The sequence below is a fragment of the Hamadaea flava genome, assembly GCF_024172085.1.
Classification (GTDB): domain Bacteria; phylum Actinomycetota; class Actinomycetes; order Mycobacteriales; family Micromonosporaceae; genus Hamadaea; species Hamadaea flava.
The window spans coordinates 1-57,671 of record NZ_JAMZDZ010000001.1; the positions used below are offsets into that span (position 1 = coordinate 1).

Consider the following 57,671-nt stretch of genomic DNA (forward strand, 5'->3'; position numbering starts at 1 on the left):
CCGAGATCGGGCAAGCGGGCGTGGACGTGCTCCGCCGGGTGTTCCCGCAGGCGCCGGTGCCACCGCCGGGAGTCTCCGTCCTCGACGGATACCAGGGGATGTACGCGAAGTTCGCCGCGGCCGCGCTGGAGACCGGCCGATTCGCCGAACCCCAGCCGTTCCGCGTCGACTGGGAGCGGCAGTACGCCCGCGACGAATGGCTGGAGCAGCTGCCGACCTCCGGCGGCCTGACCCGGCTCGCCCCCGAGCAGCTGGCCGAGGTGCTGGCCGCGGTCGGGGCGGCGATCGACGAACAGGGCGGCGCCTTCACGATGCGATACGCGACCGTCGGGTTCACCGCCGTGCGGAACTAACCGCCGATCCCCGTCAGGACCCGTTCCAGGCCGTACTGGAAGAGGCGGTCGAAGCGGTCGTCCGCGTGCGGCGTGGCCGCCTCCAGCATGATCCGGCTGAGCTGCGGATACCGTCCACTGCCGATGATGGACTCGCCGTACGCGCTCTGGGTGTCCAGCCAGCCGCGCAGGTCCTGGCCGGAGCGCCGGGCGGCCTCCCGTTCGGCGAGTTCCTCGATGACCTGGCCCCGGACGAAGGTCAGCACGGTCTGTACGCGCAGCAGCGTCTCGTCGGCGGACAGCCCGAGCCCGGTCAGGGTGGCGTACGTGGCCTCCTGCCAGGCCAGACCGTTCGGGCCGAGGGACGGCCGGGTGGCCGGCAGCCCGGCCAGCCAGGGGTGCCGCAACGCCAGTTCGCGTTGGGCGACCGCCACCGCCGACACGTCCGCCCGCCAGTCGCCGCTCGGCTCGGGTGGCTGGGCTTCGCCGAGTACCGCGTCCACCATCAGGTCGAACAGCTCGTCCTTGTTCGTGATGTATCGATAGAGCGTGGCCGGGCCCGTGCCCAGCTCGGCGGCGACGCGGCGCAGCGACACGCCGTCCAGGCCCTCCGCGTCGGCCAGCCGGACCGCCGTCGCGGCGATGTCCGTACGCCGGTGGGTGGGCCGAGGGCCCCGGGCGCCCCGCTCGGGACGCAGCCAGATCGGTTCGGTCACGCTCATCACCTCATTATTGCGATCACTGTACGCGGTAAGCTAGCCTCGGCATTATGCGAACAGCGTTCTCAGTTTCTCGCGAGTCGACCACCTCCGCCGACGGCACCGTCATCGGATACCGCCGTCTCGGCTCCGGACCGCCCGTTCTGGTGCTGCACGGCAGCATGCAAGCGGCACAGCACATGATGCGGCTGGCGTACGCGCTCGCCGACGACTTCACGGTGGACGTCGTCGACCGGCGCGGACGCGGCGACAGCGGACCGCACGGCAACGCGTACCAGTTGGCCCGCGAGATCGAGGACGTCGCAGCCGTCGCCGAGGCGACCGGCGCGACCCGGATCTTCGGCCTGAGTTCTGGTGGCCTGGTCACCCTGTATGCCGCGCGTAGCCTCCCGCAGCTGGACCGGGTGGCCGTCTACGAGCCGCCGCTGTCGGTGAACGGTTCCGCGCCCACCGCGTGGCTCGACCGTTTCGACCGGGAGATCGCCGCCGCCGAACCCGCCAAGGCGATGATCACCGCGCTCAAGTCGCTGGGCGTCGACCCGCTGTTCACGCGGCTGCCTCGCCCGATGCTGGACCTGGTCATGCCGTTGGCGGTCCGCATGCAGCGCGACGTCCCCGACGGCGACGTGCCGATCATGACCCTGATCCCGACCATGCACTACGACATCAGCCTGATCAACGAGACTGCCGACACCGTGCACGAACTCGCCCAGCTCGATGCCCGCGTGCTGCTGCTGGGCGGCACCCGCAGCCCGCAGTACCTCGCGACCGCGCTCGACGCGCTGGCGGCGACCATCCCCGGCGCCGAGCAGCGGATGCTGCCGGGCCTCGGCCACTCCGGGCCTGACGAGGACGGAAAGCCCGAAGTGGTGGCCGAGGTGCTGCGCACGTTCTTCCGCTAAGCCGTTTCAGCGCGGAAGTTGTGCCCTAGTCGGTCACCCAGCCCGAAATAATGCCGGAAGTTGTAGATCAGCGGACTCCACTTCCGCGGATCGACGTGGTCGGTGCCGGGCACGACGATATCCGGATCGGCGTGCACGGCCACCACGCTCGCCTGCGCGATGAGGAAGTCGTCGGTGGCGTTGTAGCTGGTCGCCTCGACCAGCGCCTCCAACTGCAGCGGGCACTCCGCCACTCGCGGCGGGCGTACCTTGACCGACGGGACCGCGGTCAACCCGGCCGCGCCGAACTTGTCGCGCTCGTGCCGGTAGGCGGCCTGCTTGTGGTCCGGCACCGGCCACGCGCCGGTCAGGTCCGCGAGCCGCTCCACGGCGGCCCATTGCCGCGGCCCAGGGACGTTGATCACCACTTCCGGCCGTTTCGCCAAGTTGTACGCCGTATGCCCGGCCGGTCCCAGGCCCAGGACGAGGGTGTGCCCGAGTGCCCAGGCCGACGAGTTCGGGGCGAGATTGGCGCTGCCGTCGCCGTTCTCGCTGGACAGCAGCACGACCGGAGTGCCGAAATACAGAATCTTCGGGGCGATGATCATGCCGGCGACGCTAACCCCGGTACGCTTCGGCGCCGGCCGAACCGTCGCCGCGGCATCATTGCCCTATGACCACGCCTGACCTGGCCGGATTCGCCGCCCTGCTGGCCGACCGTACGCGGGCCGGCTTCTGTCTGGCGCTGCTGGACGGCCGGGCCTGGACCGTCTCCGAATTGGCCCGCCACACCGGGGTGGCCGCGTCGACCGCCACCGAACACGTGCACCGGCTCGTCGATGGCGGCATCCTCGTCGAGCAGCGCCAGGGGCGGCACCGCTACGTCCGGATCCGCGACGAACAGACCGCCGCCCTGATCGAAGCGATGGCGCAAGCCGCCCCGAAGATCCGCGTACCGGTCCGGGGGCTGGCCGACGACCGGCGCGGCAAAGCCCTGGCGTACGCGCGCACCTGCTACGACCACCTCGCCGGTACGCTCGGCGTCACCATCGCCCAGGCCATGACCGAACACGGCTTCGTCACCTGGACCGACGGCCCCCAGCTCACCGAACCGGGCACCGCCTGGCTCACCGACCTCGGCGTCGTCCTCCCCGCCCCCTCCCGGCGACCACCACTGCGCGGCTGTCTGGATTGGACAGAGCGCGTCGAGCACCTCGGCGGCGCGATCGGCGCCGCGATCTGCGCGTACGCCAAATCCGACGGCTGGGTCGTCCCGATCGGCACCAGCCGCGCGCTCGCGGTGACCGATCGCGGCCGGGCCGTCCTCGCCCCCTGGGGCGCCATCCCCTGACACCATGCGACCTGGCCGATCATGGCGGGCTACGGTGTGACATGGCCGCAATCGCCGTCACCAATGACTCGGCAGGATGGCTCGTACTGTGGATCGAGCCCTACGGTGAGGATCGCTGGCTCCGGCCGAGGGAGACGTTCGTCGTACGCACCGACTACTCCGGCGACGAGCCGCCCTTTTCCATTCAGTATTGGGTGAACGCCGACGATCGTGCTGCCGGTATCGAGAACGTCACCGTGGTTGTCGACGAGGGCTTCTACCAGGGGGTCGTCGACGATGAAGGCCGCCTCGTCGAATGCGGTCATCAGCGGCCCGCCGAGATCGAAGCGAAATGGCGGGCGAGGTAGGCGGACTGGCGTCGGTCAGGTCCGAGGGGTAGCGGCGCTCACGCGACATTGGACCACTATGGACGATCAGCCTGACGCCGCAACCCTGACACCAGCCTTGCGAAGTCCGGTGTGTTCCCCGAGCTGCTCCACCCCGAGCTATTCGCCGGTTGCACCATCGATGCGCTGCCGAAGCAGGTCGGCGTGGCCGTTGTGGCGGGCGTATTCCTCGATCAGGTGCGCAAGCACGTAGCGCATGGTCACCTCAGAGCCGTCGGAGTAGCGCAACACGTCAGCGAGCGTCCGGGCCGCGACGATGCGCCGCGATTCGTCGACCTTGGCCCGCCAGGCCGCCAGCCCGGCCGCCACGTCAGCCGAGTCGACGTCATTGAAGGAAGCGTCGTAGCCTTCATAGATGACCGTCGGCTCCCGACCGTCCCACTCGGCCAGCCAACCCTCCTCGACGCCCGTCAGGTGGCGTACCAGGCCGATCAGCGACAGCGTCGCGGGCTCCACCGCGCGGAGGCGAAGCTGGTCGTCGGTCAGCCCGGCGCACTTCCACATCAGCGTGGCGCGATGGTTGTCCAGCATCGTGGTGAGCAGTTCGCGCTCGCCAAGCTGGTACATGTCGTCGGGGATGGCCCGGTCGGGGTTCATCGCGTGACTATACCGGCGAGGCGGCCGGTCCGATGAAGGCCGAGCCATCAGCCAAAGGGCTCGGCGTTCGATGAACCAGCCCTTCTCGAACACGGTCTTAGCCCGATGACCGCTGCCTGTTGCGCGCCCGTGGTGTGCGATTTCTGGCCGTTTCGCAAGATCATGCGCCGAAGGTCTGCGCTCAGCGGCCGTTTCGCGCATACGGCGGGCGCATGCTCACGGAATCGGACCCGAAATCGCATCTGTAGGGCGCATTGCGGCGCGTGTCGCTTGTGGACTTTTGGGTGGTTGGATCGTGGCACATTCTCGTGACCTTGACCCCCTGGAAGGTGTCGTACCTTCGTTCTAATGTTGATCCATGGGCGGGGTGTTGGTGCAGGTGGAGGCGGATGTCGCCGAGCTGGCGGCTGGTCCCCTGTGGACACTTTCGGACGCCGAGATCACCGACGAAGTACGGCGCGTTCATGCCGTGATCCAGCAGCTGTCCGGCCGACTGCTGACGTTGATCGGCACGGCGGACAGTCGCGAGATCCCCTATAACGCCGGTGCGACCGGCACGGCGAACTGGCTGACATTTCTGCTGGCCATGCGCCATCGGGACGCCGTCGCGTGGACCAAACTCGCCCAGCTCTTACCCGAGACGCCCGTGGCCGAGGAAGCGCTCGCCGCTGGGCGGGTCAATGTCGAGCAGGCGCGGGTGATCGCCAAGACGGTGCACGACCTGCCGTCGGCGGTGGGTGAGATGGGCAAGGCGAAAGCCGCTGAGGTTTTGACGAAGCTGGCTGCCGACGATCGGCTGCGGCCGGAGGCGTTGGAGAACCACCGGTCGCAGATCCTGGAACTGGTCGCACCGGAGATCGCCGAAGAACGCCTCCGCAAAGACCTGGAACGCGCCGAACGATCCGCCTACGAGCGACGTGACTTCACCCTCATCCCCTACGGCGAAGGCGAATACCGGATCCGCGGCGTCCTCGACGCCGAAGCAGCCGCGACCATCCGCACAGCACTCGATCCGCTATCCGGGCCGCGCAAGCCAGCGCCCACGGCTGCGGCCGCCCTCGGTGGCGGGTCGGCAGCGGGAGGCGCTGACGGAGGCGGCGCAGGCGGCGGCGAATACCGCGCGGACGCCGTAGACGGAGACCGCGCCCCAGCTCGGGTGCTGCCGGGCGAGCCGGATCTACGCTCGGCCGGGGCCCGGCGGGCTGACGCCCTCGTCGAGATATGCCAGCGGATCATGAACGCCGGTGAGCTGCCCGACAACGGTGGCGAGAAGCCGCACCTGACGATCACCCTGCCGTGGGACGCGCTCCAAGCCAAGGTCGGCGCCGGGCTGCTGGACACCGGCGACCTGCTCACCCCGGAGACCGTGCGACGGCTAGCGTGCGACGCGATGATCATCCCAGCCGTGCTAGGCGGTGACGGGCAGGTGCTTGACGTCGGCCGCGCCCGCAGGCTTATCGACGGGCCGCTGCGTCGTGCGCTTGTGTTGCGGGACAAGGGATGTGCGTTTCCGGGCTGCGACCGGCCACCCCAGTGGTCCCACGGCCACCACATCCGATCATGGGCAGATGGCGGAAGTACCTGCCTGGCCAACTCCGTGCTGCTCTGCGGATTCCACCACCGCGAGATTCACCACGGGCACTGGGAAGTCCGCATGAGACCCGACGGATTCCCCGAATTCCTCCCACCGACCTTCGTCGACCCACAACGAAGACCAGTCCGCAACACCCTCCACCGGAGATGCTGAGCCGCTAGTAGCGTGGGTCAGTAATGCAAACCACGCTGAAGCGGGCTTGGCGGCCGCAGGACCCAGCGGGCCCGATCCAGGACCTCCACCTCGTACGTCTCGCATGGATTGCCATCGCCCCACCTGCTTTCAGCTTCCCCATACTGGAGCCGCGCGAGGGCGACGCTCACGGGCACCCGCTGCTCGCTTCGCAAAAGCTTGAGGAAGGCGCCGACGAACGCGGCGCCGCTGGAGGGCTTCACCAATTCCGCGCGGGCGGCCTCCAACTCCGACGTGTCGAGCGAAACCGGGTCCCAGTAGTAGGTCGTCACGCGGGCAAGCGAGGCACAGGCGCCAGCGGCACACTCACCCTCCGTGCTACACCTCGCTGCGCCAGACGCGCGCCCTGGGTCAGCGGCCGTCGACCCGGCGGCCGGCTTCGCCGAAGACCCAGTCGCTGGTCTGGGCGATGAACTCGGTGGGGAAGCCAACGGAGAAGTCGGCGGCTTCGGTCAGACGGCGTACGACTTCGTCGGGGAGAGTGAGGTCGAGCGCGCCGAGATTGTCGGCGAGCTGGGTGACGGACCGCGCGCCGATGATGGGGTGCACGGCCTGGGAGCGGGCACGGACCCAGGCCAGCGCGACCTGTGACGGGGTGGCGCCGAGGTCGTCGGCGGCCTGCTGGACCGCGCGGGCGACGGTGTGGTCGCGCTCGGACAGGTTGGCCGAGTTGAGGCGGCTGGAGGCGGCGGCGGTCCCGGTCGTGTACTTACCGGACAGGATGCCGCCGGCGAGCGGGCTCCACGCGGCGACGGTCATTCCGGTGGCCTCGGCCATCGGCAACAGTTCGCGTTCGATGTCGCGGTTGAGCAGGCTGTAGGGGACTTGCAAACCGGCGAACGGCGTCCAGCCTCGCCACTGGGCCAGCACGTTGGCGCGGGCGACGACCCAGGCCGGTGCGTCGGAGATGCCGATGTAGAGCACTTTTCCGGCGCGGATGACGTCGTCGAGGGCCCGCATGGTCTCCTCGACCGGCGTGTGGCGATCCCAGAGGTGCACCCAGTAGACGTCCACATAGTCGGTGCGCAGTCGCCGCAGGCTGGTCTCCAGGGACCGGACCAGGTTCTTGCGATGGTTGCCGGCCGCGTTGGGATCGGCGCTGTTGCGGGAGACGGTGTATTTGGTCGCCAGCACGAAGTCGTCCCGTCGGCCGTCGAGCAGTTCGCCCAGGAACTCTTCGCTCGCGCCGCCGCGATAGTTGACCGCCGTGTCGACGACGTTGCCGCCGGCCTCGGCGTAATGGTCGAGGATCCGGCGGCACTCGTCCAGCGGTGCGCCGACGCCGCCCTGCTCGCCGAAGGTCATCGCGCCGAGGAAGGCTTCCGAGACGCGAAGGCCGGTGTTGCCGAACAGGCGGTAACGCATGATCATCAGCGTACCGTGTGGTGGTCTCCTGCTGCGAGGGTGATCCGTTCCCGGCGTCCACTTGCGACTACATCCACAGTGGTCGGCGCGGCGGCGGTCAGGCGGGCACCGGTCAGCGTACCGTCGGCCCAGGTCAGCTCCTCGATCGTGATCGCGCCCCGGGCCCGCAGCCCGGTGACACGGCCGGCCGGCCACGCCGACGGCAACGCGGGCAGCAACTCGATCACCGGTACGCCGTCCGTCAGCCCATGGCTCTGCACCAGCAGCTCGGCGACGGCCGCGGTGACGCCGAAGTTGCCGTCGATCTGGAACGGGGGATGGGCGCAGAGCAACGCCGGGTAGACCCCGCCGCCTTGGAACTGCGCGTCGGATCGGACCGGGGTGAGATATTCGCCGATCAGCCGGTGAGCGGCGTCGCCGTCGCGCAGCCGGGCCCAGAGTCCGATCTTCCACGCGATGGACCAACCGGTTCCGGCGTCGCGCCGCAGTTCCAGCGACCGTCGGGCGGCCGCCGCGAGCGTAGCGTCCCCAGTGGACGTACGCCCGGGGTAGAAGCCGACGAGGTGCGACACGTGCCGGTGATGCGGCTCGACCTCGGTACGCTCGGCGGACCACTCAAGGATCTGGCCCTGGCTGCCGATTCGCAGCGGGGCGAGGCGAGGCAGTGCCTGCCGAGCCTCCTCGATCGCGGCGTGGTCGTCGGGTTCGACCGTACCCAGCGCGGCTTCGGCCTCGATCAGGAACTCGAACAGCTCCCGCGCCAGGACCAGGTCCATCGCCGTGCCGTCCTCGACGCTGGCCGGACCGGCGGACGTCGCGAACTGGTTCTCCGGGCTGGTCGACGGCGAGGTGATCAGGTGGCCGTCGGCGTTCTCGACGAGCAGGTCGAGCACGAAACGGGCGGCGTCGGCGGCGATCGGCAGTGCCCGCCGCAGGAAGTCCAGGTCGCGGCCGAATCGCCAGTGCTCGGCCAGATGCGTGGCCAGCCACGCCCCGGCCATCGGCCACTGCGCCCACATCGGGTCGCCCTGGCCCATCCCGACCGGCACAGTGATCCGCCACAGGTCGGTGTTGTGGTGACAGGTCCAGCCGCGAGCGCCGTAGAGTCCGCGGGCGGTCGCCCGGCCGGCTTGGGCCAGTTCGCCGATCATCCGCAGCAGCGGCTCATGGCATTCAGCCAACGCCGTCGTCTCCGCCGGCCAGTAGTTCATCTCGGCGTTGATGTTCACCGTGTACTCGCAGTTCCACGGCGGCACCACGTGCGGGTTCCAGACGCCCTGCAGGTTGGCGGCCTGCGTACCTGGGCGGGAGGAGGCGGCCAGCAGGTAGCGGCCGAACTCGAAGGCGAGCACCGGCAGCTGCTCGTCCGGCTCTCCGGCGGCCCGGCGTACCAGGCGCTCGTCGGTCGGCTGGCCGGACCGGTCCTCGGCGGTGCCGACGGTCAGCGTGACCCGGTCCATCAGCGCCTGGTGCTCGGCGACGTGCGCCGCCCTGATCGCGGCCCAGCCCGCCGCGCGCGCCCGGTCGACGTCCATCCGGGCCTGCTCCTCGAAACCGGCCCGCGCCGGCGGCCGGTCCCAGCCGTCGAAGCTGGTGCGGATCGCGACGTAGACGGTCGCCGCGCTCGCTCCGCGAACGCGTACGGTGTCCACAGTGGTTTCGACCCGGCCACCGTCGGCCACCACGTCGAAGACGGCGAACGCCCGCATCGAATCGTCGTCCGCGGCGACCTCGCCGTCCCGGCGTGGCCAGGGGATGACGTGCCGGGGCGCGGACACGGTCAAAGCAAGGCCGTCGCCGTCCGGCCGGATGTCGGCGCGCTGCTGCGGCGTGGTCCACCGCAGGTCGGCGTTCACCCAGCCATCCGACCGGCCGCTCAGGTGGATCGCGACGACCTGGTGGTCGGCGCTCGCGAGCACTTCCTGCCGGAACCGGCCGCGCTCGACGATCGAGACGCCGTCGCGCAGATCGAGGCTCCGCCGGAAGGTTCCGTCGCTGTCCAGTTCGACGTGGGTGATCTCCAGATCTCCGACCGGCTGGTACGCCTCGGCGTCGGCGCCCTGCGTACGCCGGAGGAGGTCGCCCGCCGCGACGTGTTCGCCCGCTCGGACGAGGCGGCGTACCTCGTGAAGCAAGCCCGCAGGCACCTCGGGCACGGTGGTGTCGGCTGGGCCGGACCAGAAGGTGTCCTCGTTGAGGCTGATCCGCTCGACGGGGAAGCCGCCATGCACCATCGCGCCCAGACGGCCGTTGCCCACCGGCGTCGCCTCTTCCCAGACGGCGGCGGGACGTGTGAAGATCAATTCCGACACGGTCGCCAGCATAGACTTTGTTGGAGGTCCGGCCAAACTCGCTGTCTGCCGGGGGCCGCTGCCGGTCAGTTCCTCAGTTCGGCTGGGACGGCAAGATCCTCCGAGTTGTAGAGGACGCGGACCCGCTCGGCGTCGTCCTCGGCGCACACCTGCGCGACGAGATCGACGAGATGGTCGTAGTCGGGGCCGGTCTCGCCCCGGTAGGACGCCTCCATGCGGCCCCACTCGTCCCACGGCAGCGTCTCGACCTGCACCAGCGCGGCAAGGTCCCGGATGGCGTTGCCCCGGATCTCGGCCGGGCCCCAGGCGTGGTCGGTGCCGTTGACGCCGAACGTCGCCGGGTCGGCGTCACCCGACCGGACGAGCTGCCAGGCCTCCCCACCCGTGAGGAACTCGCCCGGGGCGAGGTCGTCGGGGTGGGGCACGTTCGTGCCGTCGAGGATCTCCGGGTCGATCCGGACCCACCGGCCGGCGCTGGATTCCCCGTCGCTGGATTCCCGGGTGTCGGCCCGTCCCGTGACCCAGTGCTCGACTACCCAGTGGTCCACGTGCCGGTCCGGCCGGAAGTAGGACGCGAAACCGCACCGGGCCCGCGCCGGGATGCCGTGGGCTTGCAAAAGCGCCACCGAGACGGTCGCGAAGTGCCGGCAGGTGCCGACCACGCGCTGCCGAGGCTCACGCACCTTGGTCAGCGGCGCGGGGTCGATCGCGAGCAACTCGTCGAGGATGCGGGTGACCGGCCGGATCGCCTGCGCGCCCATCCTCGGCTCGGGCAGCCCCAGCGAGCCGGTCTGGGCCGGATGGACGATGAGCCCGGCCACGGCTCGGCATATCGCGACCGGGTCGGCGGGCAGTTCGGCGGCCAACTGCCGCTGGTCCGGCGTGAGCGCGGTGATGACGCCGGGAGTCGAATAGTCGATCGGCATGGACGTCACGCTATGCGCCGGGTACGACATCCGGGGATTCGACGGTCCGGCACATTTCAGCGATCCCGTACGCCATTCGCGTAAGGACCTCGGCGGCGCGCTCGACGGGCAGCACTCGGGCGGTCCACACCAGACGGCTGTGCCCGTCGTTCGTGGCGTACACCTGGAACTCCGCCTCATGGTGGGCCAGTGGCGGTCGCGCGCCCTCGACGACGGCGTACGCCAAGCGCCGGGCGTCGTCGTCGATCGCCCGGATGACCTCGCGGATCACGTGGCCGTCGGGGAACGTCAGGAACCGGTGCCCGTCGTCGATCCGCGTACCGGCGACCCGGCCCGGCAGCAGCCGGTGGTGAACTGCGCCGACGTCCCGGAGGACGTCCCAGAGCTGCTCCGGGGGTACGCCGACCTCAGCCTCCACGACGATCGGCGGCGCCACCGACGCCAGCAGCGCTTCGGCCCGGACGTGGTCGGCTTCGCACACGTCGTCCAGTCCAGGCGGCACGGGGACGGCCAGACACGCCGCCAACGCGATAGCCGCGTCGGCGTGCCGACCCTGCTGGAGGTGTAGCTCGCCGAGGGCGCACCACGCGGTGACCGCCGTAGCAGGGTCGCTGGCGGCGGCGGCCGCGCGCAGCGTCTGTTCACCGCGCAGTGACTCGCCCGCGTCGAGCAGGCGCAGCGCCTTGTTCAGTAACAGATCAGGCGACAGCGGCACCGAGCCAGTCTGGCAGAGCGTGCCCGGCGACAGCACAACGGCCCACGGCCGAAACCGCGCAGGCGGCAGCCCGACCGATGACACAATCGCCTGACCGAGGGGGCCGGCAGTCAGCGGCGGGGTCGGCGTACGCGGCGGGCCGAGGGGGTGGCCGACGCCGTGAGGTGGTCGGCGAGGTCTTGCGGGCTCGGCCGGTCGAACAGGTCCACGACGTCGACCTCCAGGCCCTCCTCGGCGACCAGCACCTGGTGCAGCCGGACGAGGTCCAGCGACGTCATCCCGGCTTCGAAGAATCGCGTACGCGGGCCGATGACCGAGCCGGGCAGGTGCTCGGCGAGCAGGCCGGTGGCGCGTACGGCGATGCGGGTCGCGAGGTCGGACGCCGTTCGCTGGGTGGGAATGTGGACGGGCGCCGGGTCGGGCAGCGCCGCCCGGTCCAGCTTGCCGTTGGCGGTCACGGGCAGCTCCTTCAGCTTCATCAGGATGGCCGGGGTCGCCCAGACGGGCAGGTGGGTGCGGACGGCGTCGCGCAGGCCGGTCGGGTCGGGACTGCCGGCGTACCAGGCGATCAGGGCGTTGGCCCGCAGGTCGACGGCGACCGCGGTGACGCCGGGGACCCGCGCGAACGCCCGTTCCACGCCGTCGAGTTCGATTCGATAGCCCTGCCAGGAGATCTGTCGATCGGCGCGGCCGAGGATCGTCAGGTCGCCGTCGAGTGTGTACCGTCCACGGTCGCCGGTGCGATATGGATTCGTGGGCGGGCGACGGTCCGGGTCACCGGCGTAGCCGATCGCCAGTCCCTGCCCGCCGACGACGATCTCGCCGACGGCGCCAGGCCGGGCGGCCGCGTCCCGGACGATCACCTCGGTGCGGCGGTGGGGGATCGGCAGCGCGATCCGCCGATCCCCGTCCCAGCGGGCCAGATGGGCGGCCTGCGGCGTCTCCGTCGCCCCGTACAGGTCGTAGACGGTCGCGTTCGGGGCGAGCCGATTCGCCGCGTGGACGTCGGCCGGGCGGGAACCCTCGCCGTGCAGGACCACGTGCCGCACCCGGGGCAGCGCCACCTCGGTCAGTGCCAGCAGCCGAACCTGCGACGGTGTCATGTGGACGATCGTGGCTTCGGTGTCACGCAGGAACGCGGCCAGCAGGGGCGGCTGCCCGGCGACCTCCGGCGACGGGACGTGCACGGTCGCGCCGAGCCACAACGGCAGCACCAGGTCGCGGAACATCGGATCGTGCGCCGCCGGGGCGGTGAAACAGAAGACGTCCGACGGGCTCAGGCCGAGGCTCTCGGCGTACCAGTGGAAGGAGACCGGCAGGGCCTCGGGCGGGAGGAGGACCACGGCCGCGCGCCCGCTCGTGCCGCTGGTGAGCAGCGCGTGCCCGGCGCCGCCGGTGGGCGTGGGACCCGCGGGCCGCCACTGTTCGGGCACAGCGGGGTCCACAATGAGCGGTGCGCGGCCCGCGTGCCAGCAGCCCAGGATCGCCGCGGCCAGGGACGGGTCGCGGGTGGCCGCGACCGTGACCAGACCCTCAGGCTCGCGCGCGGCGAGATCCGCGGCTTGCCGCAGGTGATCGGCCAGTTCGCCATATGTTTGTACGCCCAGCGCGGTGACCAAGGCCGGTCGGTCGGTGGGCTGAGCGAGCACGGCGTCCACGAGATCGCGCGGCGTCCCGGCGATGGGCTCCACAATGGGCGGCGAAGCCGACTCGGTCGGCGCGCCCAGGGACTCCAACGTGGAACGGCACTGGCTCAGGAACTCGGCCGCGGTCCGGCGGTCCCAGAGATCGGTCGCGTAGACGAGCCGGAGCCGGAAGCCACCCGGGCGACGCAGCAGATAGAGGTTGACGTCGAACAGTGCCCAGTGGACGCCCGGCGTTATCTCCGTCAGCGCGTGACCGTCGAGATGCGACGGCGGGCGACCGTGGGTGAGATCGTTGAACCACACCTGGAACAGCGGATTGCGCGACGGGTCACGGGGCGCACCGGCGAGCGTCACGATCTCGTCGAACGGCACCGATCCGTGCTCGATGCCGCGGTGCAGCGCGGCCGCGACTGGCGCGATGAGCGACTGCGTGTCCGCGTCCGCCGGTACGCGCAACCGCAGCGGCAGCGTCCGCATGAAGAATCCGGCAGCGCGCTGCGACTCCGGTGTGAGCCGGCCCGAGGCGGGTACGCCGACGCAGAGATCTTCGACGCCGGCCCAGTCCGCGAGCACGCGGGCGTATGCCGCGACCACGACGGCCGCCGGGGTGGGCGCGTGGCGGCCGAGCCAGGCGGTGAACGCCGGGCCGAGATCGGCGTCCACATGCGCGCCACGGAAGGTCGGGCGCTCGGGCCTGGTCGCGGTGAACGGAAGGTCCAGAGTGGTCGGAGCACCCGCGAGGTGTTCGCGCCAGTACGCACGATCCCGTTCGGCGAGCTCGGGCCGGATCGGTGTGCGGCGGTTCGGCCGTGCGGCGATCGACGCCGGGTCCTGGTACGCCGCGACGAGGTCGGCCTGCAGGATGTCGAGCGTCTGCTGATCGGCCACGAGATGGTCGAGCACCAGCACGAGCGTGTCCCCGTCGGCGCCCTGGTGCAGGCCGAGTACGGCCAGCGGCAGCGTTTCCGGCCAGAACGGCGTGTCGGAGAGGTTCGCTACGAACTCGTCCCGATCCCCATCGGACACCGTGATCACCGAGGAGCCGCCGGGGTGGACGGTACGCCGCAGCCGCCCGTCCACGTCGGCGATCGTCGTCCGTAGCGCCTCGTGCGCGGCCACGACGTCGTCCCAGGCAGCCTGCAGCCGACCAGGGTCCAGCCGCCCGCCGACGCCCAGCACCCCGATCACGTTGTACGCCGGAACACCCGGGAACAGCTGGTGATGCAACCACAGACGCCGCTGCTCGGGGTCGATCTCATCGGTGTCGGCCATCGGCGTCGCGAGTGGAGCGGACGGGCTGTGCGCCAGCAGTTCGCGCAGTCCGGCCAGGCTCAGGTCGTCGGTCAGGAACGCGGTGACCGGCACATGCACGCCCCACCGGGCCAGGATCGCGCCCGACAGCCGCACGGCGGCCAAGCTGTGCCCGCCGGAGGCCAGGAACCTCGCGCCCTCGTCCGCCGGATGCGTGCCGAGCGCGTCCGACCACGCCCGGCTCAGCGCATCCGCCTCGGCACCGGCGGCCCGGGTAGCGACCGGGTGGGTCGCAGAATCCCGGGCGGCGGCCGGATCGTCGGCGGCGGAAGACCGGGCGACGGCCAGTTCGCGCAACCGGCGACGGTCGCGTTTGCCGTTGCCGGTCACTGGCAGCTCGGGCAGGACGGCGAACCGTGATGGGACGAACGCCTCGGGCAGCCGCCGGCGCAGCTGTTTCTTGACGGTGTCCTCGTCGAGCGGCTCGCCACCGGTGGTCACGTACGCCCACAGTGTGCCCTCGACGGCGATCACGGCGGCGTCCAGCACCCCGGCGACTCCGCGCAGGGCGGCCTCGACCTCACCCGGCTCAATCCGCTGGCCGCGGAGTTTCAGCTGCTCGTCGCCGCGACCGAGATACTCCAGCCCGCCGCTGGTGAGGCGTACGCGGTCGCCGGTTCGGTAGACGCGGTCGACTCCGCTGCCCTCGGGACCGGGTTGGAAGACCGAGTCGGTCAGTTCGGGCCGCCCGAGATAGCCCGTGGCGAGCGGCGTACCGCCGACGGCCAGCTCGCCGGGAGTGTCGCCGGAGGCGATCCGACCGTCCTCGTCGAGCACCATCAGGACGCAGTTGTCGATCGGATACCCGATCAGCACGCGTCCCGGATCGTCGGGGCAGTCCCAGTGCGCGACGTCGATGGTGGTCTCGGTCGGGCCGTACTGGTTGACCATGCGCGCGGGCAACACCTTCCGCGCCAGGCGGACGGTGTCCGGTGGCAACGCTTCGCCACCGGCGAACAGCAGACGCAGGCTCGTCGCCGTCTCGACGCCGGGCCAGCGCAGGAACTCGGCCAGCATCGACGGGACGAAGTGGCACCATGTGATCGCGTACCGGGTGATCCAGTCGAGCAGTAGCGCCGGATCGCGTTGTGCGCCCGGCGGCGGCAGCACGACCTGGCCGCCCGACAGCAGTGGACACCACAGCTCGAACTGCGACGCGTCGAAGCTGAGCGGGCCCTTCTGGAGGCAGCGGTCGGCCGGGCTGAGCGCGTATTGGCCGCACATCCAGAGCAGCCGGTTGGCCAGCGACCCGATGGGCACGACGACACCCTTCGGGCTGCCGGTCGATCCCGACGTGTAGAGCACGTACGCAGGATGCGAGCCGTCGACCGGGATCAGCGGCCGCTCGGGTCGATCTGCTCCGGTCAGCGTCACCGCGACGGGATGCGGGATCCCTGGCCGGACGGCCGGCCCCGCCGACGCGGAGTCGACGAGCGTCGCGACCGGCCGCGCGTCGGCCAGCACGGTCGCGATCCGCGCCGGCGGGTCGTCCGGCGACAGCGGCAGGAACGGCGTACCGGCCTTGAGCGCGCCGAGCATCGCCACCACCATCGCCCGGCTGCGTGGCACGTCCAGCGCCACGACGTCACCGGGCCGCGCCACCTTGGCCAGGTCGTCGGCGATCACATCGGACTCGGCGTCCAACTGCTGATAAGTGAGCCGGCCGTCCTGATCGACCAAGGCGGTCGCGTCGGGCGTACGCCGCGCCTGAGCGCGGATCAGACCGGGCAGCCCGTGCGGCAGTTCGCGGGCGACCGTCCGGCCACGCAGGATCGCGAGCTGCGGAGGATCTTGGGTACCCACGCCGGGAATCGTAGAGGAGCGGCACCGGTTACGGCAGCCTCTCGCGGCGAGCGCCCGGCGCGGTTAGGGTGTCCCGATGCGGCCGCCGAACGATCATGTGATTCCCCTGCCCGGCACGGGCTGGAGCGTCTATCGCGACGCCCTCGTCCGCTCGGCCGGATTCCCGGTCGACGGCCTCGACCAGCTCTCCTCGCCGGGCCTCGCACAGGCGGCGGACTCCTTTCTCGACGGTGGAGCGGACTTCGCCGAAGAGCTGGCCGCGGCTGATCTGGCGGCAGCCGAGGCGTCCACGGCGATCGCGTCCGGCGACCGGTTCCGGCAGGCGGTCCGCTGGCAGAACCCCGACGTCGCCACGACCATCGAGGGCTCGCTGCGCCCCGGCCGCACCGCCCGCCGCAACTATCGGGAACGCCGCCGCGACGAGATCGTGGCCAAGTACTGGCAGCGATACTGCGGCAAGAACGACAGCATCGGCTTCTTCGGCCCGATGTGCTGGAGCACGCTCGCCGAGGACGGCCCGGCCGTCGCACTCCGGCCGGGTCCCGCCGCCGAACGGGCGCGGGCCGTCCACTTCGAATGGTGGGCGCTGACCGCGCTCGCCGACGCCCTCGCGGCCGACCCCCGGCTGCGCTGGTGGTTCCCGGTCCGGCTGCTGCCCCATCTGACACTGCGCGACCGCGAGATCATCGCGCCGGGCCTGCCGCCGCGGCCGGTCACCGCCGCGGCGGCCGCGCTGATCACCGCCGGTCAGTCCAGCCGGCCGGCCCGGGTCATCGCGGACGAACTGGTCGCCGCGGGGGTCTTTCACCGCCTCGACGACGTGTACGCACAACTCGGCGAACTGGCCCAGGGGGGACTCGTCCGCCTCGGGCTCGATCTGCCGATCGACCTCTCGGCCGAACGCGTCCTGCGGGCGTACGCGGAGGGCATCGCCGATCCCGCGGACCGGGCCTGGGCGGGGGAGCGTCTGAGTCCGCTGTGGACGTTGCGCGACCGGGCCGCAGCCGCGCCGACGGCCGAGACGCTGGCCGCCGCCCTGGCCGACCTCGACGAGGCGTTCACCGAGGCCACCGGCCTGCCCGCGCGCCGCCGTCCCGGTCAGACGTACGCCGGCCGCACGCTGTGCCATGTGGACACCAGCCGGGATCTCGACGTCGATTTCGGGCCGCCGCTGACCCAGAAGCTCGCCGCGCTGGAGCCGCTGCTGCGGTCGGTACGCTGGCTGACCGCCCGGGTGGCCGACGTCCATCACGACGCGCTGGCCGCCTTGCACGCCGAGTTGGCCGCTGACCTCGGTACGCCCGACGTCCCACTGCACGACCTGTGGTTCCTCGCCCACGGCGTGGTGTTCGGCGCTCAGCGGCCGTCCGCCCCGGTGGTGGACGAGTTCCTGCGCCGCTGGCGTGACCTGCTCGGGCTCAGCGCCGCCGACTCGGCTGCGCGCGAACTCGTCTTCGCCGCCGACGAGCTGGCCAAGCAAGTGGAGGCGGCGTTCGAGGACAGCGCACCGGGCTGGTGGACCGCCCGCATCCACAGCCCCGACCTGCATCTGATCGCGGTCGACGAGGAGGCGCTCGTGCGGGGCGACTACCGGCTCGTCCTGGGCGAACTGCACGTGGCGGCGCCGGCGTTCAACACAGACTTCTTCCGGCTCGGCCATCCCGACTCGGATCGGCTCGCCGAGGACCTCCGCAGCGACCTTCCCGAGCCCTGCGTCGACCTGCTGCTGCCGGACGAATGGCCGCGCCACTCGGCCCGCAACGCGAACTGGATCAAGGGCCGGGCGGACGTGCAGCTCGCGTTCGCCCCGTCGGCGGGGGCGGACCGGGCCCGGCTGCGCCCGGTGACCGAACTGGTCGTGGTGGCCGAACCGGATGGCCTGGTCGCCCGGGCCGCCGATAGCTCCTCGTGGCCGCTGCTAGAGGTGTTCGCTGAACTACTGACCATCCAGACGTTCGACACCTGGAAGCTGGCCGGCTCGGCCGCGCACACCCCACGGGTGGTGGTCGACGACCTCGTCCTGCTGCGGGAGACCTGGCGAACCACCGTCGAAGCGAGCGGCCTGGCCGACGCGACCGGAGATCGTGACCGCGTCCTGGCCGTCCGCCGATGGCGGCGCGACCTCGGGCTGCCCGAACGGATCTTCGTCAAGATCGGCACGGAGACCAAGCCGTTCTACGCCGACCTCGCCGGCCTGATCTCCATCCGCCAGCTGTGCTCGGCGATCCGGGGCGCGCGGGCCACCGGCGGCGATGACGTCGAGTTGACGATCACCGAGATGCTCCCGACGGGCGAACAGGCCTGGCTGCCCGACGCCCACGGTCGGCGGTACGCCTCCGAGCTGCGGCTGCAACTGCTCGACCCGCTGACGCCGCCGCACGCCGGGAGGATGTCATGACCGACCGCCTTCCGCTGGGCGACACCGGCTGGCAGGTGTGGGCCGATGGCGTACTGCGATCGACCGGGTTCCCTGCCGACGGGCTCGACCGGCTGTCCGCGCCGTCCTGTGCGGCGGTCGCGGACGATCTCCTGGACGCGATCGCGGACAAGCGCTGGCGGGGCGGTTCCGCCGACGCCGTGGCGAAGGCAGAGGCTGCGTACGCCGAGAGCTACGCCGCAGCCGACCTGACTGGATCGGCCGAGCTGGCCCGTGTCGCCGCCGACTCGCTGCTTCGCGAGGCGATCACCTGGCAGAACCGTGATTTCATCGGCTGGTTGGACACAGTGCGCGACGGCGATCCGGCGGACCGCGGCCGACGCCGCCGGCATCGGGAACGCATCTTGATCCGCTACTGGCAGCGCTACTGCGGCAAGAACGAGACCGTCGGGTTCTTCGGCCCGGTCTGCTGGGTGCGGTTCGACTCCGACCAGTCCGAACGCGTCCACGTCATCCCCGGCCCGGAGCTGGTCCGGCACCGAGAGGTGTGGCTCGAACGGTGGTGTGTCGACGCGTACGCCCGGCGGCTGGCCGGCGATCCGGCCATCCGTCGCCGGTTGAGCCCCACTATCGCGCCGCACGTGCACCTTGACGGTCGGCAGGCGCTCCTGCCCGCCCGGACCGCGGTCGCGTTGACGGCGGCGGAGGCGGCAGCGCTCGGGCTGGCCGACGGTACGCGTACCGCCACGAAGATCGCGGAGGAGCTGGCCTCGCTGGGCCTCGTGCGTACCGGGGAGGACGCGTACCTGCTGCTCGACCGGCTCACCGAACGCGACCTTCTCGACGACGGTGGCCGGGCCCCGGTCGAGATGGGGGTCGAGGAACTGATCAGACCAAGGTTCGCCGGAATCCCCGAAGCGCTGGCCGGACTGGACCGGCTGCGGTCGGCTCGCGACCGAGTGGCCGAAGCCGCTGGAGATCCCGATGAGCTGGACGTCGCACTGTCTGCTTTGGACGAGGTGGTCGCCGCCGAGATCGGCGGACCGGCTCGGCAGCACGGCGGCGACACGTACGCCGGACGTACGCCGTGCCACGAGGAGACCATCCGCGACGTCGACGTCGTCTTCGGGCCGCAGATGCTGGCCGACCTCGCCCCGGCGCTCGGCATCGTCCTGCAAGCCGCCCGCTGGGTCACCGGCGCGCTCGCCGACGCCTACCGGGCCGCGTTGACGGAGATCGCCGACGATCCCGGGATGCGGCTGGGCGACCTGATGTACCTCGCCCAGGGCCTGTTCTGGACCGGCGACGATCGCCCTGTCGACGCCGTGGCCACCGAGTTCGCTCGGCGCTGGGCAGCGCTGTTCGAGTACGCCGACGGCGACCGCCGCGTCGACCGCGACGCCGCCGAGCTGGCCAGCCGGGCGGCCGAGCTGTTCGCGGCCGAGCGTCCCGGGTGGAGCGCCGGGCGTACGCACAGCCCCGACCTGCAGATCTGCGCCGAATCCCCGGAGGCCATCAACCGCGGGGAGTACCTGGCGGTGCTGGGCGAGCTGCACGCCGCCCGATCGACGCTGGAGTCGTTCGTCCCATGGCACGCCGAACCTAGTCGGGTGTGGAACCAGATCGCGGCCGACGGCGGCGCCGACCGGCTGCGCCCGCTCTACCCGACGGGCTGGCCGCGCCACACCGGGCGCGTGTCGATGTCGCCCGGCCCGTACGGACGCCGGCTCGGGTTCTCGCCGGCGCCCCGGCCCGCCACCGGCGACGTGCTGCCCGCGATGGCCGTCCGCCTGGACCGGCGGGACGGCGTACTGGAGGCCGTCGAGCCGGACGGGCGGCGGTGGCCGATCGTCGAGGTCTTCTCCGAATGGCTCGCCGTCCACTCGGTCGACGCGTTCAAACTGCCCGCCGGGGCTGCCCACCAGCCGCGGATCACCGTCGACCGGTTGGTGGTGGCTCGGGAGACCTGGCGGACGACGGCCGCAACCACGGGACTGGTCGACCCGGTGAAGGATGTAGACAGGTTCCTCGCCGCCCGGCGACTGCGTCGGCAGCTCGACCTCCCCGACCGGGTTTTCATCAAGATCGGCACTGAGGTCAAGCCCTGCTTCGCGGACCTGACCTCGCCACACTCCGTCGCGGCACTGGCGTCGATGATGCGTTCGGCCGCGCAACAACACGGCCCCGACGTCCGCGTCACCATCAGTGAAGCCCTCCCGGGCACCGCCGACGCCTGGTTGCCCGACGCCCAGGGCCGCCGCTACTTCACCGAGCTGCGCATCCAGATCACGGACCCGAAAGAGACCTGAGTCGGATATCCGGCATCGTCGTACGACGCTCCGGTGAGCCCGGTGCCGCCACACTTCTTCAGGTGACGGTGAGAGCAGCGGCGGCGGTGCTGATGGTCGTGGGCGTCCTGGTCGCGGGCGTGCTGGTTGCGGGGTGCGGCGGGACGCCTTCCGGCACCGCCGCGCCTGGTGACACGAGCGCGGCGACCGGTACGCCTTCCGCCGAGCAGACGGTGGGGATCTCGGCCACCGCCGCGCCGACAGCCGCCTCGCCGAAGAGCCCGACGCCGAAGGCGACGGTGACCCGGTCCGGGCGGAAGATCAAGGTCATGGTGCTCGGCGACTCGATCTCGGCCGGGGCCAAGGACGAGGTGATGAACGGGTACCGCCTCGACCTGCTGAAGAAGCTCCCGGCGTACGCGATCGACTATGTGGGCTCGTATGAGCGCGGGGACAGCCGGCTGGCCGACAAGGACATGCAAGCCGAAGGCGGCGCCTGCATCCACGCGACGCCCTGCAACAGCACCAGCATGTATGAACAGACGGCAGGGTGGATCAACGCCGCCCAGCCGGAGGTCGTGATCATGCAGGGCGGTGGCAACGACTATTGCTGCGGGCGCAACGACCAGCCCGACTCGGTGGTGATCCAGGCGATGACCGACTGGATCAACCTCGTCTTCAAGACCAAGCCGGGCGTGTACATCGTGGTCATCGGCATGACCGACTACCACGACGGCTACAAGAACTGGATCCCCACCTACGTCAAGAGCCAGGCGAAGGCGGGCAAGCGCATCTCGTTCGTGTCCTACGACGGGATCTCGACCTACGACACGGTCCATCCGAACATCGCCGGATATCAGCAGCTCGCAGGCCGGATCGCGCCCGTCGTGAAACCGATCTTCGATAAGCTCCTCGGCTAGGCTGAGGACCGGAGTCACAGCCTCGGCTAGCTGAGGACCGGAAGCACCGCCTCAGCTGACCGCGCGGGAGAAGCGGCGTACCGCCCAGAATCCGCCCAGCAAGCCGACGCCGCCCACCACCGCCAGCGCCCGCACCAGCGCGCCGGTGGTGACGTCGCCGGAGAACAGCCCGCGTGAAGCCTCGACCGCGTAGTACACCGGGTTCACCTTGGCCAGGGTCTGCAGCCAGTCCGGGGCGAAGGCGATCGGGATCAGGATGCCCGACAGCAGCATCAGCGGAACGTTGATCAGGTTCGCCAGCGAGGCGAGGGTGGTCTCCGACTCGACCGCCAGCGCGAGCGCGTACGACAGCGAGGTGGCCACGAACGCGACCGTGGACATCAGCAGGAACGTCAACGCGAGCGGGACGACCTTGACCGGCAGCCCGAACGGGATCGCCACCAACACCAGGATCACCGCCTGGACCAGCAGCATCAGGATGTCGCGGGCGCACCGGCCGAGCAGCAGCGCCGACCGGCTGATCGGGGTCACCCGCATGCGCTCGATGAGCCCGGCACGGGCCTCGCCGACCAGGCCGATTCCGGCGAACAACGTCCCGAACACGGCCACCTCGATGAAGATGCCCGGCAGGAACGTCGCGTACGAGTCCTGTTCGGACATACGCAGCGAGCGTTCCCACAACGGCCCGAAGAGGATCACGAAGTACAGCGGCTGGGCCAGGCCGATGACGCCCCACAGCCGCTGGCGCAGGCTGATCGTCAACGACTGCACCATGATGATCCAGGTGTCCCGGGCGAGCTTCACGGCAGGCTCCCGTCTATTCGGCGCGGTCGCGCAGGGAACGCCCGGTGCGGGCGAGGAAGACGTCGTCGAGGCTCGGCTGGTGCACCTCGATGCTGGTCAGCGTGACGCCGGCGTCGTACAGCCGCTTCAGCAGCAGGGGCGCGGTCTGCGCGCCCTGTCCGACCACGAGCCGGATGACGTCGCCGTGGATCTCCGCGGTGCGTACCCCTTCGTCTGAGGAGAGCAGGTCCAGCGCGGAGGCGGGGTCGGAGACGCCCAGGGTGACCACGTCGCCGGAGATGCCGTCCTTGAGCGCCCGGGGCGAGCCGAGGTCGACCACGCGGCCGTGGTCGACGATCGCGACCCGGTCGCACAGCGCGTCGGCCTCCTCCAGATAGTGCGTGGTGAGCACGATGGTGGTCCCGGCGTCGCGCAGGCGGCGGACCTCGTCCCACAGATGCGCGCGGCTCTGCGGGTCGAGCCCACTGGTGGGCTCGTCGAGGAACAGCACCTGTGGCGAGTGGACGATGCCGAGGGCGATGTCGACCCGGCGGCGTTGCCCGCCCGAGTAGGTGCGGCAGATCCGGTCGGCGAACGCGGTCATGCCGAAGTCGGCGATGGCCTGCTCGGCGCGCACCGCGGCTTCGGATTTCCGCAGGCCGTAGAGGCGGGCCTGCATGATGAGCTCTTCGCGGGCGGTCAGTGTGCTCCAGGTCCACTGGCCCTGCGCGACGAAGCCGATCCGGCGTCGCACCTCGCGCGGGCGGGCGATCAGGTCCGCGCCCGCGACGGTCGCTTGTCCACCGTCGGGTTTGGTCAGCGTCGTCAGCATCCGCAGCGTCGTGGTCTTGCCCGCGCCGTTCGGCCCGAGCAGACCGAAGATCTCGCCGCCGGCCACCTTCAGGTCGAGGCCCTGGACCGCCTCCACGACGTCACCGCCGGAGCGGAAGCTCTTGCGCAGCCCGGTGGCCTCGATCATCGCGCACCGTCCACTGTGACATCGACGTGCGCGCCATCGAAGTGCGCAGCGTCGAGGTGTGCGGCGTCGAGGTGTGCGGCGAGTGAGCGGGGGCGCAGGTCAGTCCAGTGCTCCTCCACGTACGCGAGGGCGGCGTCGCGCGGCGAGGCGGACAGCACGGTGGTCCACCCGGCGGGCACGTCGGCGAACGCGGGCCACAGCGAGTGCTGGCCTTCGTCGTTCACGAGCACCAGGAACGTGCCCTCGGGGTCGTCGAACGGATTGGTCACGGTAGTCCTCCGGGGTCTGATCCGGACAGTGCGGTGGTGAGGAGCGGGCCGACGACGGCCAGTGCCGAAGGCGACGTCATGCCGTCGTGGTCGCAGTCGACCGGGTGCACGCGCAGGTCGCCGTCGAGACGACCGGCCCACGCGTCGACCGGCGCGCCGGCTGGATGGTCGTGCCCGGCGGTGAACAGGATCGTGTCGCCCTTGCGTACGGGCAGGTCGGTGCAGGTTCCGGCGAGCCGGAGGTTGTTCGCCACCACATGACTCCAGGCGGCGTCGGGCGCGGGCGGTATCGGCTCACCCGGCTCCGGCGGGTACGCGTCGAGCAGCGCGACGATCCCCGGCTCGGCCCCGTCCTGCTGCCGCCGGGCGGCGACCGCGTGCGCCACGAGCCCGCCGAACGACCAGCCGAGCAGGTGCACCGGCCCGTCCGGGGCGACCTGCCGGATGACCTCGGCGTACGTGGTGACCAGGTCGTCGAGGCTCGCCGCGAGCGGCCGGTCGCCGGATAGGCCGGGCGACTGGATGGCGTACACCGGCCGGTCGGGTTCGAGGTGCGTCAGCAGCCCGGCGAAACTCCAGCCCAAGCCGAGCACCGGCGGCAGGCAGAACAGGGGAGCCCGATCGCCGGTCGTCCGCAGGGGGAGCAGCACGTCGTAGTCGCTGCCACCGCCGCCATCGCTGCTGCTGCCACCGCCGCTGCGGTGCGCATCGGCGAGCCCGGCCGGCGTCGGCCGGTCCAGCAGATCCCGCAGCGACACCTCCCGGCCCAATGCTGTCCGCGCCCGCGCGATCAGCCGGGCCGCCAGCAGGGAATGCCCGCCGAGGGTGAAGAAGTCGTCGTCCGGCCCGACCCGGTCCACCCCCAGAACTTCGGCGAACAACGCGCACAACGCCGCTTCGGCGGCGGAGCGAGGCTGTGTCTCGACGCGCTGCGACGGCGGCGACGGCAGTGCCCGCCGGTCGACCTTGCCGTTCGGGGTCAACGGCAGCTCGTCCAGCACCACGACGGCCGACGGGACGAGGTACCCCGGCAGCGTGCGCGCCAGCGCCTGCCGCAGCTCGGCTCCGTCGAGATCACGCCCGGTGGCGTACGCGATCAGGTGCTCGTCGCGGACGATCACGACCGCCCTCGTCACCCCCGGCAGCGCGGTCAGCGCGTACTCGACCTCGCCGGGCTCGATCCGATAGCCGCGCAGTTTCAGCTGCTCGTCGGCCCGGCCGAGGTACTCCAGCCGCCCGTCCGGACGGAGCCGCGCCAGATCGCCGGTCCGGTACATGCGCTGTCCGGGTGGGCCGAACGGGCAGACGACGAAGCGAACGGCGGTCAGGTCCGGCTTGCCCAGATAGCCGCGCGCCAACCCTGCTCCGGCCAGATACAGCTCGCCGGCGACGCCCACCGGGACCGGCTGCAACGCCGAGTCGAGCACGTACGCCTGCGTGTTCGGCAGCGGGGTGCCGATCGGCGGGTTCGCCTCGCCGCCGGTGACCTCGTCCGAGGTGGACCACACCGTCGTCTCGGTCGGACCGTAGAGATTCGTGATCGGGGCGAGCCGGTCGGCCAGCCCGGCGGGCAGCGCCTCGGCTCCAGCGAACCGGCGTACGCGCCGGCACAGGTCGGGAGCCACGTCGAGGAGCGCCGACCACAACGCCGGAGTCGCGTGGACCACGGTCACCGCGGCGGCCTCGGCCAGCGCCGCGACCGCGACCGGATCCCGGTCGCCGCTCAGCACGACCGTCGCACCCTGGACCAGCGGGGCGAACAACTCGGGCACCGACATGTCGAACGCGGCCGAGCTGACCGCCAGCAGCCGCTCGCCGGGAGCCAGCCCGAGCCGGTCGGCCATCCCCGCGACCAGGTTCGCCAGCGCGCCGTGCGGCACCAGTACGCCCTTGGCCGGGCCGGTCGAGGCGGACGTGTAGATCGCGTACGCCGCCTCGTCGGGCCGGAACTCCGGACGGTGTGTGGGAGCCGGTTCGGCGAACGAGAAGGCGGCGCCGGAGTCGTCGAGGATGTGCCGTCGCCGTCCCTCGGGATGGCTCGGATCGATCGGCACGTACGCCGCCCCCGTCGCCAGGACGGCCAGCAGCGTCGCGATCAACTCGGGGGCACGGGGCTGGTCGACGGCGATCAGGCGGCCTGGTCCGGCTCCGGCCGCCCGCAGCTCACCGGTCACCGCGCCGACCCGATCCAGCAGCCGGTCGTAACTCCAGGTCTCGTCAGCGGTGACGATAGCGGGAGCCTCCGGGGTACGGGCGGCCCACTCGCGGAACCAGTCCACGATGGACCCCGCCGGAACAGTCACCACCGGTCCGGCCAGCGCCGACACGGGCGCTCCCGGTGTCGCCAGCGGCAGCCGACCCAGCGGCCGGTCCAGGTCCGCCACAGCGCCGTCCAGCAACCGGATCAGCCGCGCCAGCAGCAGGTCGGCCGTCGCCGGGTCGAACAGGTCGGCGGCGTACCCGAGATGGCAGGTGATCCCGGCCGCCGACCCGTCGCTCCGGCGGTGTTCGACGCATTCGAGGAACAGGTCGAACTGGGCCGTCCCCGGGTCCACCGGCGGCAGGTCGCCCACGCCGTCGCCGACGCGGGTCAGCGTGGAGATCACCACCTGGAACAGCGGATGCCGGGCCGCACCGCGCGGTGGGTTGACCGCCTCGACGACCGCCTCGAACGGCGTCTCCGCGTGGTCGAAGGCGGCCACGTCAGCGGTGCGTACGCGATCGAGCAGCACCCGCAGGCTCGGGTCGCCGCTGAGGTCGGTCCGCAGTACGAGGAAGTTGACGAAACAGCCGACGAGCTGGTCCAAGGCGGCGTCCGTACGCCCGGCGACCGGAGTGCCGAGCGGGATGTCCGCGCCGCCGCCGAGCCGCGACAGCAGCGCCGCCAGCCCCGCCTGGAGCACCATGAACAGCGTCGTGCCGGTCGCCCGCGCCGCGTCGAGCAGCCGCCCATGCAGACCCGCGTCCACGAATCCGGTCGCGGTCCCGCCCGCCGCCGACGGCTCAGCCGGCCGGGATCGGTCGCCCGGGAGGGCGATCTCCGGCGGCAGCCCGGCCAACGCGGTCTGCCAGTACGCCAACGAGCCGGGGGAGGCGGAGCGCTGCCAGTGCGTGTAGTCGGCGTACTGTACGGGCAGGGGAGTCCACCTCGGCGGGCGCCCGGCGACCCGGGCGGCCAACGCCGTACGCAGGTCGGTTTCGAGCACGTCCATCGACCAGCCGTCGGCCGCGATGTGGTGGACGACGAGCAGCGCGACCGCGCCGTCCGGGGTGTCGACCAGATGTGCCCGTAGTGGGGGCGCGGCCAGATCCATCGGCTCGGCCGCCAACGCCGTGAGCACCAGGGCCAGCGGCTCGGTCGCCGAGACCCGGGCGACCGGCGGCTGCCAGGACGGCAGAATCCGCTGCGACGGCACGCCGTCGGCCGGTGCGTACACGGTCCGCAGGATCTCGTGCCGCGCCACTACGTCGCCGAGCGCCTCGGCCAGCACGGCCGCCTCGTCGGCGGTCAGCCGCATCGGCAGGGTCAGCTTCGCCGCGCCGGCCGGCCCGTGCAGCTCGTCGAGGAACCAGAACCGGCGTTGCGCGTACGACAAGGGGACGCTGGAGGCGCGTGCGGCGGGCGTGATCGGCGGACGCACCGGTGCGGCCCCGCGTCCGGCCAGTCCCCGGTCGAGGTCGGCTGCGGTCGGATGGTCGAAGACGTCGCGGACGGTGATGCCGGGGAAGGCCGACCGAGCGCGGGCGACCAGGCGCGCCGCCGCGAGCGAGTCGCCCCCGAGCAGGAAGAAGTGATCGTCCGGGCCGGTGCCGGGCCGATCGAGCACCTCGGCGATGAATCGGGCCAGCAACTCCTCGCGCGGGTTGCGGGCAGCTCGTCCCGACGCCGCAGCCGTTGCCGGGGCCGACTGTGCCAACGCGCGATGGTCGAGCTTTCCGTTGGGGGACAGGGGAAACGCGTCGAGCACCACCACGGCGGCGGGGATCATCGCGCGGGGCAGTTGCCGCGCCACGGCGGTTCGCAGCGCGCCGCCGTCCAGATCGGACCCGGTGACGAAGCCGATCAGCCGATCTGCGATCACCGTCGCGACGGCGGCCAGCACGCCCGGCTGAGCCGCGAGCGCCGCCTCCACCTCGCCCAGCTCGACGCGTACGCCGCCCAGCTTGACCTGGCCGTCGCCGCGCCCGGCGAACTCCATCCCGGCCGACGTACGCCGAGCCAGGTCGCCGGTCCGATACATGCGCCCGCCGGGCGGCCCGAACGGGCAGGCCACGAACCGCGACGCGGTCAGCCCGGCCCGGCGCTGATACCCGGACGCGAGGCTGTCCCCGGCGACGTACACCTCGCCGACCACCCCGTCCGGCACCGGCCGCAACGCGCTGTCCAGCAGAAACACCGTCGTGTTCGGGATCGCGTCGCCGATCAGCGCCACCGGCCGCCCCGGTACGCAGTCCCACAGGCTGACGCTGTCGCCCGCCTCGGTCGGCCCGTAGGTGTTGACCATCAACCGGCCCGGCGCCCACCGATCCACCAGCTCCTGCGGGCACGCCTCCCCGCCGACGACCAAGGTGGTCACCGTCGGCAGTCCGCGGTCGGCCGGGATCGACCCGAGCACCGTCGGGGTCAGCTGCGCATGGGTGACTTCGTGCACGGTCAGCCACTCGGCCAGCGCCTCGCCCACGAGGACCTCGCCCGGTGCCGGCAGGACCAGCGCCGCGCCGGCGTACCAGGCGGTGCACAGCTCCGAGATCGCCGCGTCGAACCCGAATGCCGCCAACTGCGAGACCCGGGCGTCGGCGGTCACGGCGAATCGTCCGACTTGGACTGCCGCCATGTTGGACAGTCCGGTATGGGCGACGACGACGGCCTTGGGCGTCCCGGTGGAACCGGACGTGTAGAGCAGGAACGCGGTCTCGCCCGGATGCGGCTCGTGATCGGCCCGAGGCTCACCGGCACCGGGCTCATCAGCGCGGGGGAGTGGTGTGTCCACAATGGTAACCGGCTGCGCGTCGGCCAGCATGAACGCGATCCGCTCGGGCGGATACTCGACGTCGATCGGCAGGCAGGCCGCGCCGGTCTGCGCGATCGCCAGCGCCGCCACGGCCAGTTCCGCGCCGCGCGGCAACGCCAGCCCCACCGATGTGCCCGGTCCCGCGCCTCGTTCGCGCAGCGCAGCGGCCCCCGTACTAGCGGCCGCGACCAGCTCCGCGTAGGTCAGACGCGTCCCGCCCGCGATCACCGCGATCCGGCCCGGCGTTCGGGCGGCGTGTCGCGCCACCACCTGTGCCAGCGACGCCTGCTCCACGGCCAGGTCGGGGCCACGCCCGGCCGCCAGGATCGTCGCCCGGTCAGGCTCCGGCTCGAACCGCGCGACCGGTTGCCCCGGGTCCGCGGCGATCATCGCCAGGAAGCGTTCGAACCGGTCCGCGGTCGCCACCGCCACCTCGCGGTCCAGCAGATCCAAGCGGTACGCCAGACGCAGATGCAGCCGACGCCCGGGCACGACGGTCAGATCCAACGTGTAATGCGTGACGTCGTCTACGCCGTTGATCATGAACTTATGGTCGTTGTCGGCCGGTGTGTCGTGTCCCGGAGACCCTGATCGTTCCCCGGCCGCCCTGATCGACTCGGCGGCGGCCGTCGGTTCCGCTGCCGGGCCGGCTCGTAGGACGTCGATGTCGGGGTAGTTCTCGATGACGATCGCGGTGTCGAACAGGTCGCCGTGCCCAGCCGTGCGCTGCACGTCGGCCAGGCCGGCGTACTGGTGGGGCAGTAGCGCCGCCTGCTCGGACTGGATCCGGCGCAGCAGCTCGCCGAGCGGCTCGGCCGGGCGCAGGCGTACCCGGGTCGGCAGCGTGTTGATGAACAGCCCGACCATGTCCTCGACCTCGGGCAGCTCCGGCGGGCGCCCGGCGACCGTCGTGCCGAAGACGACGTCGTCCCGTCCGGCGAGCCCGCCGACCGCGGCCGCCCAGGCCGCCTGAACCGCCGTGTTGAGAGTGACACCGAGGTCGCGTAGCCGTTCCGTGAGGGCTGCCGTGCGCGCCTCGGACAACGTCGTCGTGAGCGTCGCGGGCCTGGGGGCACGTCGCCGAGCCTGCTCGTCCGGGGCGATGTGCAGCGGACCAGCGAGGTCGGCGAGCGCGTCACGCCAGGCGCCCAGTGCCGCGTCGCCGTCCTGGGTCGCGAGCCAGGCCAGATACTCCCGATAAGGCCGCGCAGGCGGCAGCTCGTCGCCTCGGTAGAGCGCCATCAGTTCGCGCAGCAGGATCGGGGTCGACCAGCCGTCCAGCAGCACATGGTGGTTGGTGAGCACCAGCCGGTGCCCGCCATCGGGAACGCGGACCAGGGTCGCGCGCAGCAACGGCGGGCAAGTGAGATCGAAGCGCTCGGCGAGATCCTGCGTGGCCGCCGCCGACGAGTCCCCGGCGACCGTCCGGAACGGAACCTGCGTCACATCCGTGATCACCTGGACCGGCTCCCGCAGGCCCTCGGTCACGATCGCAGCCCGCAGGTTCTCGTGCCGCCGCAGCAGGCTCGCGAAGGCGTCCCGCAGTCGCTGCTCGTCGACGTCGCCGGGCAGGGTCGCGACAAGTTGGACGGCGTACACGTCGTCGACGTCCCTGGTTGACTCGGCCTCCCTGGCAGGCTCAGCGTCGTCCGTCGGCCCGGTGTCGCTCAGGCCGGACTCGGTCGGCCCGGTGTCGCTCAGGCCGGTGTCGCTCGGCCCGGTGTCGCTCGGCCCGGTGTCGCTCAGGCCGGCGTGGAACGCCAGTCCGTGCTGCAACGGCGACAGTGGCAGCACGTCGGCCAGCCCCGGGTACGCCGTCTCCAGCCGGTGTACGTCGTCCTGGGTCAGTTCGACGAGCGGGAAGTCGGCCGGGCTGTGCCCGCCGCGCTCCAGAGTGGACAGGCGGCGCAGCGCGGTTGCGAGGCAGTCGGCGAACCGGTCGGCGTCCTCCGTGCTGACCAGCGCGGGTGCGGTCGTAAGGGTGATGCTCAGGCGTACGCCGTGCGGCCCGTCGGTCGCGAGCGCGTCGATCTCGATCGGATGCGGGAGCGGCAGGTCCCCGGCGTCCAGCCCGAGTGCGTCCGCCGCCGACACAGGCGTCCACGGCTTCGGGCCAACATCGCCGCTATCCTCGGGGGAATCAGCCAGGGCGTACCGGCCGAGGTAGTTGAAGCCGATCTGGGCGTCCGGCAGGACGTGGCCGTGCTGGCGGAGCAGCCCGAATCCCCGGCCGCTGCCGGGCACCGAACGCACCTCTTCCTTGATCCGTTTCACGGCGGTCGCCGGTCCGGTGTCACCGGCGTCGAGGCGTACCGGGTGGACGCAGGTGAGCCAGCCGACCGTGGCGGACAGGTCGAGCGCCGGATCTTCTCGGCCGTGCGTCTCGCGGTCCACCAGCACGGCCCCGGGCGTACGCCGCCAGTCGGCCACCGCCGACGCGAGCGCCGCCAGGAGAACCTCGTCAGGTTTGGCGTGGAAGGCGGCGGGCACCTCGTCGAGCAGCCGGGCGGCGTCGACCGTCAGCACCTGGCGGCGGGCGGACGCGTACGTGTCGCGGCGGGGATCGAGGAGCGCGCCGGGCAGCACCGCCGGGACGGTGTCGGTGACCGAGTGCCAGTACGCCGACTCCCTGTCGGCTTCGGCCGTCGCAGCGGCAGAGGTCAGCGTCGTCGCCCAGTGCCGGTACGCCACCGGCGGCGGGGTGAGCGACTGACCCGCCACGGCGGCGGCCAGATCGTCCAGCAGGATTCGCCAGGACACGGCGTCGACCGCGAGGTGGTGGGCGGTGAGCCGGAGCCGGTCGCCGTCCCATTCGGCGGCGATCATGCGGCTGCTCTCGGGATCGATCGTGCCGCCCAGTTCGGCCGCTACCGTGCCCGGTGGCGGGATCTCCAGCCGCCAGTCGTCGCCGTCGCGGATCAGCCTCATCCGCAGCGCGCCGTGCCGATCGAGCACCTGCTGGAGCCCGGCGATCAACCGTTCCTCGGTCAGACCGGAGGGGGTGGCGACCACTGTGGACTGGGCGTAGTCGGTGATGTCGCCGCCCGAGTCCCGAAGCCACTCGACGATCGGCGTCATCGGTACCGGGCCGGCGTCGGGCACTCCCGCGGGCGCCACGTCGGCGGCCGTCGCGGCGGCGGCGAGCGCGGACGGCGTCTTGTGCCGGAAGACGGCGTCCAACGCCAGTCCCAGCCCCGCTGCGCGAGCCCGGCTCACCAGCTGCAACGCGGTGATGCTGTCGCCGCCGAGCCGGAAGAAGCCGTCGTCGGGGCCGACCGTGTCCCGGCCCAGCACCCCGGCGAACAGCTCACACAGCAGCGCGACGCGCGCGTCTTCCGGCGGCCGGATCGCCGCCGGCTGGTCGAGCGCGACAGGCTCCGGCAGTGCCCGGCGATCGACCTTTCCGTTGCGGGTCAACGGGAGTTCGCCGAGTACCACGACGGCGGCCGGAACCAGGTGACGCGGCAGGGTCTCGGCCAGCTGCCGCTCCAAAGCCGACGGATCCAGGTCGCTGCCCACGGCGTACCCGATGAGCCGATCTTCGCGGACGACGACCACCGCGGAGCCGACGCCGGGCAGCGCGGCGAGCGCGGCCTCGACCTCGCCGGGCTCGACGCGGATGCCGCGCAGCTGGACCTGGCCGTCGGCGCGCCCGAGGAATTCCAGGACCCCGTCGCGCCAGCGGACGACGTCGCCGGTGCGGTACATGCGGTCGCCGGGCGGGCCGAACGGGCTGGGGACGAACCGGGTGGCGGTCAGCCCGGGCCGATTGAGGTAGCCGCGGCCGACGCCCGGCCCCTGAACGTAGAGTTCGCCGACGACACCGGCGGGCACCGGGCGAAGCCGTTCGTCGAGAACGTGGACAGTGGTCTGTGGAACGGGGCGGCCGATCGGGACCGAGCCGCCGATCCGATCGAGGTCGATCGGCCAGGTCGTGACGGTGTCGGCGGTCTCGGTCGGCCCGTACGCGTTGAGCATCCGCCGCCCGGGCGACCAGCGTTCGGCCAGTTCCGGCGGGCAGGACTCGGAGCCGACGACCAGCGCCGACACCGTCGGCAACCCGGGCGTCGACCCGGACGTCGGCAGGCTGCCGAGGACGGCGGGGGACAGCTGGACGTGGCTGACCCGCTGTTCGGTAAGCCACGCCGCCAGCGGTTCGCCGATGGGGACGAGGTCGGCCGGCGGGACCACGAGGGTGGCTCCGGCGAGCAACGCGGTGCCCATCTCCGAGATCGACACGTCGAACGACAGCGGGGCGAGCTGCGCCACCCGCGACTGCGCCGTCACCCCGAACAGGCCGACCTGCCCGGTGAGCGTGTTGTCCAGTCCGTCGCGGGTGATCATCGCGGCTTTCGGAGTGCCGGTCGAACCCGAGGTGTAGAGGACGTAAGCAAGCTGGTCGCGATGCGCCGTCCACCGCGGAGGATCCGCAGCGGGGTGATCGGCGTCCACGTCGACCCATGGCAGACCCGGACGGTCGGCTGTAGACAGCCACACCACCGGCTGCGCGTCGGCGAGCAGCAGGTCGATGCGCGCGTCGGGCAGCTGCGGGTCGATCGGCAGGTACGCCGCCCCGGACTTGAGCACGGCGAGGAACGCGACCACGGCCGCCGCCGAGCGCGGCACACACACGGCGACGACGCGCTCCGGCCCCGCCCCGTACGTCCGCAGCCGGGCCGCGAGCCGGTCGGCGCGCTCGGTCAGCTCCGGTCCGGTGAGCGTGCCGTCCGGGGCCACCACGGTCGCGTCGGTCGCCTCAAGAATGCTGCGCGGCGTCAGCGGCGGCCCTTGCGACAGGCGCACGCGTTCGGCCTGCTCGTCCGCGGTCTCCAGTGACAGCTCGCCGATCCCGGTCGTGGGGTCTCGAAGCGCGGCGCTGAGCAGGCGCAGATACCGCTGTGCGAGGAGGTCGGCGCTCGTCTCGTCGAACAGGTCCGATCGGTACACCAGGCGCAGATCGTCGGCGGAGACCTCGATCGCGAGATCGTCCTTGGCCGTGCCGTTGTGGACCGGCTCGTTGCCCGACTCGGGCAGGTAGTTGAAGGCGAGCTGGCAGAGTGGCGCCACGCCCGGGTCCCGGTCCGGCGCCAGCGCCTCCACCAGGGTCTGGAACGGCACCTGCCGATGGTCGAGGGCTTCGGCCATCGCGTCGCGGGTCGCGCGCAGGATCTCGGCGTACGCCGGATGGCGGGGCACGGGCACCCGCAGCACCAGGGTGTTGACGAACATCCCGATCAGCCCGGCCAGCTCCGGCAGGTCGCGCCCGGACACGGGTACGCCCACGACGACGTCCGCCCGGCCGGTCAGCCGGCGCAGCAGTGCCACGAATCCGGCCAGGTAGACGGTGAACGGGGTGGTGCGGGCCCCGGCCGCCTGACGGCGTACCGCCTCGGCCAGATCGGGCGGCAACGGCAGCCGGACCTGACCGCCGTCGGCCGCCGGTCCGGGTCGCCGTGGCCGGTCGGTCGGCAGGGCGTGCACCGGCGGCAGCTCGTCGAGCTGGGCCCGCCAGTACGCCAGATCCTCGGCGAGCGTGGGGTCGTCGAGGCGGCCACGTTGCCAGGCGGCGTAATCGGCGTACTGGATCGGCAGGTCGGGCAGCTTCGGCGGCTCGCCGCCCGCGACCGCCTCGACGAGCGCGGTCAAGTCGGTCCGGAAGACCACATAGGACGCTGCGTCGAAGATCGCATGATGCGCGACGAAGACCAGCCAGTAGTCCGCCGGCGCGACCTGCGCCAGCACGGCCCGCCACAGGGGAGCCTGCTCCAGCGGGATGGGGCGGGCGGCGTACTCGGCGATGAGGTCGCCGACCCGGCGGTCGGCCTCGGCTCGGGGCAGACCGCTGAAGTCGAGCCGGCCGACGTCGATCGGCGCCGACCGGTGGATCACCTGGTCGACGCCGCCGTCAGGGTTCTCCCGCAGCGCCGTACGCAGCGTCTCGTGCCGTTCGACGAGCAGCCGCACCGCCGCCTCGACCACGTCGCCGTCGACGCCCGGGCCGGTCAGGCGTACCGCCGCCGGGACGTTGTAGACCGGGCGGCCGTCACTGAGCCGGTCGGCGACCCAGATCCGTTCCTGGTCCAGCGAAGCGGCGAAGACCCACTCGGTCATCGCGCGAGACGGGGGATGGTCGTCGTGCTCACCGGCTCAGCAGTCGAGGTTGGCACAGCCGTCTCGCCCGTCGCCGACGCAGTTGCGGTCGGCGACGGTGTCTCCGTAGCGGCGGACCGGAGCTTGGCCGCGACCGCCGCCTGCCCCGCCACCGTCGGCGCGTCGAACAGGCTGCGCATCGGCACGCGTACGCCGGTCGCCGTCCGGGTCTGCGCGATCAGCTGGACCGCGACCAGCGAGTTCCCGCCGAGGGCGAAGAAGTCGTCGTCGACGTCGATCACCTCGACCCCGAGGACGTGCCGCCACACCGCCGCGATCGCCGCCTCCAGGTCGGTCATCGACCCGGACGCGTCCGCCGCTACCGTCGCCGGGGTCTCCTCGTCGGCGACGACGATCCGGTGTTCCAGCAGATCCTCAACGGTACGCGGATGGATGACCAGCTGCGTCGCGCCGGCCGCGAGCGCCCGGCGGAACGCGTCCGCGCCTTCGGCGGGCGAGATCGCGCCGTCGTTCTTCGGCGCATCCCCTGTGCCGGTCATCCCGGTCGCCGCTGCGGAGGCGGGCGGCGTCGTGAGCGTGGCCGGATCGACCCGCCGCAGCACGAAGTCCTCGATCTCGACCAGCACCCGCCCGTCGAGGTCGGCCAGCGTCAGGTCGGCGGCGATCACCTCACCGCCCGAGCCGTCCACGCGATGCCGCAGGTGACTGCGGAACTCGGCGGGCAGCGGCGCGTACGCGACGACCCGGCCGTAGCCCAGCGGCAGATAGCTGCCCTGACCACGATGACGGCCGTACGCGGTCGCCACGTCCAGCAGTGCGGGGTGCAGCGTCCACCGGCGCAGATCGGCCAGGGCCGCCTCGGGCGCGCGCAGCAACGCCAGCTCCTCGTTCGAGCCGACCCGATGCTCGGCCAGCGCCGCCCAGCGGGGACCGAACTCGACCACGCCGCTGTGGCTGTGCGCCACCGCCTCCTCGGAAGGACACCGGTCGGCCGCGCCCGTGTCGAACGCCGCTACGACGGCGGGAACCCAGCGGGCCGAACCTGTGACCGCCGCCCCCGGACCGCCGTCGTGGACGCTGAACTCGCCGTCGGCGTCGACGCGTACCGAGTAGCGGATCGACGCGCCGTCGACCCGGACCGGCCGCAGGAACGTGACGTCCCGCAGCTCCAGCACGTGCCCGTCCGCCGGTGGCGGCAGGAGCGCCGCGGCAGCGGCGCGGGCCGCCTCCAGGTGCGCCGTCCCGGGCACCACCGGCACGCCGCCGATCCGGTGCTCGTCGAGCAGCCAGTGCGACTGCGGCGACAGGACGCCGGAGCATTCGCCCTCGCCCAGCGTGGTCAGCATCGGGTGCGCCATCGGCTGGCCCGCCTCGCGCAACGCCGACAACGCCGCCGGGGCCGGAGTCTGCGCGGCCATGCCGACCTCGCTCCAGCCGCCCCAGTTCAACGACACCACCCGGGTACGCCAGCCGTGCGTGCTGCGCGCGTACGCGTCGAGGAAGGCGTTGGCCGCGCAGTAGTCGGCCTGGCCGAGTGCACCGGCGACGGCGGTCACCGAGGAGCACAGGGCGACGAAGTCCAGCTCCAGATCGCCGAACACCTCGTGCAGCGCCCGGGTCCCGTCGACCTTCGGCCCCAGGACGGCTCGGCTGCCGGCCGGGTCGGCGACCTCCACCATCGCTCCACCGGCCACCCCGGCGGCGTGCACGATGCCGTCGAGCCCGCCGAAGGCCGCCTGCGCCTCTTGGCGTACCAGTTGCAAGGCTTGTGGATCGGTGACGTCGGCGGCGACCGTGACGACCTGGCCGCCGGTGGCCTCCATGCGGGCGATCGCCGCGGCGGCGGCCGGCGTGGGCGCGGACCGTCCGATCAGGACGAGCCGGGCGTGGAACCGCGCCGCGAGATCCTCGGCGAGAGTGAGGCCGATGCCGCCGAGACCGCCGGTGATCAGATAGCGACCGCCGTCGCGCAGCGGCCCGTCGCCCTCGGGCAGCGTGACCTGCTCGTACGCGAGCGACCACCGCCGCCTGCCGCGCAGCGCCACCTCCGGCAGGTCGTCCCGGCCGACCTCGGCGGCCAGCGATCCCGGCGCGACGCTGTCGTCGACGTCGATCCGCCGCACGGCCAGGGCGGGCAGTTCGAGCGGCACGACCCGGCTGATCCCGGCGAGCGTCGCATGCTGCGGCATCGTCAGATCGCCGCCGAGCACGTCCTCAGCCGACCGGCTGACCAGCACCACCCGGACTCGATCGGACGCGTCCTCGGCGGCGATCGCCTGCACCAGCGCCAGTGCGTTGAGGTAGCAGTCGTCGTCGGCGTCCAGCGCGAGCGCATGCACCACGGTGCACTGTCCGGTGGGGACGGCGACCGCACGGAGCACGGTCGCGCCCAAGGCATCGGCGAGGGCGTCGCCGCGCGGACCGCCGGACAGAACGTACGCGTCGCCGGTGAGCGCGGACGGCGATGTGGTGTGCTGACGCCACACCGGTTCGGCGAACCAGCGCTCCAGCGGCAGCCGGCCGCCCGAGGCGGGTTTGGCCGCCGCCTTGGGCGCGGCGCTCGGCGTCACCCAGTAGCGCTTGCGCTGGTACGCGTACCCGGGCAGCGGAACGCGGTGGCCGTCCCCGGTGAACGCGTCCCCGGCGACGGGGACACCGGCGGCCCACAGCGCCCCGGCGGCCTGGGCGAGGGTGGCCAGATCCCCGGCCTTCTCTCCGACTCCGGGCAGGCTGCGTTGCGGTGGGACGGCGTCGCGGCCGAGCTGCAACCAGGCGAGCCCGGCGAGCTGCCGTCCCGGTCCGCACTCCAGCAGCACCGGATCCCCGGCGAGCAGCGTACGCAGCCCGTCGCCGAACCGCACCGGCCGCCGGATGTGCCGCGCCCAGTACATCGGGTCCACCGCGTCCTCGGCGGTGATCCACTCCCCGGTGACGTTCGAGACGAACGGAATCACCGGCGTACGCCGTGGCACCGCCGCCACCACCCGGGCGAACTCGTCGAGGATGGGCTCGGTCATCGCCGAGTGGAACGCGTGCGACGTACGCAGCGCCCGGGAGCCGATCCCGTCGGCCTTCAGCTTCTCCGCGAACGTCTCCACCGCGTCGGCCGGCCCAGCGACCACACACGTCCCCGGCCCGTTGATCGCGGCCACGCTCAGCGCCTCGGGCAACTGCCCGACGACGTCGGCTTCGTCCAGCTGCACCGCGAGCATCGCGCCCGGCGGCAACTGCTGCATCAACCGGCCGCGCTCGGTGACCAGGCGCATCGCGTCCGCCGGTGCGAACACCCCGGCCAGGGTCGCGGCGACATACTCGCCGATCGAGTGGCCCAGCAGCGCCGACGGCGTCACGCCCCAGCTCTCCCAGGTACGCGCCAGCGCGTACTCGACGGCGAACAGCGCCGGTTGGGCGTACTGGGTCTGGCGGAGCTTGTCCTCGTCCAGGCTCAGCAGCTCAGCCGCGCCGAGGGACTGGATCGCCTCCCGGAACACCGGCTCGTGCTCGTACAGCTCGGCGGCCATCCCGGCGTACTGGGCGCCCTGCCCGGACAGCAGGAACGCGACCGTCCGGTGTCCACTCGCGACCGACGGCTTGAGGCTTTTGCGGTCAGCGAGCGCTGCGGCCGCCGCGCCGAGGTTCTCGGCGACGACGAACGCCCGGTGCGGATGCTCCGCCCGTCCCATTCCGAGGGTGTACGCGACGTCGTCCAGGTTCTGGTCGGTCAGATTCGCGGACAGCCGCTGGGCGGACTCCCGCAGCGCCTCCGGCGACATGGCCGACAGCCGCAGCAGCCGTGGCTGGACGTTGCGCGTGGCAGGAACGTGGGCGGGCGGCTGTTCGAGGATGGCGTGCGCGTTCGTCCCGCCGATGCCGAACGAGCTGACGGCCGCGCGCCGGGGCCATTCCTCGGCGGGCCACCCCGCCACCGAGGTGACCAGGCGGAACGGGGTCTTGCCGAAGTCGATCGCCGGGGTCGGCTGCTCGATGTTGATCGTCGGCGGCACGAGCCCACGTTCGACGGTCAACGCGGCCTTGATGAAGCCGACGACGCCGGCGGCCTGGCTCAGGTGGCCGATGTTCGCCTTCACCGTGCCCAACCCGCACCAGCCGACGTCGGCCGTGTCCCGGCCATACGCCCGAGTCAACGCGCGTACCTCGATCGGGTCACCGAGCGCAGTCCCGGTCCCGTGCGCCTCGACGTAGCCGATCGTGCGCGGGTCGACCCCGGCCGCGTCCAGCGCGTGCTCGACGACCTGCTGCTGGCCGGAGACGCTCGGGGCGGAGAAGCCGACCTTCGCCGCGCCGTCGTTGTTGACCGCGCTGCCGCGCACGACCGCCCGGATCGTGTCGCCGTCGGCGATCGCGTCGGCCAGCCGCTTGAGCATCACGACGCCGACGCCGCTGCCCCACAGCGTGCCGCCGGCCTCGGCGTCGAACGGGCGGCAGTGCCCGTCGTCCGACAGGAACCCGTCGCTGCCCCGATAGCCGACGGCGTGCGGCAGCTCCACCGACACGCCACCCGCCAGCGCCGCGTCGCACTCGCCGTTGCGCAGCGACTCACACGCCAGATGGATGGCCACCAGCGAGGTGGAGCAAGCGGTGTGCACGGCCAGACTCGGACCGCGCAGGTTCAGCTTGTACGACGCCATCGTCGCCAGGTAGCTGGGCGAATTGCCGATCGCGACAGCCAGGCTGCCCCGGTGCGCCGCCCACAGGGGAGCGTCCTCGGCGAGGTACTCCCAGTGGTACTGATTGCCGCCCGCGCCGCAGAACAGGCCGATGTCACCGGCGTACCGGGCGGGGTCGTAGCCCGCGTTCTCCAGTGCGGCGTGCACCGTCTCCAGCAGCAGCCGGTGCTGCGGATCGGCCAGCCGCGCCTCCTGCTCGGTCATCCCGAACAGCTCGGCGTCGAAGTGGTCGAACTTCTCCAGCACCGGCGCGGCCGACACCCAGCTCGGATCGTCCAGATCGGCCGCCGAGACGCCCCGGGCCAACTGCTCGTCACGGTCGAACCGGGAGACCGACTCGACGCCGTCCAGCAAGTTGCGCCAGAACTCCTCGACATCGGACGCGCCCGGGACGCGGGCGGCCAAGCCGATCACGGCGATCGGCTCCACCCCGTCGTCAGCGCCGTCGACCTCGTCGTACTCCGCGGGCATCGTCACTCCTCGTTGAGTGCCAGGTCGTCAATGATGAGCGCGGCCAGCTCGGGCAGCCGCTCGTGCAGGAAGAAGTGCCCACCGGCGACGGTGTGCAAGGTGAAGCCCGCCCCGGCCAGCCGGCCCCATTGGGCGACCGTCGAGAGGCGTACGCGGTCGTCGGACTCGCCGGCGAACGCGACGATCGGGACGGTCAGCGGCGGCCGGGTCACGTGGCGATAGCCGTCCACCCACGCCAGATCGGCGCGCAAGGCGGGCACGAGCAACGCCAGCAGTTCCGGTTCGGCCAGCACCTCTTCGGCGAAACCGCCCGCCGGGGCGAGCCGGGCGACGAGCTGCGCGTCCGGCAACTCCGAGAGCCCGTGCAGCGGACCGTCCGGCGGCAACTGCGGAGCGCGGCACGCCGCGACGAACAACCGGACCGGCGGGACCGGCAGCGCCTGCGTCACCTCGTACGCCAGTCGCGCGCCCATGGAATGTCCATAAAGGGCGAACGGGCGGTCGGCGTCCGCGGCGATCGCGGCGGCGACGTCCTCGACGGCGAATTCCGGCGGCTCACCCAGCCGCGTCTCACGGCCGGGCAGCTGCACTCCGACGATCTCGACGTCCTCGCCGAAAGCGGTGGGCCACAACCGGAAGGCGTTCGCGCCGGCTCCGGCGTACGGCAGGCAGTACAGCCGTAACCGGGCAGCGGGCCTCGGCACCGGCCGGGCGAGCCACCGGGTCGTCACACCCCCCGTCACCACGCCGCGAATGCTGTCACGTGATCAAGCTCGCGGCAAGACCCGCTTCAGACGATCATCCACTATGTCCAGGACCGTGTCGTGCCTTAAGGTCCCCCGCATGGTCACGACAAGGGTGTCGATCGTCTTCCCGCCTTCAGCCGATCCGTCGCTGCCCTATGGGGCGCTCCCGTTGCTCGGCGCCGTCCTGCGCCGGGGCGGCTTCGAGAACGTCGTCCTGCGCGACGTGAACCTGGAGGCGTTCGACGCGTTGCTTCGGCCGGAGTACCTGAAGACGGCGGCCGACCGCGGCGACAGTGGACTCCCGCGAGCCGTCGTGGACGAGGTGATCGCCGGCATCGACGACGCCCGGCGCGTGCTGCGTGATCCGGTGGACTTCTTCGACCCCGCGAAACTGTTGTACGCCAAGCGCATCTTCCACCTCGCGGGCGAGGTGATCACAGCCGGGCACCCCGGGCTCACCTTCGGCAAGTACTCGTACTCGGCGTCCACCTACGACTCGTACGAGGAGGTCGACGCCGCGGTCAGCCGGGACGCGGGGCCGCTCGGCGAGTACTTCCGCGACGTCGCCGTCCCCTCGCTGCTCGCCGACCGGCCCGACGTCATCGGCCTGTCCGTGCCGTACTTCTCCCAGCTCATCCCGGCGTTCCTGCTCGCGCAGGCGATCCGCGACCAGGACCCCGGGGTCCACATCACGTGGGGCGGCCCGGTCATCACGTGGGGCAAGGACGTGCTCACCGCGGACCCGCGGTTCGGCCGCTGGCTCGACTCGTTCTTCGTCGGCGAGGCCGACGAGACGTTCCTCCACTTCATCGAGGCCCTCGCCGGTCGCCGCGAGATCAGCGAGGTCAAGAACATCATCCGGTACGCCGAAGGCCAGGTGATCAGCCAGCTGGACCACGCCTACCAGCTCAACCTGGACTGGCCGCCCGCGCCGGACTTCTCGATGATGCCGATGGACCGCTACTTCGCCCCGAAGCGGCTGATCTGCCTCGTGCCCACCCGGGGCTGCTACTTCAACAAGTGCGCGTTCTGCAACTACGCCTTCATCAAGATGGCCCCGTATCGGATGCGCTCGCCGGAGCGGATCGCCGCCGACGTCGCCGAGATCCAGGCGTCGACCGGCGAGGACGTCTTCTGCTTCGAGTCCGACGTCATCCTGCCCGGCCACCTGCGGCAGATCTCCGAGGCGATCCTGGCCGCCGAGCTGGACGTACGCTGGCACGCGGTCGCCCGGTTCGAGAAGGGGTTCTCCGACGAGATCTTCACGACCATGCGCGAAGCCGGCTGCGTACGCCTCTACATGGGCTTGGAGAGCGGCAACGACCGGGTGCTGAAGGCCATGGTGAAGGGCACCGACCAGAAGCGGATGGCGACCATCCTCGCCCAGTGCCACGCGGCCGGCATCGCCGTCGAGGCGGGCGTGTTCAGCGACTTCCCGTCGGAGACCGTCGAGGAGGCCGACGAGACCTACCGGTTCATCCGCGACCACCGGCACGTCATCGCGCGCGCCGACGTCGGCACGTTCCGGCTGCTCAAGGGAGCCCCGATCGCCGACACCCCGCAGCTGTACGGGATCACGCTGCGCGACGAGCCGGCCAAGCGCTGGTACCACCTCGACTTCGAGGACCCGACGCCCCGCGAGCACGACGGACCCACCGCGGCCGAACGCATCCAGCGGCTCTATCCGGAGGTCGCGCTGATCGACGTCCCGGAGGACATCCTCTACACGGCCGTCGTCGGAGCGGGCGTCTTCCGCGACTTCTTCGGCGACTCCGCGATCCCGGCCGCCGAGGCCCCGCCCGGCGACCTGCAGCAGATCCGCATCACGAACTCGGGCGCGGTCCACTTCGGCGTCGGCGACCGGGCGGCCTTCGAGGCGTCCAGCCTGACGATCACCATCGCGGTCGACGGCGAGCGCAAGACCATCACTCCGGTGGCCTAGGCTGCGGATATGGCTGATCAACGACCGCCGCGCCTGCTCACCGGCGACCGGGAGACCCTTGTCGAGCTGCTCCAGTTCCAGCGGGAGTCGCTCGTCCGCAAGGTCACCGGCGTCTCGGAAGAGGCGGCGCGGCAGTCCCCGGTCGGCAGTGGCACCACTCTGTTGTGGCTCGTCAAGCACCTCACCACCGCCGAGCTCGACTGGTTCCGCGTACGCTTCGCCGGCGAGGACGTCGAGCTGCCGCCGAGCGAGGTTCGGCCGGACGACACCGTCGCGGGGGCGCTGGCTGCGTACCAGCAGTCCTGGACTGAGGTCGCGCCGATCCTCGCGACCGGCGACCTGGACGCCGAGTGCCGGCGGCCCGGCAACCAGCCCTCGGCCAACCTGCGCTGGGTTCTCGCCCACATGCTGGAGGAGACGGCCCGGCATGCCGGGCACGCCGACATCCTCCGCGAGCTGATCGACGGCTCGACCGGCCGTTAGCCGAAGTCCACCGCTTGGCGCCGGTCGATGCCGGTGCCGTAGACCGGGTCGCGGCCCGGAACGTGGACCTCGAAGGTCAGCGCGTGCGCGACGTACAGCCGGAAGCCGGCGTCGCCGCTCAGCTCGTCGGGCGTGAACGCGGTCGCACCCGGTCCGACGCTCGCGAACGCCGCCTCGCATGCCGCGGCCAGCCGGTCGTCCGCGATCATCTCGGCTCGCGCGCCGACGTAGACCGCCTGGCCTTGGCCGACCGCCGCCGTCGAGTCGAACACGACGATCGCGACGTCGGGCCGGTTGGCGACGTTCTTGGAGTGCCGCGCGTCCGGGGACGAGACCCAGTAGAAGTCCCGATAGCCGGAGTGCGTGAAGTACACAGGGGACACCCGGGGGCGGCCGTCGGGCTCGCTCGTCCCCAGCGTCAGATAGCGGTTGGCGTCGATGACGGCGCGGGCGCGAGCCGCGAGTTCGTCGGAAGCGCTCATCCCCGCACGGTAGCCCCTTGTTCCCGCCAGATCACGGTTGCGCAGGCCGCCGCGAGCCGCTTTTGCCTGCACAACCGTGATCCGCATCAGACATCGGTCAGCGGGGGAGGGGGACCCAGGTGCCGTGCGGGGTCGTACGCAGCAGGGCTGACAGCCCGGCGTCGTCGAAGGCGCTCTCGATCCCGGCGAGCCCCTCGGAGAAGTGCGCCCAGCCGTCGTAGTGCGCGGGAATCACCAGGTCCGCGCCCAGCACCGCGGCGGCGGCCGCGGCCCGCTCACCATCGAGGGTCAACGCGCGCCCGTCGAAACGCATCTGTACGCGAGCCGCACCGACGTTGAGCACGGCGACGTCGATGTCCGGTACGCGTCGCGCGATCTCGGCGACCGTGCGGATCGACGCGTTGTCCCCGCTGACGTAGACGGTCGGCAGCCCCGGTCCGGTGAGGACGAACCCGACGACCTCGCAGTTGACGTTGCCGTCCGCGTCGCGTTCGCCGTCCTCGGGCCCGTGCACGGCCGGCACCGTCTGGATGGTCAGCTCGCCGCCGTCCGGCCGCGCCACCGTGTGGCTGTCCCAGGGGCGTACGCCGAGCGCGGGCGAGCCGAGCCGTCCGGCGGTCACCGGTCCGGCGATGACGAGCGGCGAGGCCAGGGCGTACGCCCGGCCGCGGTCGTCGAGATTGTCGGGGTGCAGGTCGTGGCTGACGAGCACGACGTCGGCCGGGCCGACGACGTCTTCGGCGACGGCGGGCCCGCCGGTCTTGGTGAGGTATCCGTGCGGTCCGGCGTCGTCGAACGTCGGGTCGGCGACGATACGCAGTCCGCCGAGGTCGAGGACGGCGGTCGGCCCGCCGAGGACGGTGATCGCACCGTCCTGGCGGGTCAGGCTGATCTTGGCTTCCACGCTCGAACTGTAGCCGCCGCCGCGGGCGAATGCGCTTTCCTCCGCCTGGGTGGTGGACTAGCGTCGCGGCCATGACGGGGACCGAAGAAGTTCCGCGCGGCGTACGGGTGGCCACCTGGACGATGTGGCTGTCCGCCCCGGTCGGGCTGCTGCTCGTGCTCGACGGGCTCCTCGAACTGCACTGGTGGGGATCCGCCGACGCCGCCCGGCTGGCCGGCCTCTTCCGGCAGATCAACGCCGAGTACGGACTGCTGACCCCGGCGTTGCTGCGGGACCAGCGCGGCGCCACCGAGCTGATCGTCCTCGGCGTGATCTGCCTGGCCGGAGCCATGCTGGCGGCGTTCGTCCGGCGGGGTTCGACAGCCGCCCGCACCTCGGCGCTCGTCCTCAACGCGGTCACCCTGTTCTACGGGTTGTTCGGCATCGGCTCCGATCTGAGCGCGCCGCTGCGCCTGGGCGACTACCTCGGTCAGCTGCGGACGCTCGCCTCCGGCGACCGCATCCCCGAGATCCAGGCGCTGGTCTACCCGGCCTGGTACGCCTGGCTCGAAGACGTGGCGCAGGGACTACAGGCGCTCGCCGCGTTGGCCGTGCTGGTGACCCTCGCGTACGCGATGATCTGGCACCCGCAGTTCTTCGGCGACCGTAGGACCGACGCGGCGGACGGCGGCGACCAATGGGGCGAGGCGCTCCAGCGCATCCGGCAGGAACGGGCGCAGTCCCAAGCCGACGCGTAGGCCGGGCGCGTAGGTTGGGGCGGTGGAAGAAGAGATCGTCGACAGCCCGGTCGGCTGGGTGGCCAAGCATATCGACTCTTATGTGAACTCCGACGGCGGCAAGGGGCACGAGTACTACGGGGCGAACGCCCTACTCCTGACGACCCGGGGGCGGAAGTCCGGCAAGCTGCGCCGCACGGCGCTCTACTACGGCGGCCGGGGCGACGACGTCGTGCTGGTCGCCTCGAACGGCGGCTCGGTGGGACATCCGTTCTGGTACCGCAACCTGGCCGCCGATCCGAGCGTCACGGTGCAGATCAAGGACGACGTGTACGCGGCGGTGGCGCGTACGGCCGAGGGCGCGGAACGGGCCGAACTCTGGGAGCTGATGACCGGAGTGTTCCCGACGTACGCCCAGTACCAGGCGAAGGTCGAACGCGAGATTCCTGTCGTCGTGCTGACGCGGGCGACCGGCGAGGCCGCGTAGGACCGAGATCCCGGCGACATCGGGGGCGTCCGGACCTCCGGCCGCCTCCGATGCCCGCCGATGCGGTGGTGCGAGTTGTTGTCAGCGGCGGTGGTATTTCGGCCCGTCGAGGTCGTTCATCTCGCCGCGGTAGACGCCGTCGCGGATCTCGGAGGTGTACTCCGCCAGCTCAGGCATGCCCAGCTCGGCCGCGACGGCGAGTTCGGTCTCGACGTCGTACGGGACGCGGACGAACTGGATCGAGAACGGCGCCTCGTCGGCCGAACCGTAGACGCCTTCGAGGATCACGTAGACCGGGGTCGGATCGTCCATGCTGTTGCCGACGCTGCCGGTGTTGAACAGGGTGCGCCGCTGCCGGTCCACCTCGTAATACGGGTCGTGGGTGTCGCCGTAGCCGACGACGTCCGGCACCGGCCCGTCACCGGTCGCGGGGGTGTTGGCGAACAGCTCCAGGAACTCGGCCTCGGTGTGATCGAAGCGTACGCGTCGATGAACGCTGGTCGAGGAGGCGTGGAACAGCCGCACCCGCCGCCCGCTGAGCAGGAAGTCGAAGGTGAACGGGAGCTTGCGCAGCCAGTCGCCCTGCCCGTCGGACAGCTGCGCGAGCCACCACCGGAACGCCTCGTTGTCGAATCCGCGATCTGGATCAGGCAGCGCGTCGTCCCAGTTGCCCAGCAGGTTGACCTCGCAGACCTCCTGGCAGCGGTCGATCACCTCGCGCCCACGGGGCCCCTTGCCGACGTAGTCGCCGAGGTTGAAGATCCGCTCGATGCCCCGGTCCCGGATGTCGGCCAGGACGGCCTCCAGCGCGGTGAGATTGCCGTGGACGTCGGAGATCAGCGCGATCTTGTCGAGGTGTCGGGGCATGCCCCCCATTCTGGCACGGCGTCACCCGCCCCGACTGCACGGCGTCACCTGCCCTGACGCGCCGCGGAGTCCCGCAGCGCCAGCAGGGCCTCGCCCCACATGTGCTCCGAGTGGCGTACCTCTTCCTCGCTGCCGGCGTTCGTCTGGGTGATCGTCACGGCGGTCTGGTCGCCGACCGGCACCAGGTCGAACGTCACGACGTGATAGTTGTCCGGCTCGTCCGGCAGCCCCGACAGCGGGCTGAAGTGGGTGAACCGCAGGTACTGGCCGGGTTCGGCGTCCAGGATCTCGCCGTGGTCGTGGAACTCGCGGCCCTGCCAGGTCCCGTCGAACCGGATCGGCGACCCAGGCTCCCAGTCGGTCGTCACGTCAGCTCCGAAGAAGGCCTCGCCGACCGTCCGAGGATCGGTGAGCGCGTCCCACACGGCGGTGGGATCGGCGGGGATGCTGACGCTGCTGATGGCGATGAACTTGGTGGTCATGGCGTCTCCCTCCGGCATGAAAGGTCTGTTTCCCCATCGGCCCCGCCGCAAACACCGGGCACACCCGTCGATGAAGGGGCAGACTGGTACGCATGCCGAACGTGGCGCAGAAGCTGATCGCCGCCCACCTGGTGGCGGGCGAGCCGACCCCGGGCACGGAGATCGGGCTCCGCATCGACCAGACCCTCACCCAGGACGCCACCGGGACCATGGTGATGCTGGAACTGGAGGCGCTCGGGCTGGACCGGGTGCGTACCGAGGTGTCCGCCCAGTACGTCGACCACAACCTGGTCCAGGCCGACGAACTCAACATGGCCGACCATCTGTTCCTGAGGTCGGCCTGCCGGCGGTTCGGCATCTGGTACTCGGGGCCCGGCAACGGCGTCTCCCACCCCACCCACATGCAGCACTTCGGCGTACCGGGGAAGACGCTGATCGGCTCGGACTCGCACACCTGCGCGGCCGGCTGCCTCGGCATGCTGGCGATCGGGGTCGGCGGCCTCGAAGTCGCGATGGCCATGGCCGGGCAGCCGCTGTTCGTCCGGATGCCCCGGATCTGGGGCGTACGCCTGACCGGCGAGCTGCCGCCGTGGGTGAGCGCCAAGGACGTGATCCTGGAGATGCTGCGCCGGCACGGGGTCGGCGGGGGAGTCGACAAGATCATCGAGTACCACGGGCCAGGGCTGGCCGGGCTGACCGCGATGGATCGGCATGTGATCGCCAACATGGGCGCGGAGCTGGGCGCGACCGCCACGGTGTTCCCGGCCGACGACCAGGTGGCGGCGTTCCTGCGCGGCCAGGGCCGGGAAGCGGACTTCTCCGAACTGCTCGCCGACCCCGACGCCCGTTATGACCTGACCGACGAGATCGATCTGTCCACGCTGGAACCGCTCATCGCAGCGCCGCAGTCGCCCGGCAACGTGACCCCCGTACGCGACGTCGCCGGCGAGCCGGTGCATCAGGTCGTCGTCGGCTCCTCGGCCAACCCGGGGCTGCGGGACGCCGCCGTCGTCGCCGCGATCCTCGCCGGCCGGCGCACGCACCCGCAGGTGTCGCTGGACGTCAACCCGGCCAGCCGCCAGACCCTCGCCGAACTGACCACGATGGGCGCGACCCTCGACCTCGTCCGCGCCGGGGCGCGCCTGCACCAGACCGGCTGCCTCGGCTGCATCGGCATGGGGCAGGCCCCCGCGATCGGGCGCAACAGCCTGCGTACCTTCCCGCGCAACTTCCCCGGCCGCTCCGGCACCCACGACGACCAGGTGTGGCTGTGCTCGCCGGAGACGGCCGCGGCGGCCGCGCTGACCGGCCAGATCACCGACCCCCGCGATCTGCCCGCCCTGCTCGGCGTCGACCAGCCGCGGGTGCGCCTGCCCGAGCCCATGCCGGGCATCGCCGTCCTCGAGCCGCCCCTGCCGCCCGCGGAAGCGGCCACCGTGGAACTGGACAAGGCCCCGAGCATCGGCCGCCTGCCCGACCTCGACCCGCTCCCGGACCGGCTCGACCTGCCGATCGCGCTCCGCCTCGGCGACGACATCTCCACCGACGAGATCATGCCCGCCGGAGCGCGAGCCCTCCCGCACCGCAGCGACATCACGCGACTCGCGGACTTCGTCTTCGAACAGGTCGAGCACGGGTACGCCGACCGGGTGCGCGCGCTGGGCCCGCACGCGATCATCGCCGGGAACAACTACGGGCAAGGCTCCTCCCGTGAGCACGCCGCCATCGCGCCGCGCTATCTGGGACTGCGCCTGGTCGTCGCCCGGTCGTACGCCCGTATCCACTGGCAGAACCTGGCCAACTTCGGCATCCTCGCGCTGGAGTTCGCCGACCCCGCCGACTACGACCGGCTCGCCGCCGGTGACGTGCTGACGATCGACGACGTGCGTACCGCCGTGCAGGCCGGCCCTGAGCTGACGGCGTCCACGCAGGACGGTCGCGAGCTGCGGCTGCGACACCGGCTGTCGCCGCGCCAGATCGCGATGGTCCTCGCCGGAGGCCAGATCCCCTTGCTCCGGGAGTCCGAGGCTCGCTGACCGCACGGATCAGCCTTGGCGGTGGACCACCGCGACCGGGCTCGCCGCGTGATGGACCAGCGCCCGCGAGGTCGAACCGAGCAGGATGCTGCGCAGCCCACCCAGGCCACGGCAGCCGACGACGGTGAGGACGGCTTCCGCGGACGCCTCGATCATGGCCTGATCGACTCGCCCGGTGTACACCGGACGCGTCTGGACCCGCAGCCGCGGATGCAACTCGTGCAGGTCGGCGGTCATGGTGTCGAGCAGCCGCTCGGCTTCGGCCTTCCCCTCGGCCGCCGGATCGCCCGAGCGCGGGTGCAGCGTCTCGGTGTACGCGTGCAGCACGACCAGGTCGGTGCCGCGCAGGGCGGCCTCGGCGGCGGCGTACCGGAGGGCTCGGGCGGCGTGCTCGGACGCGTCGACTCCGACCAGGACCGGGCCACGGTCGGGCGCGGGACCGCGTACCACGATCACCGGGCCGAGCCCGTGCACGGTCACCTGATCGGCGACCGACCCGAGCAGCAGATGGGTGAAGCCGCCACCGCCCCGGGCGCCCACGACCGTCGCGATCGCCGACTTGGACGCGTCGACCAGGACCGCCGTCCCGCCGCCGGTCTCCATCCGGGTGTCGATCTCCAGCCCGGCGTACGCCTCCCGCAGCCGCCCCGCGGCAGTGCCGAGCATGTCCTCGGCCTGCCGGCGCGCCCGCGCGTCGAAGTTCTCCATCTCCCCGAGCGTTCCGATCGGGGAGAATCCATACATCGGCAAGTGGTACCCGTAGACGCAACACAGCGAGGCGCCGTGGCGAACCGCGTACGCCGCCGCCCAGCGGGCGGCATCCATCGCTGTGGGTGACCCGTCCACGCCGACCACCACCGGGGGTTTGGCATCCACGCGATCACCTTCCGGCGAGCGCATACCCGGCCTTCTGCGGGCACAAACGCGTCTTGCGCGGGTGGGGCGGCAAGGCGGACGATAGGTCCACTAGCCCTCTGGGAGGCGCGATGCTCAGCCCGCGCGAGGAGATCCAGCTGGCGGAGATCGAGCGGCACCTCGTCGCCGACGATCCGGCACTGTCGGCCCGCCTGGGCGGGATGCGCCATAAGCGCACCTGGCGGCGAGGACTGGCCCATGTGGGGGCCGCCGCGCTGACGATCTTCGTGGGGCTTTTCCTCGGCATCGAATGGGCGATCGCGATCCTGGCGCTCGCCGTGCTGATCACCGTCATGATGTTGAACAGCAGCCGGTCCTGATGCGCCCGCCGAAGATCCTATGCTCGGTCGGGTGAGCGCATACACCCCCGCGGAAGCCGTCGAGCTGACCGGATTCAGCATCCACACCCTCCGGTACTACGAGCGCATCGGCCTGCTCGGCGACGTCAGCCGCACTTCCGGCGGACGGCGCGTCTTCAGCGACGACGACCTCGGCTGGCTCGACGTGCTGCGGTGCCTACGGGACACAGGGATGCCGATCAGCCAGCTGCGGCGCTACTGCGACCTCGCGCGGGTCGGCGACGGCACCCTCGTCGAGCGGCTGTCGCTGCTGGAAGAGCACTCGCGGGAGGTGGAGGAGCGGATGGATCTGCTGCGCCGGCAGTACGAGCATCTGCAGGAGAAGATCGCCTGGTATCGGGGGCAGGGCGAGCCGAAGCCCGGCTCGACGGGCTGACACCGCGCGGGTGGACCGTGACGCGGTGATGATGATCGCGATGGCCACCCGGCCGAGTCCCACCGACCGCGTGGCGCTCTAGTGTCCATGATCGAGCAGGGCGTACATCCCCCTGGCGCGCCCGGCTCGACGCGGGTCTTGGTTCTCCCGCCGTCTGGGCGGCCGCCCTGCCGCACCCACCCCCCAGGTGGGGCGGCCGCCCAGACGCACCCGTTCAACCCACCACTCCACCCGTCACAGGGGTGGGGCGGCCGCCCAGACGCACCCGTTCAACCCACCACGCGCGGCGGGCAACGCGGTCGACGGGCCAGCGCGTTGTATCGGCATGACCCTGATCGATCTGGATGCGTCGCCGCCCCCGCCGGCCGAGGAGCGACCCGCCCGGCTGTCAGCCGTACGCGCGGCGCTGCGCCGGCGGCGTACGGCGGTTCTCGGGGGAGCACTGCTGACGCTGGTGCTCGCGACGCAGGCGGCCGCTGCTCCGGGCGTACCGGCGGTCGCGCCGATCCGGCTGCCCGCGGTCGCGGTGGACGGCACGGTGCTGGTCTCCGGCGGCCGGGCGTACATCGTGACCGGTCGGGACTTCGAGCTGCGGGCGTACTCGCTGGTCACCGGGCGGCAGCTGTGGGCGTACCAGTCCGGGCGGCCGATCGTGGACCTACGCGACGCCGGTGGCCTGGTGCTCGTGATGACCCCGCAGGCCACCCGGGTCGGCACCGGCCAATCGCCGGTGACCACGCCGGGTCTGATCGTCGCCCTCGACGGTGTCAGCGGGGCCAAGCGCTGGGAGCACTTCGGCTTGGCCATCCCGGGTAGCTTCACGCCGGGTGTGCTGGTGGTACAGGACGCCACCGGACTCGTCGGGCTGAGGCTCGGCGATGGCGGCACGATCTGGCACGACCCGGACGGCCAGCCCTATCCGGCGTACACCGAATCGGGTCAGGTGCTGGTCGGGACCTACGTCGCCGACGGTACGGGCGCCGACGGGACCGGCGGCCCGGACGGTCACGTGCGACTCGGCCTGCTCGACGCGGCGACCGGGCGAACCACACCGCTCGGCTCGCTGACGCTGGGCACCATGCCGATCCTCGCGGCCGGATCGTCGGGCGTGCTGGTGCTGCGCGCGGACGGCGGTGTCCTGACCTACGGGCTCGCCACCGCAGGAGCCGACCCGACCGCGGTGATGGCGGTGACCACGGTGGCGTCGAACGCTTCGCCGGACGCTGTCGGGGACCCGCGGTGCGGCCGGTTGATGTGCCTGAATCTCGGCGGGGAGGTGACCGCGGCCGACCCGGTCACGGGGCGAACCGTCTGGCGGCGGGACGGCGAGTGGATCGGTGCTCAGCTTCCGGCCGGCGACGGCGTTCTCCTGGCGTTGATCCCCGCACGCTCGACCGCCGCGGTGCTCGTGGACGCCGAAACCGGTAAGACTCGGGTGGAGCTGGGCGTGTGGCGGGCCGCCGGCACGGTCGGCGACCGCGTGTACGCCCTCTACGAACCCAGACGCACGGGCCGGGCCTGGCTCGGCGTGGTGGACGGTGACCACGTTCGGGCCGTGGCCGACCTCGGCAGCGCCCGCGCCTGCCGCGTCGTCGCGGACTGGCTGCTGTGCGCGGGGGACGGGGCCACGGCCGGGAGCGCCTGGCGGCTCACCAGCGACGGCGTGACCGGACGAGCCTGACCGGCCGAGGGGGCATCTGACCGCGGGCACCTGACAGGGCGCGCTTGACCGTAAAATAATAAGCGCGCATACTATTGCTTGTGAAGACGATAGCCACTGCTCGCATCACGTCGTCCGCGCCCGCAGCGGAGTTCTTCGCCCGCTGGGCCGACATGGCCACCTGGCCGATCTCGACCGGCTCGAAGCCGTCTGCACATCCCGGACGGAGGTGACGGCATGAGGTTCTGGCTCGGCGTCGTCTGCCGCGACCACGTACGCCGTGGCACCGGACTGGGCATCGCTCAGCTCGGGCACGGCCGGCGCGATGGCCTGGCCCGGTTGTCGCCGGGGGACTGGCTGGTCTACTACTCGCCCAGAACGAGCCTCCGAGGCGGTACGCCGCTTCAAGCGTTCACCGCTATCGGCGAGGTCGCCGAGGACGAGATCTGGCAGGCCGACGAGGGAGACTTCCAGCCGTGGCGTCGTAGAGTGTCCTACGTGGAGGATGCTCGCGAGACCCGGATCATGGATCTCGACCTGGCCCTGACGCGGGAGCGGGCCTGGGGAAACCAGCTGCGCCGTGGCTTGGTGGAGCTGACCGAGGCGGACTTCACGCAGATCCGGTCCGCCATGGCGGATCACTCGTGAGCGGTCTGGACACCGAGTTCCACAGTGCCGACGAGAGTCCCGGGCTCCTGCTCTGGCAGGTGACCAACCAGTGGCAGGCCGCCATCCGCGCCGCGCTCAAGCCGTTCGGTCTGACGCACGTGCAGTTCGTCCTGCTCGCGACGCTGACCTGGTTGCAGGACTCGGGCCCGGTCACCCAGCGGGCGCTGGCCGACATGGCGGTCACCGATCCGATGATGACCTCGCAGGTGTTGCGGGCGTTGGAGGCGCGAGCCCTCGTGCACCGCCCGCCGCATCCGCAGGATCGCCGGGCGCGGGCCATCGCGGCGACCGACCAAGGCCGGGTCCTGGTCAACCGAGCCATCGTCGCAGTGGAGGCGTGCGACCGCGAGTTCTTCGGCGCGCTCGGCGACGGTGTGACCGGCTTCGCCGGCGCGCTGCGGGCGCTGCGCCGCACCTGACCCCCGCCGGGCGGGGTCAGGCTGTTCAGATGATGCTGATCATCAGTCGACGCCGATCAGTCGATCAGCGGGTACGGATGTGGGGGCGGCCGCGAAGGCCGGCTGTCGCCGTGCCCACCACAACAGCCCGATGTAGACGAGATCGAACGCGCTGCACAGAATGCCCAGCGTCAGGATGAACGCGGAATGCTCATAGGCGCCGAAGACGATCGTCGGCGCGAGCGTGCCGATCCACTTCGCGACGGCGATGGTCATCGTCTGGCCGCGTACGCCCCGCCGGGCGGCGAACATCGCCACGAACAGCCCGGACATCAGCAGATTCTGCAGGAACGCCGAATACCGCGACGCCAGGTGCCAGTCGAACTCGACGACGAACATCCACTGCACCAGGAACCCGGTGGCGAACACCAATACGCTGAATGCCGCGAACATCGTCCCGGACAGGAAGTCGGGCAGCTCCCGGCGGCCGAAGCGCAGATACGTGTAGACGATGACGGCGTCGGCCACCGCCCAGACCACGTTCACCACGCCCTGCAACGACAGGCCGTCGAGCAGCCCGTGCAGGCCGTAGATCCACTCCCAGCCGATGTTCAACGCCAGCGCGACCAGGGGCATCGCGTACGTGCGCTGCTTCAGGCCGATCCGGATCGAGTCGAGGTAGACGATCGTCCACGCCAGACCGCTCAGCGCCGTGAGGAACGTGACCATCGCGGCAGCGTAGCGGAGTTCACGGCCATCCGGCGCCCGGCACCGCGACCTCGGCGGCGAGCACCTGGCCGCTGCCCGGCCGCACCAGCTCGGTCGCGGTCATGCCCTGCCAGCCGGCCGCCGTGACGAACAGGGTCGTTCCGGCCGTCCCGCCGAGCACACAGGCGAACCCGCCGCGATCCAGCTCGATCGTCTGCCGGACCTCGCCGCCTTCGGCCACGCGTACGCAGCGGCGGTTGGGCACGTCGGCGTACCAGACGGCGTTCTCGGCGTCGACGCAGATGCCGTCGGGTGCGCCGTCGCCCAGATCGGCCCAGATCCGCCGGTTCGCCAGCGTGCCGTCCCTGGCGACGTCGAACCCCAGCAGGCAGTTGCGGAACGAGTCGGCCACGATCAGCGTCGAGTTGTCCGCCGTGACCGCCATCCCGTTGGGGAACAGGACGTCGTCGGCGACCTGGCGTACCTCGCCGTCCGGGGTCACCAGCACCACCCAGCCCGGCCGGGCCTGCTCGCCGGCCATCGGATCGAAATCGCCCCGGTTCACATAGACGTTGCCCCGGCCGTCGGCCACGACGTCGTTCCAGCCTGGCCGGCCGAGGTCGGCGTACGTGGCCAGCGAGCCGTCCGCGGCGCGGACGAGCAGCCGGCCCTCGGCCGAGTCGACGATCACCATTCGACCGTCCGGCAGCCACGCTGTGCAGAGGGGCAACGACGCGACGCGGGCGACCACCTCGCTCCGGCCCGCCGGGTCGGTCGCGACGACCTCACCCGCCGACCAGTCCGAGAAGTACAGCCGGTCGCCGTGCCATCGCGGGGACTCCACCAGGCCCCGCCCGTCCAGCACCACGCGAGTCTCGTTCATTCGTGACCACCCTTTCGCACCGTCTCACCTGCTATACGAACGAGCCCCCGCGAAATCGACGCCCACTCGCCCGGATACCGTCGCGACCATGGCAGACACCCCCCGGCCCGCCCCCTGGCCGCTGGCCAGCCTCCTGCTCGTCGCGGCCGGCACCTTCCTCTCGGTCACCACCGAGATGCTGCCCATGGGCCTGCTCAGCTCCATCGCCCATGACCTGCGCGTCAGTGAGCCCTCGGTCGGCCTGCTCGTCACCGGGTACGCCCTGATGGTGGCGCTGTTCGCCGCGCCGCTCGGCCGGGCGACCGCCCGCCTGCCCCGGCGTGCGCTGTTCGTCGGCACCCTCATCGCGTACGCCGGAAGCAGCGTCCTGATGGCGGTTAGCGTGGCCTACCCGATCGCGGTGGCCGCGCGCCTGTTCGGCGGGCTGGCGCACGGGGTGTTCTGGGCGATGGTCGCCGGATACGTGGCGCGACTGGTCCCACCGGAGCGGCTCGGCCGGGCGGTGACCGTCGTGTTCAGCGGCGGTACGGTGGCCGTCCTCGTCGGGGTGCCGCTGGGGACCGGCCTCGGCGTCGCGATCGGCTGGCGGGCGTCGTTCCTCGCGCTCTCCGCGGCGACCGCGCTCGTCGCCCTGGCCGCGTCGCGGCTGCTGCCGCCGATGCCGGGCGAGACCACCGCCACCGAGACCAGCCTGGTACGCGTACTGCGGACGCCGTCGGTGACGGTCGTCGCGATCACCACCGCGCTGACGATGCTCGGCTACTTCGCCTTCTACACCTACATCTCGCCGTTCCTGCAGGCCGCCGGGATCTCCGAGCAGGCGCTCGGCCCGGCGCTGTTCGGCTACGGCGTCGCCGGAGCGGTCGGCCTCTTCCTGGCCGGGATGCTGGTCGACCGGCGGCCCCGGCTGGCGATGCTGGCCGGCGGCGGCCTGCTCACCGGCGCCCTCGTCTTCCTCGGTGTCGTCCCGAACGGTGCCGCGCTCGCCGTCGTGGGGATCATGGCGGCTGGGCTCGCTCTGAACGGGTTGGCCGTGCTGGTGCAGGCGGCCATCCTCCGGGCCGCTCTACCGCAGGCGGGTGATACGGCGTCGGCGCTCAACGCCTCGGCGTTCAACATCGGCATCGGCGGCGGGGCCCTGCTCGGTGGGCAGGTCCTCGCCGCCTGGGGAACCGGCGCGCTCCCGGTGGTCGCCGCCGTCCTGACCGGGGCCGGGCTGGCCGGAGTCGTCTATGGACGGCGCGACGGCTTCCCGGCCCTCATCGAGACGGAACGCGATGCCGGCGCCCCCACCCAGGCCGCGCCGATCAGCGCATCGTGAGCACCACGAGGAGCGCGAGCGAGGCCAGGGCGGCGCCGAGCCCGTACGCCAGCGCCAGCACGACGCTGGTCTTCGGCAGGACGAAGGTCACAGCCCGTTGTGCGTACGCATCGCAGCCGCGGCAACGGTGTCGCCCTGGCTCTCCAGACCCTCGACGACCCCGGCGACGTCGGCCGCCGAACGGTTCTGGCTGAGCTTGGCCTTGGCCTCGATCCGGCGGATGACCAGTTCCACTCCGACGATCGCGCGCGCCTGGCCCGCGACGTACGCGGCCGGCGCGTCGTCCACCGACCACGGGTGCGGCCGTCCGGCCTCGTGGTGGTCGGTCAGCCGCCGGACCAGCCCGGTCACCCACTCGGCGTCGTCGTGGACGACGAGGTCGCCGTAGACGTGGGCGGTCACGTAGTTCCACGTCGGCACCACCCGGCCGTGCTCGGCCTTCGAGGCGTACCAGGAGGGGGACACATACGCGTCCGGCCCGCGTACGATCACCAGCGCCTCGCCCAGGACCGGCAGCTTCCACTGATCGTTGGTACGCGCGACGTGCCCGAGCAGCGCGCCGTGCTCGCGCGCGGCCGGGTCGTAGAGGAACGGCAGCATCGTCGCGACGAGCCCGTCCGGGGTCGCGGTGATCAGATCGGCCGCTCCGGGACGCCGCAGGAGCTCAGCGACGGTTGCGTCGTCTGCGGCGAAATGAGTTGGAATGTACATCGATGTCGTCCTCGCTCGAACGGCTGCGGCCTCCACCAGCCTGTCATACGGTGAGGGCTGACCTGACACCCGACGAGGGAGTGCCTGATCATGGATCTGCACCACGACAACGGCACGATGGCGCTGGGGGTCTCGGCGGCCCTGGAGTGTCACCGGATCTGCGAGGAGACCATCAACTACAGCCTTCAGCAGGGCGGGCAGCACGCCGAGGCGGCGCACATCCGGCTGTTGACCGACTGCGCCGACATGTGCCGCATGGCGGCCGACTTCATGGCCCGGTCCTCGGAGTTCCACCCGGCCATCTGCACCTTGTGCGCCGACGTCTGCCGGCAGTGCGCTGCGGCGTGCGACGCGTTCGGCGACGACGTACAGATGCAGCGCTGCGCCGACGCCTGCCGTGAATGCGAGCGGTCGTGCCGTCAGATGGCGGTCGCGCACGCCTGAGCCCCAGTCGCCGGCCTAGTCGGCGGCCTCGGTCGTCAGCCTCACTCGTCCAGC

Annotated in this window: 43 protein-coding genes and 1 pseudogene (1 of these 44 running past the window's edge); 20 read left to right on the forward strand and 24 right to left on the reverse strand. The window is 71.7% G+C overall.

The window, feature by feature from the left end:
• Positions 1-353: pseudogene (locus HDA40_RS00005) on the forward strand (SAM-dependent methyltransferase); the annotation flags it as partial.
• On the opposite strand, the gene HDA40_RS00010 reads toward HDA40_RS00005, so the two are convergent.
• On the reverse strand, positions 350-1,048 hold the full coding sequence (locus HDA40_RS00010; RefSeq protein ID WP_253749717.1) for a TetR/AcrR family transcriptional regulator: 699 nt from the start codon (positions 1,046-1,048) through the stop codon (positions 350-352). The pseudogene HDA40_RS00005 and the gene HDA40_RS00010 overlap by 4 nt on opposite strands.
• A gap of 53 nt (positions 1,049-1,101) precedes the next feature.
• Here HDA40_RS00010 and HDA40_RS00015 point away from each other — a divergent pair, with 53 nt between their 5' ends.
• Entirely contained in the window at positions 1,102-1,953 is an 852-nt protein-coding gene (locus HDA40_RS00015; protein ID WP_253749720.1) for an alpha/beta fold hydrolase, read from the forward strand.
• On the opposite strand, the gene HDA40_RS00020 is transcribed toward HDA40_RS00015, so the two are convergent.
• Positions 1,950-2,540, reverse strand: a complete 591-nt coding sequence (locus HDA40_RS00020) for a flavin reductase family protein (RefSeq protein WP_253749723.1) — start codon at positions 2,538-2,540, stop codon at positions 1,950-1,952. The genes HDA40_RS00015 and HDA40_RS00020 overlap by 4 nt on opposite strands.
• A 65-nt stretch (positions 2,541-2,605) precedes the next feature.
• Between HDA40_RS00020 and HDA40_RS00025 the strand changes: the two genes are divergently transcribed.
• Both HDA40_RS00025 and HDA40_RS00030 read left to right on the forward strand, forming a co-directional pair.
• Positions 2,606-3,283: an ArsR/SmtB family transcription factor gene (locus HDA40_RS00025; RefSeq protein WP_253749726.1), complete on the forward strand. Its 678-nt coding sequence runs from the start codon at positions 2,606-2,608 to the stop codon at positions 3,281-3,283.
• A gap of 41 nt (positions 3,284-3,324) precedes the next feature.
• A complete protein-coding gene (locus HDA40_RS00030; RefSeq protein WP_253749730.1) occupies positions 3,325-3,630 on the forward strand; it encodes a hypothetical protein in 306 nt (101 codons plus the stop codon).
• A 138-nt stretch (positions 3,631-3,768) separates the two neighbouring features.
• Here the strand turns inward: HDA40_RS00030 and HDA40_RS00035 are convergent, their stop codons facing one another.
• A complete protein-coding gene (locus tag HDA40_RS00035) occupies positions 3,769-4,266 on the reverse strand; it encodes a DinB family protein (RefSeq protein WP_253749734.1) in 498 nt (165 codons plus the stop codon).
• A gap of 358 nt (positions 4,267-4,624) precedes the next feature.
• Here HDA40_RS00035 and HDA40_RS00040 point away from each other — a divergent pair, with 358 nt between their 5' ends.
• A complete protein-coding gene (locus tag HDA40_RS00040; protein WP_253749737.1) occupies positions 4,625-6,013 on the forward strand; it encodes an HNH endonuclease signature motif containing protein in 1,389 nt (462 codons plus the stop codon).
• 17 nt (positions 6,014-6,030) lie between these two features.
• On the opposite strand, the gene HDA40_RS00045 is transcribed toward HDA40_RS00040, so the two are convergent.
• The 6 genes from HDA40_RS00045 to HDA40_RS00070 all read right to left on the reverse strand — a co-directional run bounded on the left by HDA40_RS00045 (position 6,031) and on the right by HDA40_RS00070 (position 16,130).
• The gene (locus HDA40_RS00045) at positions 6,031-6,324 is read right to left on the reverse strand and encodes a hypothetical protein (protein WP_253749740.1); all 294 of its coding nucleotides are present in this window, start codon (positions 6,322-6,324) and stop codon (positions 6,031-6,033) included.
• 79 nt (positions 6,325-6,403) lie between these two features.
• Positions 6,404-7,417 (reverse strand): aldo/keto reductase, encoded by a 1,014-nt coding sequence (locus HDA40_RS00050; protein ID WP_253749743.1) that lies wholly within the window; start codon positions 7,415-7,417, stop codon positions 6,404-6,406.
• Between the two features lie 5 nt (positions 7,418-7,422).
• On the reverse strand, positions 7,423-9,729 hold the full coding sequence (locus HDA40_RS00055; protein ID WP_253749746.1) for a glycoside hydrolase family 95 protein: 2,307 nt from the start codon (positions 9,727-9,729) through the stop codon (positions 7,423-7,425).
• Positions 9,730-9,794: 65 nt separating this feature from the next.
• Positions 9,795-10,655 carry a transglutaminase-like domain-containing protein gene (locus HDA40_RS00060; protein WP_253749751.1) on the reverse strand — a complete coding sequence of 287 codons (861 nt, stop codon included), beginning with the start codon at positions 10,653-10,655 and terminating at the stop codon, positions 9,795-9,797.
• Positions 10,656-10,665: 10 nt separating this feature from the next.
• Entirely contained in the window at positions 10,666-11,370 is a 705-nt protein-coding gene (locus tag HDA40_RS00065) for an SRPBCC family protein (protein WP_253749754.1), read from the reverse strand.
• A gap of 110 nt (positions 11,371-11,480) precedes the next feature.
• Positions 11,481-16,130: a non-ribosomal peptide synthetase gene (locus HDA40_RS00070; RefSeq protein WP_253749757.1), complete on the reverse strand. Its 4,650-nt coding sequence runs from the start codon at positions 16,128-16,130 to the stop codon at positions 11,481-11,483.
• Between the two features lie 76 nt (positions 16,131-16,206).
• On the opposite strand from HDA40_RS00070, the gene HDA40_RS00075 reads away from it, so the two are divergent.
• From HDA40_RS00075 to HDA40_RS00085, 3 genes are all read left to right on the forward strand, one after another.
• Positions 16,207-18,528, forward strand: coding sequence for a lantibiotic dehydratase (locus HDA40_RS00075; RefSeq protein ID WP_253749761.1), 2,322 nt, complete (start codon positions 16,207-16,209; stop codon positions 18,526-18,528).
• Positions 18,525-20,816 (forward strand): lantibiotic dehydratase, encoded by a 2,292-nt coding sequence (locus HDA40_RS00080; protein WP_253749764.1) that lies wholly within the window; start codon positions 18,525-18,527, stop codon positions 20,814-20,816. Before HDA40_RS00075 ends, HDA40_RS00080 begins: the two co-directional genes overlap by 4 nt.
• Positions 20,817-20,878: 62 nt before the next feature.
• Positions 20,879-21,715 (forward strand): SGNH/GDSL hydrolase family protein, encoded by an 837-nt coding sequence (locus HDA40_RS00085; protein ID WP_253749768.1) that lies wholly within the window; start codon positions 20,879-20,881, stop codon positions 21,713-21,715.
• A gap of 51 nt (positions 21,716-21,766) precedes the next feature.
• On the opposite strand, the gene HDA40_RS00090 is transcribed toward HDA40_RS00085, so the two are convergent.
• The 6 genes from HDA40_RS00090 to HDA40_RS00115 are packed head-to-tail and all read right to left on the reverse strand — an operon-like array spanning position 21,767 to position 40,774.
• Positions 21,767-22,519, reverse strand: a complete 753-nt coding sequence (locus HDA40_RS00090) for an ABC transporter permease (protein ID WP_253749771.1) — start codon at positions 22,517-22,519, stop codon at positions 21,767-21,769.
• Between the two features lie 13 nt (positions 22,520-22,532).
• On the reverse strand, positions 22,533-23,477 hold the full coding sequence (locus HDA40_RS00095) for an ATP-binding cassette domain-containing protein (protein ID WP_253749774.1): 945 nt from the start codon (positions 23,475-23,477) through the stop codon (positions 22,533-22,535).
• Positions 23,474-23,746, reverse strand: coding sequence for an MbtH family protein (locus tag HDA40_RS00100; protein WP_253749777.1), 273 nt, complete (start codon positions 23,744-23,746; stop codon positions 23,474-23,476). Before HDA40_RS00100 ends, HDA40_RS00095 begins: the two co-directional genes overlap by 4 nt.
• Positions 23,743-34,869, reverse strand: coding sequence for a non-ribosomal peptide synthetase (locus HDA40_RS00105; protein ID WP_253749780.1), 11,127 nt, complete (start codon positions 34,867-34,869; stop codon positions 23,743-23,745). Before HDA40_RS00105 ends, HDA40_RS00100 begins: the two co-directional genes overlap by 4 nt.
• Positions 34,866-40,028 carry a type I polyketide synthase gene (locus HDA40_RS00110; protein WP_253749783.1) on the reverse strand — a complete coding sequence of 1,721 codons (5,163 nt, stop codon included), beginning with the start codon at positions 40,026-40,028 and terminating at the stop codon, positions 34,866-34,868. The genes HDA40_RS00105 and HDA40_RS00110 overlap by 4 nt, the downstream gene beginning before the upstream one ends.
• Before the next feature lie 2 nt (positions 40,029-40,030).
• Positions 40,031-40,774: a thioesterase II family protein gene (locus HDA40_RS00115; RefSeq protein ID WP_253749786.1), complete on the reverse strand. Its 744-nt coding sequence runs from the start codon at positions 40,772-40,774 to the stop codon at positions 40,031-40,033.
• Positions 40,775-40,871: 97 nt separating this feature from the next.
• Here HDA40_RS00115 and HDA40_RS00120 point away from each other — a divergent pair, with 97 nt between their 5' ends.
• Together HDA40_RS00120 and HDA40_RS00125 are read left to right on the forward strand one after the other, a co-directional pair.
• Positions 40,872-42,716: a B12-binding domain-containing radical SAM protein gene (locus HDA40_RS00120; protein ID WP_253749789.1), complete on the forward strand. Its 1,845-nt coding sequence runs from the start codon at positions 40,872-40,874 to the stop codon at positions 42,714-42,716.
• Between the two features lie 9 nt (positions 42,717-42,725).
• Positions 42,726-43,199 (forward strand): DinB family protein, encoded by a 474-nt coding sequence (locus HDA40_RS00125; RefSeq protein ID WP_253749791.1) that lies wholly within the window; start codon positions 42,726-42,728, stop codon positions 43,197-43,199.
• Here HDA40_RS00125 and HDA40_RS00130 read toward each other — a convergent pair.
• Complete coding sequence (locus HDA40_RS00130; RefSeq protein WP_253749794.1) at positions 43,196-43,681, reverse strand: pyridoxamine 5'-phosphate oxidase family protein; 486 nt, start codon at positions 43,679-43,681, stop codon at positions 43,196-43,198. The two genes, HDA40_RS00125 and HDA40_RS00130, sit on opposite strands and share 4 nt — an antisense overlap.
• 97 nt (positions 43,682-43,778) lie before the next feature.
• On the reverse strand, positions 43,779-44,585 hold the full coding sequence (locus HDA40_RS00135) for an MBL fold metallo-hydrolase (RefSeq protein WP_253749797.1): 807 nt from the start codon (positions 44,583-44,585) through the stop codon (positions 43,779-43,781).
• A gap of 71 nt (positions 44,586-44,656) precedes the next feature.
• Here HDA40_RS00135 and HDA40_RS00140 point away from each other — a divergent pair, with 71 nt between their 5' ends.
• Both HDA40_RS00140 and HDA40_RS00145 read left to right on the forward strand, forming a co-directional pair.
• A complete protein-coding gene (locus HDA40_RS00140) occupies positions 44,657-45,322 on the forward strand; it encodes a hypothetical protein (RefSeq protein ID WP_253749799.1) in 666 nt (221 codons plus the stop codon).
• 22 nt (positions 45,323-45,344) lie between these two features.
• Positions 45,345-45,788: a nitroreductase family deazaflavin-dependent oxidoreductase gene (locus tag HDA40_RS00145; RefSeq protein WP_253749802.1), complete on the forward strand. Its 444-nt coding sequence runs from the start codon at positions 45,345-45,347 to the stop codon at positions 45,786-45,788.
• A gap of 81 nt (positions 45,789-45,869) precedes the next feature.
• On the opposite strand, the gene HDA40_RS00150 is transcribed toward HDA40_RS00145, so the two are convergent.
• Together HDA40_RS00150 and HDA40_RS00155 are read right to left on the reverse strand one after the other, a co-directional pair.
• Positions 45,870-46,655 (reverse strand): metallophosphoesterase family protein, encoded by a 786-nt coding sequence (locus tag HDA40_RS00150; RefSeq protein ID WP_253749805.1) that lies wholly within the window; start codon positions 46,653-46,655, stop codon positions 45,870-45,872.
• Between the two features lie 44 nt (positions 46,656-46,699).
• Positions 46,700-47,137 (reverse strand): SRPBCC family protein, encoded by a 438-nt coding sequence (locus HDA40_RS00155; protein ID WP_253749807.1) that lies wholly within the window; start codon positions 47,135-47,137, stop codon positions 46,700-46,702.
• Between the two features lie 92 nt (positions 47,138-47,229).
• Here HDA40_RS00155 and HDA40_RS00160 point away from each other — a divergent pair, with 92 nt between their 5' ends.
• The gene (locus HDA40_RS00160) at positions 47,230-49,173 is read left to right on the forward strand and encodes an aconitate hydratase (protein WP_253749810.1); all 1,944 of its coding nucleotides are present in this window, start codon (positions 47,230-47,232) and stop codon (positions 49,171-49,173) included.
• Positions 49,174-49,182: 9 nt separating this feature from the next.
• Here the strand turns inward: HDA40_RS00160 and HDA40_RS00165 are convergent, their stop codons facing one another.
• Entirely contained in the window at positions 49,183-50,049 is an 867-nt protein-coding gene (locus tag HDA40_RS00165; RefSeq protein ID WP_253749813.1) for a universal stress protein, read from the reverse strand.
• Between the two features lie 110 nt (positions 50,050-50,159).
• Here HDA40_RS00165 and HDA40_RS00170 point away from each other — a divergent pair, with 110 nt between their 5' ends.
• From HDA40_RS00170 to HDA40_RS00190, 5 genes are all read left to right on the forward strand, one after another.
• On the forward strand, positions 50,160-50,408 hold the full coding sequence (locus HDA40_RS00170) for a DUF3040 domain-containing protein (RefSeq protein ID WP_253749816.1): 249 nt from the start codon (positions 50,160-50,162) through the stop codon (positions 50,406-50,408).
• Between the two features lie 31 nt (positions 50,409-50,439).
• On the forward strand, positions 50,440-50,823 hold the full coding sequence (locus tag HDA40_RS00175; RefSeq protein ID WP_253749819.1) for a MerR family transcriptional regulator: 384 nt from the start codon (positions 50,440-50,442) through the stop codon (positions 50,821-50,823).
• Positions 50,824-51,148: 325 nt separating this feature from the next.
• Positions 51,149-52,504 (forward strand): outer membrane protein assembly factor BamB family protein, encoded by a 1,356-nt coding sequence (locus tag HDA40_RS00180; RefSeq protein ID WP_253749822.1) that lies wholly within the window; start codon positions 51,149-51,151, stop codon positions 52,502-52,504.
• A gap of 216 nt (positions 52,505-52,720) precedes the next feature.
• Entirely contained in the window at positions 52,721-53,131 is a 411-nt protein-coding gene (locus tag HDA40_RS00185) for an EVE domain-containing protein (RefSeq protein WP_253749825.1), read from the forward strand.
• Complete coding sequence (locus HDA40_RS00190) at positions 53,128-53,571, forward strand: MarR family winged helix-turn-helix transcriptional regulator (protein ID WP_253749828.1); 444 nt, start codon at positions 53,128-53,130, stop codon at positions 53,569-53,571. Before HDA40_RS00185 ends, HDA40_RS00190 begins: the two co-directional genes overlap by 4 nt.
• Positions 53,572-53,613: 42 nt before the next feature.
• Here HDA40_RS00190 and HDA40_RS00195 read toward each other — a convergent pair whose 3' ends face one another.
• Together HDA40_RS00195 and HDA40_RS00200 are read right to left on the reverse strand one after the other, a co-directional pair.
• Positions 53,614-54,279, reverse strand: a complete 666-nt coding sequence (locus tag HDA40_RS00195) for a transmembrane-type terpene cyclase (protein WP_253749831.1) — start codon at positions 54,277-54,279, stop codon at positions 53,614-53,616.
• A gap of 19 nt (positions 54,280-54,298) precedes the next feature.
• A complete protein-coding gene (locus tag HDA40_RS00200) occupies positions 54,299-55,141 on the reverse strand; it encodes an SMP-30/gluconolactonase/LRE family protein (protein WP_253749834.1) in 843 nt (280 codons plus the stop codon).
• Between the two features lie 88 nt (positions 55,142-55,229).
• Between HDA40_RS00200 and HDA40_RS00205 the strand changes: the two genes are divergently transcribed.
• Complete coding sequence (locus tag HDA40_RS00205; protein ID WP_253749837.1) at positions 55,230-56,462, forward strand: MFS transporter; 1,233 nt, start codon at positions 55,230-55,232, stop codon at positions 56,460-56,462.
• Between the two features lie 87 nt (positions 56,463-56,549).
• Here HDA40_RS00205 and HDA40_RS00210 read toward each other — a convergent pair whose 3' ends face one another.
• Positions 56,550-57,173: an FMN-binding negative transcriptional regulator gene (locus tag HDA40_RS00210; protein ID WP_253749840.1), complete on the reverse strand. Its 624-nt coding sequence runs from the start codon at positions 57,171-57,173 to the stop codon at positions 56,550-56,552.
• Positions 57,174-57,263: 90 nt separating this feature from the next.
• Between HDA40_RS00210 and HDA40_RS00215 the strand changes: the two genes are divergently transcribed.
• The gene (locus tag HDA40_RS00215; RefSeq protein WP_253749843.1) at positions 57,264-57,617 is read left to right on the forward strand and encodes a four-helix bundle copper-binding protein; all 354 of its coding nucleotides are present in this window, start codon (positions 57,264-57,266) and stop codon (positions 57,615-57,617) included.
• Positions 57,618-57,658: 41 nt separating this feature from the next.
• Here HDA40_RS00215 and HDA40_RS00220 read toward each other — a convergent pair whose 3' ends face one another.
• Positions 57,659-57,671, reverse strand: partial view of a MarR family winged helix-turn-helix transcriptional regulator gene (locus tag HDA40_RS00220; protein WP_253749847.1) — the end only. It continues 509 nt past the right edge of the window; only the last 13 of its 522 coding nucleotides appear in the window; its start codon lies beyond the right edge, outside the window; it ends in the stop codon at positions 57,659-57,661.

Coding starts and splice junctions, on each gene's coding strand:
- HDA40_RS00215 (WP_253749843.1), top strand. CDS start 57,264: ATGGATCTGCACCACGACAACGGCACGATGGCGCTGGGGGTCTCGGCG.
- HDA40_RS00015 (WP_253749720.1), top strand. CDS start 1,102: ATGCGAACAGCGTTCTCAGTTTCTCGCGAGTCGACCACCTCCGCCGAC.
- HDA40_RS00040 (WP_253749737.1), top strand. CDS start 4,625: ATGGGCGGGGTGTTGGTGCAGGTGGAGGCGGATGTCGCCGAGCTGGCG.
- HDA40_RS00170 (WP_253749816.1), top strand. CDS start 50,160: ATGCTCAGCCCGCGCGAGGAGATCCAGCTGGCGGAGATCGAGCGGCAC.
- HDA40_RS00035 (WP_253749734.1), bottom strand. CDS start 4,266: ATGAACCCCGACCGGGCCATCCCCGACGACATGTACCAGCTTGGCGAG.
- HDA40_RS00120 (WP_253749789.1), top strand. CDS start 40,872: ATGGTCACGACAAGGGTGTCGATCGTCTTCCCGCCTTCAGCCGATCCG.
- HDA40_RS00160 (WP_253749810.1), top strand. CDS start 47,230: ATGCCGAACGTGGCGCAGAAGCTGATCGCCGCCCACCTGGTGGCGGGC.
- HDA40_RS00195 (WP_253749831.1), bottom strand. CDS start 54,279: ATGGTCACGTTCCTCACGGCGCTGAGCGGTCTGGCGTGGACGATCGTC.
- HDA40_RS00155 (WP_253749807.1), bottom strand. CDS start 47,137: ATGACCACCAAGTTCATCGCCATCAGCAGCGTCAGCATCCCCGCCGAT.
- HDA40_RS00185 (WP_253749825.1), top strand. CDS start 52,721: ATGAGGTTCTGGCTCGGCGTCGTCTGCCGCGACCACGTACGCCGTGGC.
- HDA40_RS00050 (WP_253749743.1), bottom strand. CDS start 7,417: ATGCGTTACCGCCTGTTCGGCAACACCGGCCTTCGCGTCTCGGAAGCC.
- HDA40_RS00105 (WP_253749780.1), bottom strand. CDS start 34,869: ATGACCGAGTGGGTCTTCGCCGCTTCGCTGGACCAGGAACGGATCTGG.
- HDA40_RS00080 (WP_253749764.1), top strand. CDS start 18,525: ATGACCGACCGCCTTCCGCTGGGCGACACCGGCTGGCAGGTGTGGGCC.
- HDA40_RS00075 (WP_253749761.1), top strand. CDS start 16,207: ATGCGGCCGCCGAACGATCATGTGATTCCCCTGCCCGGCACGGGCTGG.
- HDA40_RS00210 (WP_253749840.1), bottom strand. CDS start 57,173: ATGTACATTCCAACTCATTTCGCCGCAGACGACGCAACCGTCGCTGAG.
- HDA40_RS00200 (WP_253749834.1), bottom strand. CDS start 55,141: ATGAACGAGACTCGCGTGGTGCTGGACGGGCGGGGCCTGGTGGAGTCC.
- HDA40_RS00140 (WP_253749799.1), top strand. CDS start 44,657: ATGACGGGGACCGAAGAAGTTCCGCGCGGCGTACGGGTGGCCACCTGG.
- HDA40_RS00205 (WP_253749837.1), top strand. CDS start 55,230: ATGGCAGACACCCCCCGGCCCGCCCCCTGGCCGCTGGCCAGCCTCCTG.
- HDA40_RS00095 (WP_253749774.1), bottom strand. CDS start 23,477: ATGATCGAGGCCACCGGGCTGCGCAAGAGCTTCCGCTCCGGCGGTGAC.
- HDA40_RS00020 (WP_253749723.1), bottom strand. CDS start 2,540: ATGATCATCGCCCCGAAGATTCTGTATTTCGGCACTCCGGTCGTGCTG.
- HDA40_RS00125 (WP_253749791.1), top strand. CDS start 42,726: ATGGCTGATCAACGACCGCCGCGCCTGCTCACCGGCGACCGGGAGACC.
- HDA40_RS00030 (WP_253749730.1), top strand. CDS start 3,325: ATGGCCGCAATCGCCGTCACCAATGACTCGGCAGGATGGCTCGTACTG.
- HDA40_RS00110 (WP_253749783.1), bottom strand. CDS start 40,028: ATGCCCGCGGAGTACGACGAGGTCGACGGCGCTGACGACGGGGTGGAG.
- HDA40_RS00150 (WP_253749805.1), bottom strand. CDS start 46,655: ATGCCCCGACACCTCGACAAGATCGCGCTGATCTCCGACGTCCACGGC.
- HDA40_RS00025 (WP_253749726.1), top strand. CDS start 2,606: ATGACCACGCCTGACCTGGCCGGATTCGCCGCCCTGCTGGCCGACCGT.
- HDA40_RS00180 (WP_253749822.1), top strand. CDS start 51,149: ATGACCCTGATCGATCTGGATGCGTCGCCGCCCCCGCCGGCCGAGGAG.
- HDA40_RS00060 (WP_253749751.1), bottom strand. CDS start 10,655: ATGCCGATCGACTATTCGACTCCCGGCGTCATCACCGCGCTCACGCCG.
- HDA40_RS00130 (WP_253749794.1), bottom strand. CDS start 43,681: ATGAGCGCTTCCGACGAACTCGCGGCTCGCGCCCGCGCCGTCATCGAC.